This window comes from Vibrio sp. Vb339 (genome assembly GCF_902751245.1).
GTDB classification, from domain to species: Bacteria; Pseudomonadota; Gammaproteobacteria; order Enterobacterales; family Vibrionaceae; genus Vibrio; species Vibrio coralliirubri.
On record NZ_CADDIS010000003.1, the window covers coordinates 115,344 to 173,014 of the forward strand.

The window sequence follows — 57,671 nt, forward strand, 5'->3', positions numbered from 1 at the left end:
ATGGCTATCGTCTTATCGTGAACTGTAACTCTCATGGTGGCCAAGAGGTTTATCATATTCACATGCACTTGGTTGGTGGCCGTCCACTTGGTCCGCTATTAATGAGCTAATAAAAAGCTAACGAGTTAATGAAAGCTAATGCGCTAGTTTAAACGCGCTCATTAGTGGGTTAACACAAGTAGTTAGTTGGAAAATTTGTAGTTTGTATGCCAACTTTAAGTTCTATCTGTTGTCTGAATGTCGGCATCGCCTAGGCAGAGGCTAAATCAGTAGGGTTTCAACTGGCTTGAGATCCTTTTTACAACACGTTTCGTTTTGATAATGAGACCACGAAAGGTCAACAGACCCTAATAAAGTTGGCATTTTAAACATGCACGGAGACGATAAGTGAAGCAACAGTTTAGATTCGCTTCCATTGCCCTGTTATCGGCGTTGACCGTAGGTTGTGCGAGTATGTCTGCAGGAAGCCTGTTCAGTCATTACAGCGCACAAAACAAAGCGATCTACCAAGCCGTTAAATCTGGAGATTATTCAGAGGCTCAGCAAGAGCTACCAGATTACGCGGCAGGCGACATCCTTGATAACTTTGAAAGAGGCAGAATTAATCTGCTGGATCAAAAATACCCTGAGAGTAAGGCTTCGTTTGAAGTGGCTGATCAGGCGGTGACTGAGCAGCAACGAAAAGCCGTGATCTCAATCTCAGACAGTGCGACCAGTGTGGGTGCGTTGGCTGTGAATGACAATATTACCGAGTATGTTCCAGCCGATTATGAGTTGGGCTTTCTTCATCTGTACCTCGGTTTAAATTACCTCAAGAAAAACGATTTAGAAGGTGCGGTGATCGAAATGCGTCGCGCCAACCAAGTTCAAGAACAAGCGAAGAAACAACGCGAGGCTGAGTTAGAAAAAGCAGCCAGCGATGCGAAGAAGCAAGGCTTGTCTGCCAATGTAGGTAGCATCCTTGCCAATTACCCTGATGCGGGTAAAAAGCTGCAGTCAGTACAGAATGCGTATCTGATGTTCTTGTCTGGTCTGCTTTATGAAGCTTCAAATGATTTAAACAGCGCCTACGTTGACTATCGTCGTGCTTTGGCTGTGATGCCAGATAACCAAGAAATCATCGATAGAACCATGGCAACAGCCGCTCGTTTAGGTATGCGACAAGATTTAGCGACATTAGAAAAACGCTATAAGCAATCTTCTAAACTTAGTGCAGGTGAAGGGCGAGTGATTGTTCTTCAAGAGCAGAGCGCTGTACAAGCTATGGACAGTTGGCGACTGGATTTACCTGTTTATGACAGTCGCGATCAGGGGGCAATATACTCTCTTGCGCTGCCATATTACCCAAGCCAAAACGTAGAGCGTTTTTCTGCCTTGCGAATCAGCGGTCAACCGTTACAAGAACACTTGATCACTGACGTAAACGCGATGGCGCAGAACGATTTATCGGAACGTATGACGAGCATTGTTATTCGCCAAGCGCTACGTGTCGTCGCGAAAGATCGCATTCGTAAAGAAGCAACCAAAGGTGATGATGTCGGTAATATTCTGTTCAACGTGTGGAACACACTGACAGAGCAACCAGACACTCGTAGTTGGCAATCATTACCTGCAGAGATTAACAGCAGCACGTTTGTAGCAAACAGTGGTCAATATACGTTGGAAGCGGGCGCTAAAACGTACGACTTTGATATTCGAGAAGGGCAGACCACCTTGGTGTGGATTTCTCGACAAGGAAACAACGCAACAATGTGGCATAAACAGCTAGGGAGGCTGTAATGAAAAAGTGGTTAGTGAGCTTAGCAGCGGTTATGACTCTGGCTGGTTGTGCTGATAATACAGCTGGCGTAAGGGTCGATAGTCTGACTCAGAACGTTTTCTTTGGTGACAAGGTATTGGGCAGCCGTTTACAGGTTGAAGATATTCGCACCGATCTGGTCGACGGTCATACGCGAGGAATCGTTCGTTTAAACAGTAACTATAAAGGCGATCAACATATCCTTTATCGTTTTTACTGGTACGACGATGCCGGGCTTGAGGTCAACCTTAAACAAGGTCCTTGGAAGCAAGCGATTGTTCGTGGTTTTGAAAGTATTTCGTTGTCGGAAGTGTCGGTAAACCCGAAAGCGACTCAGTTCAGAGTCCAGTTCCGAGAGCAGTAAGTTAGATTAAACGGGTCTCATGATTCGTAAATACAAGAATTTAAGAGTGTGGGTAACCCCGCTCAGTGATAAGTTGAGGAAACAAAATGAAAAAGAGTGTCATTGCGCTACTAGGTTTAGCGGTTATTTTAGGCGGTTGTTCAAACAAGGTAAGCTACGGTGATGCACAAGCAGTAGAAACCACAACAATCGATTTCGGTTCAACTGACCTTCAAACGATTGCGGGTGAAATGGTCGATAGCATGATGGCGTCTGGTTCTGTGTCTTACATTACTCGTGAACAGCGTCCAATCGTGTTTGTAGAGCGAATCAAGAACAAAACAAGTGAGCACATCGATACTGAGTCAATCACTGACACTATCAGTACTAAGATGCTGAACTCTGGTAAGTTCCGTTTCGTTGATATGGACCGTGTAGAGTCTGTTCGTGACCAATTGAACTTCCAAAACAACGATGAGCTTGTAAACCAAAGTTCAGCGATTCAATTCGGTAAAATGGTTGGTGCTCAGTACATGCTGTACGGCAACCTATCAAGCATCGTTAAGAAAGCGGGTAGCGATGAAGACGTATACTACAAAATGACGATGCGTCTAATGGATCTTGAGTCTGGCTTGATTGAATGGGCTGACGAGACTGAAATCCGTAAGCAACAATCTAAGAGTCTACTAGGCCTTTAATTTCGCTTACTTGCCAACTATACGCGGCCAGTTTTGACAGCGTATAGCTTGGTCACACGCCAATGCAGTGCATGATGCGCTGTTTATGAAGAGACACTGGCTTTTGGTCAGTGTCTTTTTTGTAGGGAATGAAGACGTTTATAGGGCAGTTAAGACGTTTATAGGGAGTAAATATGGCAATTTTTTCTTGGTCTGAGGCTAAGCTTCTTGATACCAGTTTGAGTTCGCTTGACGGTTACTTTTCTGAGCCTCCAGTTAGAGCTCAGACATTAACAGGCGGTTTGACCAATCGATGTTGGAAGCTGGTTGATGCCGAGGGTACTGCGTATGTTTGGCGGCCAACCACACCTATCACCAAAGCGTTCTTCATCTCTCGTCATGAAGAGTACCAAGTGCTGTCTGCCATTGAGCGACTCGCTATCGGGCCAAGCCCAATGGTAGTGAATGAGCAAGGTTTGTTGGTTGAATGGATTGCGGGTGAGACACTTTACGAAGATCTAGAACTCGATGACCTGTTGAAAACGCTGATCTCTGTTCATCTGGTTAATACTGCGCGATTACCACTGCAACCATTCAGTTTCACGGCGCGAGTTGACCATTATTGGTTGCAGCTTGATGCGATTCATAAGGCCGAAGCCTGCACTAAGATTTATCAAGAGTGGCGCGTGGCTCCGAGTATTACCAATGTTGACCTGTCTTTGTGCCATTTTGACTTAGGTGGTTATAACCTAGTGAGAAACAGTGACGGCATTAAGATTATTGATTGGGAATACGCTGCGCTCGCAGACCCTAGGCTCGATTTAACATTAACCATTGCGGTTGCTGGCGTGCCAGTCACAAAAGCGGTTGAGAAGTATTGTCAGCTGCGAGGTATCCATGATGTTCAGCCTTGGCTTGACGGTGTAGAAGCATGGTTACCAAGAAGCCAGATGATGGCGATGCTATGGTATTTACTTGCTCATCAGCTTTGGGGTGATGAAAGTTATCTGCGTGAAGCAGAAGCTCTTAGTCACACTTTATGTAGCTAGGATCACGTTTAGGAAGTGAAAAATATAATTTCTCAGCTGTTACCTTTAAAACCTTGTTTTTCGTGTTAGATTGATCAAAACGTACCAATATTCAACGGGGGAGGTACAATGATTATCTATCTACATGGCTTCGACTCAACAAGCCCGGGCAATCACGAAAAAATACTGCAGTTGCAATTCATTGATGATGACGTTCGTTTCATCAACTACAGTACTTTGCATCCAAAACACGACATGCAGCATCTGTTAAAAGAAGTGCATAAAGTGATAGAGCAATCCGATGATCCGCATCCCATTATTTGTGGTGTAGGTTTAGGTGGTTTTTGGTCTGAGCGTATTGGTTTCTTATGTGGGATTAAGCAGGTGGTGTTCAACCCAAATCTGCACCCTGAGAACAACATGGTAGGTCGAATTGACCGCCCAGAAGAGTACGAAGACATCGCAACTAAATGTGTTGCTCAGTACCGTATGAAAAACAAAGGACGCTGTTTAGTGGTACTTTCTCGTGAAGATGAAATTCACGACAATACCAAAACCGCTGCTGCGCTAGAAGATTACTACGATGTAATCTGGGACGAGAAAGAGAGTCATAAATTCAAAAAGATCTCTCAACATCTTCAAGCAATGAAAGCGTTCAAAAACGCTTAATCAATCCAGAAGTTTATTAAAAGCAGTGCTCATTTGGGTGCTGCTTTTTCACATCTGAATCTTAGAGGTTGGTATTGATAAAGTAGTTGTATATGTTTTATCGGTCTGTTTGCGCATTTATAGATCAGTTTGCGCAAACGTTAGCTAATTAGTCGCGAATCCTCATTGAGGGTAAGGATTTTTTTGTTGCGGTCATCTTTTTGCTATATATAATGTTCCCAAGCAAAATATTTTGACAAATATCAAAAAAAATTGAGAGCGAGTGAAAAAACTTGCCCATAATTTGTGTTCTGCCTCTCAGGTAGTCACCTTTTTTATCCACGTGAGCAAAGCAACAACCATTATTTGTTGTTTGTAACCCCTCTAACTACTCGGTGAGCTGTCGTTATTCTTTTTCGCGGTAATCCAATTTGTAACAGCCTTCGCATTCAAGGCCGAGTAGATACATAGAATTTATCGGTTGGAGTAATCGAGCCGAACCCCATTTATTCATTTTGTAGAGGATTGTCATTGTGACAAAAATTATCGTAGTAGGCGGCGGTGCTGGTGGTTTAGAGCTAGCAACTAAGCTAGGCCGCACTTTAGGTCGTAAGAAACGTGCCCAGATTACTCTGGTAGACCGTAAAGCAAGCCACCTATGGAAACCATTACTTCATGAAGTAGCAACTGGTTCACTGGATGAAGGTGTTGATGCACTAAGCTACCGTGCACACGCAAAAAACCATTACTTCGATTTCCAAATGGGCAGCCTGAACGACATCGATCGTGAGCGTAAAGTGATTGCACTAAGCGAGCTGACTGATGAGCACGGTGAACTGCTGATGCCAAGCCGTGAACTTGAATACGATATTCTTGTGATGGCGCTAGGCTCAACGTCAAACGACTTCAACACTCCAGGCGTTCGTGACAACTGTATTTTTCTTGATAGTCCAGAGCAAGCACACCGTTTCCGTACAGAAATGAACAACCAGTTCTTAAAGCTTCACGCTAAGAACGGTCAAGGCACGGTAGACATCGCGATTGTTGGTGCGGGGGCAACAGGTGTAGAGCTTTCTGCAGAGCTACACAACGCAGTTAAAGAGCTTCGTACTTACGGCTTCGGCGACCTAGATTCAAGCAAGCTGAACGTAAACCTAGTTGAAGCGGGTGAGCGTATTCTTCCAGCTCTACCTCCTCGTATTTCAAGTGCAGCACACTCTGAGCTAACCAAGCTTGGTGTGAACGTTCGTACGAATACGATGGTGACTCAGGCGGATTCTGACGGCCTAACAACCAAAGATGGCGACAAGATCCCAGCTCAAATCATGGTATGGGCAGCAGGTATCAAAGCACCAGATTTCATGAAAGATATCGGTGGTCTTGAAACCAACCGTATCAACCAGTTGGTTGTGAAGAACACTCTGCAAACAACACTGGATGACAACATCTTTGCAATCGGTGACTTGGCGCAATGCACACAAGCAGACGGTTCATTCGTTCCGCCACGTGCACAAGCGGCTCACCAAATGGCAAGCTGTGCATTCAGCAATATCATTGCTAAGTTGAACGGTCGTGACCTGAAAGATTACATCTACAAAGATAAAGGCTCGCTAGTTTCACTAAGCCGTTTCTCTACGGTAGGTAGCTTGATGGGTAACCTGACGAAGGGTTCGATGATGGTTGAAGGTCGTATTGCTCGTGTGGTTTACATCTCTTTGTACCGCATGCACCAGATGGCGCTTCACGGCTTAATCAAAACATCACTGATGATGTTGGTTGGTCGTATTAACCGTGTACTTCGTCCAAACCTAAAGCTTCACTAATCAGGTAAGCCTTTAAGGTCATTACGCTGATAATAAAAAAGAGCTCTTCGGAGCTCTTTTTTGATCGTGTCGCTTACGTGCTATCGCAGGTGTTGAACTCATTTATGCTGTTAAGACGTTGGAGGTAGCACAGAATAAACCACGCCATCTTTGGGCTTGCCGTTAAACAGAAATCGATTCTTGGCAATGGTTTCTCGTTCAGCGCCACACTTCTCTATCAACTTTTGGCTGGGTAGGTTCTCGGTATCGCAGACAATCTCCAAACGCGTTAACTTGAGTTGCGCGAAACAAAATTCAAATAGGGCGAGCATCGCTTCTTTGGCGATCCCTCTCCTTTGAAAGTCATCACCCACCCAATAACCCAAACTCGCCATATTAAAGGTGTGGTAAAGCTCATTAATGGCAACCATACCGACTAACTTATCGCTTTTTCGTTCAAAGATACCAAAGCCAAACGCATCGGCTTTCACCCAGTTTAAGCGAGTCGCCAGAATAAACTTCTCGGCCTCGACGATAGAAAACTCGCAATGACACCAGTCGACCCATGGCAACAAGCTAGGGGAGGACTTAACCAGCTGAGAAAATTCTTGAGCATCTGAGGCCTCAATGATTTTAAGGCTAAGATTTTGTGTGTTGATCTGAAATTCAGGGCTCATAGAACGTACCAAGTAACGTGTAAGTACTGAGCAAAGAGAGTCAGTACAGAATAAAGATAGATAGCACTTAATAAAACGCCCTCTCTAGGAGGGCGGATTGAATTATTTATATAATTATAGCCGAATCGGCAAGTAACTTACTGCGCTACACGTCTAACTTGAATCACCATTCCAAGAAGTGGGTGGTCAAGGTAGTGAGTTTCTGTACTGCGCATACGACGTTTTTGGTCCATGCGGTAGCTCTTAAGGAACTCTTGGACTTCAACCGTCGGAGAAATCTCAGTTAGGTTGCCCACTTGAACGTTGCTTTCTGCGCCACTTACTGGCGAATCTAGCTCAATTTGTTGCTCTTGTAGAGTCACTTCACGAACGCTTGGCGCTTTTAAATCTAATGTCGTTTCAGCGTATAGGTAGTGCTGAACATAGATTTGCAGCTTACCGTCTAATTCGTAGAGTGGCTTATCAATGCTCTCTTCTTGGAACCCATCGCCACTGCCTGCAGTGATTGCGCCTTTTTCAGAGCCATCAGCATTAAATTGTTTAGAGAAATCTTTACCTGCTTGAATATGGAAAACAGGTGCAGAGCTCTTACCTTGGTCGCCTTGACGCCAAGCGGTATGCATCAGAACTTCAAAGCCAGCGTGTTTACGTAGCTTGTCTTTTTGAGGCGTTAACTGGTATTCCGAGTAAGGCAGCATCTGTACGCCTTTTTTTGCTCGGTATTGGGTATCTTGAAATGAACCAACACGCTCAAGTGAAATCTTAGGCTGTGTATTTGGCCAAGATTCGTTCACCTTCTCTGCATCAACAGCGCGCTTAAAAATGATCACTTCTATATCAAATTGCCTCTGTGCCAAACTTGGCAGTGAGACGAACAATAGTAGCAGTGGGATCAGTCTTTTCATTTTTACTCCGTCTTCCAGCCGAACTACCGGCTGGATAATTTATATGTGCAAGTGGATTGGGTCTTATGCTGAAGGCAGCAAGTTTTGTCTGAATTCGCCCAATAAATCACTAACAAATTGAATTCGTTTCCGTCTGTCGACCAATGGTATCGTAAACTTGAACTTTGTTGGTCCTTCCATTGAAAACTTTTGCGGTTGAGATTGCAACAGTTTAACAAGGTAGGCCGGGTTTATGTCAGCATCCGGGTAGAATTCTAAGAATCCACCCTTATCGTGAGCTTCAATTTTCTTCGCTTTGATAGACGCTGCGGCTAATTTTAGCTCTGAAACTGATAATAAGTTCTTGGTTGCATCAGGTAGAAGGCCGAAGCGATCAATCAGCTCGACTTTCAACTCTGCCAATTCATCGGTGTCACTCACACTCGCTATACGTTTGTACGTTGATAAGCGCGTGTTGATGTCTGGGATGTAGTCATCTGGCAATAGTGCTGGCAGACGCATCTCAATTTCCGTTTGTTCACGCAGTAGGTCATCAAGTGATGGCTCTCGACCTTCTTTCAATGCTTCAACCGCTTGTTCAAGCATCTCCATGTACAAGGTGAAACCAACCGACTGGATTTGACCACTCTGTTCATCACCCAACAACTCACCTGCACCACGAATCTCTAAATCGTGAGTTGCTAAGGTAAAGCCCGCGCCCAAGTCTTCGAGTGAAGCTATCGCATCCAATCGCTTGATCGCATCTTTGGTCATTGCTTTAGGGTGTGGAGTTAACAAGTAAGCATAAGCTTGGTGGTGCGAACGACCGACACGACCACGTAATTGGTGCAATTGTGCTAAACCAAGGTTATCGGCTCTGTCCATCAAGATGGTATTTGCCGTTGGTACGTCGATACCGGTTTCGATGATGGTTGTACACACCAACAAGTTAAAGCGTTGGTGGTAGAAGTCATTCATGATGCGTTCCAGTTCGCGTTCACGCATCTGGCCATGAGCCACAGTAACACGCGCTTCTGGAATCAACTTCTGTAGTGACTCAGCTGTTTTCTCAATCGTGTCGACTTGGTTGTGCAGGAAGTAAACCTGACCACCACGCATGATTTCACGCAGCACCGCTTCTCTGACGATGGCATCATCACTTTCGCGAACGAAGGTTTTAATTGCCAAGCGTCGTGCGGGTGGTGTAGCGATGATAGACAAATCACGCATACCGCTCATTGCCATGTTCAGCGTTCGCGGAATAGGCGTTGCAGTAAGTGTAAGGATGTCGACATCCGCACGCATCGCTTTCACTTTCTCTTTCTGACGCACACCAAATCTGTGTTCTTCATCGACAACCAGCAGGCCGAGATCTTTAAACTTAATATCACTCGAAAGTAGCTTGTGAGTACCTACCAATATGTCGACCTTACCGTCGGCGACATCTTGCATTATCAACTTCTGCTCTTTTGCTGATTTGAATCGAGATAGAACTTCGACACGAATCGGCAAGTTGGCAAAACGGTCGCGGAAGTTTTCGAAGTGTTGTTGAGCAAGTAGGGTGGTTGGAACTAATACCGCGACTTGTTTGCTGTTGTCGGTACAAACGAATGCTGCGCGCATCGCGACTTCGGTTTTACCAAAGCCAACATCACCACACACCAAACGATCCATGGCTTTTGCTTGGCACATATCAGACATAACAGCATTGATGGCCATCGCTTGGTCATCGGTCTCTTCAAACGGGAAGCCAGATTTGAAAGTCGCGTATTGGCCACGGTCGAGTACAAATTTGTAGCCAGGTTTTAGCTCTCGCTTGGCGTAAACATCAAGTAGCTCTGCTGCAACGTCACGGACTTTCTCTGCGGCGCGTTTACGAGCTTTTTGCCACGCTTCGCCACCGAGTTTATGTAGAGGTGCTGAATCTTCAGCGCCCCCAGAGTAACGTCCGATTAAGTTTAGAGAGGCAACTGGTACGTAGAGCTTGGCATCGTTTTGATATTCAAGTGTTACGTATTCGGTTTTCATGCCGCCGGCTTCGAGTGTTTGCAAGCCGATGTAGCGACCAATACCGTGGTCAATGTGCACGACAGGTTGACCCGGTTTAAGTTCGGCTAAGTGACGAATTACAGTATCGCTATTAACGCTTTTTTTGTCTTTCTTACGGCGCTGAACAACGCGATCACCCAACAGGTCGCTTTCACAGATAAGGGCGATGTTTTGCTCTTCGTGGATAAAGCCATGTTCCGCTGACCCTAGGATCAGGCTGAACTTATCTTTACCTTTAATCGCCGCATCGAGGTTTTCAGCTTCGCTTGGACGAACTTTAATGCCTCGAAGTAATTCACTCAGAGCTTCACGACGACCTTCAGATTCAACTGAAAAGACCACTTTTCCTTCGAAGGCTTCAGTGAACTTTCTTAGGTTTGCGAGTGGTTCTTTATTCTGATGTTGAACACTGAGATCAGGAAGAGACACAACCGGAAGGTTGGTACGTCCGGCTTTTTCTTCAATTGAATCTAAGCTCAGATTGACTTGTGGCTTCTGTTTGAAGTGTGCGAACAGCTCGTCTTTCTTCAGCCATAGTTGTTCAGGCGTAAGCAGTGGTCGTAATGGGTCAACACCGCGCTGTTCGTATCGATGAGCAACGTCCGTTAGGAATGAGTCTACTGCAGTCTCGACATCACCTAGAATCAGGAGTTGCGCTTCATCGGCAACGTAATCAAACAAGGTTTCAGTGTGTTCAAAGAACAGCGGTTGCCAGTATTCGATACCAGCAGGCCACGTACCCTTAGAAACCTGCATATAAACCGATTCTGGTTCGCGGCGCGCATCAAACTGTTGGCGCCAACGAATACGGAAATCTTCAATCGCTGTTTCCGAGGTCGGGAATTCGTGAGCAGGCAGCAGGCGGATCTCAGAGATGTCTTCGATAGAACGCTGGTTTTCAGGATCGAAAGTACGAATAGTGTCGATTTCGTCATCGAAAAAATCGATTCGATACGGGTCTTTACTGCCCATTGGGAACAGATCGAGAATAGAACCACGGCTTGCGTATTCACCTGGGCCAAACACTTGATCAACGTAACGGTAGCCTGACTTTTCAAGCTGTAGGCGCAGTTTCTCAAGCGAGTATAGATCGCCCGTTTTCACCATTAAGGTGTGTTGTAGTAAAAAGTCTCGCGGTGACTGACGTTGCAATAACGTGCTGATCGGAACGATCGTTATGCCATCTTTTAGTGTTGGCAGTGCGTAAAGGCGTGCGATACGATCTGAGATGATCTCTTGGTGCGGCGAGAAGCTATCGTATGGCAGCGTTTCCCAATCAGGGAATAATGCGACTTCATGTGCCGTAAACTGTTCAATTTCAGATTGAAGCTTAAGCGCCACTTGTGGGTCGGGTACAGCCAAGACGGTATGGCTGTTGTGTTGCTCTGCGAGTTTGGCAATGGCAAGAGCGAGAGACGAACCGACTAGGTTACCGATGTGCTTTTTGTCACCGGCACCTTTAAGTTTAGGTAGTGTAAATATGGATTTTTTGGTCATGTTAATTTACTTGTTATCTCGGTCTAGAGAGCGTTGACGCAAGAGTTTCTGTTGTTGATGAAGTGCCGCTTTAATGAGCAGGTCTTGGTCGGTATCGCGAAGATGAGCGTATTTAAATTTGATTTCGAAACCTGAGTCTTTCGCTTCGCTAGCAAATACTTCTGCGTAGCAATAAATGGCTGCAGCTGGGTGCTCTAGAAAAAGTTTGGCTTTTACTAAGCGACCCGGTTCGATGTCTGCTTTTGAAAAGCAGGAAAATTGACTCGCACCAAATGAATAGGTGTGAGTGCGAAACTTCTCATCATCTTGCTGCGATAACATAAAGCTCAACAAGAGGTTTAATTTTGAGTTTTGTGCATCCAATAAACTGGTGACATTCTTCAAGTCGCTGTTTTTCAGTTCAGCACGCGCACTGTCAGCTAACAGATCCAATTGGCTAAATTCACTTGCCACCACAAATGGTGCTGGGATCTCAGATTCGAATTGAATTTGAGAAGGTAAAGTGAAGCCGCTGTCCATTGGTTCAATATTAGCGGTAAGGCTATGGTGAACGGTGAAAAACTCTTGTTCTGTCATGCGTTAGTTCCTTGAAGTGATCTATTGATTATCGCTATGTGGCCGCAGTAATCAAGGTCAGTTAATTGAAAGTCTCAAATAGTTGTTTGAAATTTGGCAATTTGACAAGGTTCTGTTTTTCAAGCCTAACTAATTGAGTTAATTCACTCTATATTTTCAATTAACCCCTACACAGTAACAGCAATACCCGTTACATTAACCCGCATCCCCTTTAGATGGTTCAAAGTATGTTTCATCCTATTTCGTTGTTTGTTGGCCTACGCTATTTGAAAGGCCGTTCAGGTGATCGCTTTAGCCGTTTTGTTTCTTATATGTCGACGGCAGGTATCACCATTGGTGTGCTGTCTTTGGTTACTGTTTTATCGGTAATGAATGGATTCGAAGCGCAGTTAAAAGACCGAATTCTTGGTGTTCTTCCTCAAGCGGTGGTTTATGAGCAAGGTGGCACCACCTCTCTTTCTGCCCAAGCGCCTAATTTTGCAGAGCAAATCTCGCTTAATGGTCACGTTGAACCGATTGTCCGCAGTGAGGCGGTGATTCAGAGTCCGGCTCAGTTATCTGCAGGGTTGTTAATCGGCATTGAACCTAATTCAGACGACCCTCTTCAGAACCACTTAATTGCAGGTCGATTGTCTTCACTTAAAGCGGGTCAGTATCAGCTATTTCTTGGTCACACCTTAGCGAGAAATTTGAAGGTATCTATGGGTGACAAAGTTCGCCTGATGGTGACCAGCGCGAGTCAATACACCCCATTAGGTCGTATTCCAAGCCAACGAAATTTCACCGTTGCCGGTATTTTCAACACAGGTTCTGATATCGACGCTCAACTGATGGTGACAGATATTAAAGATGCTGGGCGTTTGATGCGCTATAAATCAGACACCATTTCAGGATGGAGACTGTTTTTTGAAGACCCGTTTGAAGTTGCAGAGTTATCGACTCAGCCATTACCGGAAGGTTGGTTGTGGAGCGACTGGCGAGACCAACGTGGTGAGCTATTCCAAGCCGTTCGTATGGAAAAAAACATGATGGGCTTGATGCTTGGGCTTATCATCGGTGTTGCTGCTTTCAATATTATCTCTGCACTTATCATGGTAGTGATGGAGAAGCAGTCTGAAGTCGCGATTCTTAAGACCCAAGGCATGACCGATGCTCAAGTCATGGGGATCTTCATGGTTCAAGGCGCAAGTAGTGGCGTGATTGGCGCACTCTCTGGTGGTGTGTTAGGCGTTGCCCTAGCGATGAACCTCAATACTATTTTAGAGGCGATGGGCGTTGCTCTATTCTCATTTGGTGGCCAGCTACCAATTCTGATTAACCCAATTCAAATCGCTGTTGTTGTGGTTTTGGCTATTGCACTTAGCCTGATTGCCACTGTATTCCCTTCTTATCGTGCATCGTCTGTGAAACCTGCTGAGGCCCTTCGTTATGAGTAATTTTCTTCAATGTAATGATATCCGTAAAACGTACCGTGAAGGCTCGTTAGATACAGAGGTGCTCAAGGGAGTCAGCTTTGAAATCGAAAAGGGTGAGCTAGTAGCAATCATCGGTACCTCAGGCTCGGGCAAAAGTACCTTACTGCATATCTTAGGCGCATTAGACGATGCTTCTGCGGGCAGTGTGAGTTTTCTTGGTCAGGACTTAGCATCTTTGAGTTCGAATAAGCAGGCGAAGCTTCGCAACCAGCATCTTGGCTTTGTGTATCAGTTCCATCATCTTTTATCTGACTTTTCAGCTTTAGAAAACGTGGCGATGCCGTTATTGATTGGCGGCGAAAAGCCCGCTAAAGCAAAGCAAGAAGCACAACGTTTGTTGGACAAAGTTGGATTGAGTCACCGCGTGGACCACCGACCTTCAGAGCTTTCTGGTGGCGAGAGGCAACGTGTGGCGATTGCTCGTGCATTGGTGAATAAGCCTGCGCTAGTGTTGGCGGATGAACCAACCGGTAACCTTGACCATAACACAGCTCTTTCTATTTATGACTTAATGCGTGAACTGAACCGTGAATACGATACTGCCTTTTTGGTCGTGACTCACGACGGTGAACTTGCCGGTAAGATGGATCGCCAACTTCACATGCAAGATGGCTTACTGGTTAACGTAGAAAAAGAGGAGAGCTAAGTGTTTTCTTCTTTATCTCTATTGATAGGCGGCCGATTTAGCCGTGCGAAACAACGAGACAAGATGGTGTCGTTTATCTCTTTGTCCTCGACGATTGGTATCGCTGTTGGTGTCGCGGTGATCATTATTGGCTTATCTGCGATGAATGGCTTTGAGCGAGAGCTTCAATCACGAGTGCTTTCAGTGATTCCTCACGGTGAGTTTGAAGGCGTGAATGAACCTGTGACTCGTTGGGAGCACGTGATTGAGGAGTCGGTTAAGCACGATAAAGTCGTTGCTGCAGCGCCTTACGTAAAAATTACTGCACTTGCTGAAAAGGGCAAAGAACTCAAAGCAATTGAAGTTCGCGGTGTTGATCCGCAGCTAGAACAACAGGTATCAAGCCTATCGAGTTTTATCGATAAGCAAGCTTGGAGCGAGTTTAAGGCTGGGCAACAACAGATCATTTTGGGTTCTGGTGTAGCGAATGTGCTGGGTGCGAAAGTCGGTGATTATCTGACTTTGATGATTCCGACGGTAAACGGTTCTGTGAAGGTTCAGGCACCAAAACGTGTTCGAGTGAAAGTGGTTGGCTTGCTGACGCTTAATGGTCAGATAGATCACAGTTTGGCGCTAATCCCGATTGGTGATGCTCAGGTCTACGCAAACTTAGGTGAGGCGGTAACTGGGGTTTCTTTGAAAGTGACCGATGTGCTGAACGCGAACTCTATTGTGCGTGAAGTGGGCAATCAGCTTGATGTGTATGTGTATCTACGAAGCTGGCAGCAGAAGTTTGGCTTCTTGTATCGAGATATTCAACTCGTTCGTACCATCATGTATCTGGTGATGGTACTGGTTATTGGTGTGGCTTGTTTCAATATTGTCTCGACGCTAATGATGGCAGTAAAAGACAGAGCATCAGAGATCGCGATTTTAAGAACCATGGGTGCATCAGACGGCCTTGTGAAGCGCATCTTTGTTTGGCAGGGCGTGTTCTCAGGCGTTTTAGGCAGTTTAGTAGGGAGTGCAATAGGTGTGCTAGTCGCTCTTAATCTCACGACACTAATCAAAGGACTTGAAAAGCTGGTCGATCACCAGTTCTTGTCCGGTGATATCTATTTTGTCGACTTCTTGCCATCACAACTTGATATGACGGATGTTGTTGTGGTTTCCGGCACTGCGATTGTGCTGAGTTTACTGGCGACATGGTACCCAGCATCACGAGCTGCGAAGTTGAATCCAGCTTCAGTGCTGAGTTCTAAATAGCATTAGCTTAAATAACAAAGCAGTTCCGCGTCGATAAATACAAAAAAGGATCCCAATGGGATCCTTTTTTATTGAATTCAATTCGTGTTCTTTACGACTTTCGTTACATGCCAATCTTGCAGAGGTTAGTGGCTCATCTGATTTTAACTTGTGTGCGTTTTAAGTGAAGCACATACAAGGTTAGATTGAATAACAAGTGATGGCGTTCAGTGCCTTGCTTGTCGCTTTTTCCAACTTCTTACTACTGAGTAACGCCATAAACCGCGAATACCAAAGTAGCCAATCATTGCTGAAACCACGCCACAAATCAGACAACCCAATAAGAACGGAGGCCCTATAGTGCTCATTTGCGCCAATATGAAGTCCCAAGACAATTCGAAATGGAAGGCTTGAGGTGGCACATGCATAACAAACGCCCCGACTTTATAAGCAAAGTAGAAGAGAACAGGCATGGTAACCGGGTTACTGATCCAAACAAGTGCGACAGCTAAAGGCAGGTTAACGCCACATGCGACAGCAAGGCCTGCAGACATAATCATTTGACTTGGTAGAGGGACAAACGCCATGAATAACCCAACAGCAAACGCGCCAGCCGCAGAGCGACGATTAAGGCACCATAAGTTGGGGTTGTACAAAACATTGCCAAAAACTTTCAATGCTTTCTGACGCTTGATTAGATCATGGTCAGGCATAAATCGTTTGATAAACTTTCTTGGCATAGGAGGAAGCTACTCTCTTGTTTAACACTTGGTTCTTGATTTCATTTGCTGCGACAGTTGTGTCTGCCAGCTTCTGGCCTGTGATGCCACATTGGGTTTGGGCACCATTGATGCTGTTGTTAGTGCTAGCATCAACAAAGTATAGCGTTTTCCGGAGTGCAAGAGATCCAGTAACAGCATTGATACTAGTTATCTGCCTAGGGAATGCGATTGAAATACAAACGAGTCGCTTATTCCAATCAGGGCAGAATACTACCATAAATGCGTCGGTTGTTAGCCTTTTTAGTGAAAATAGCCACGGTTTTGAAAGCGTAATAGTAGCCAGATCAATTGGCGGCGAAAAATTAATCTTTCCCCAATTGATAAAATTGCGTTTGTTTACTCCTTTTAAGTTAACGCTTGGAGATGATGTCTATTTATCGGCCTCAATAAAGCCGGTATGGGGCAAACTCAATGAAGCCGGCTTTGACCTCGAAAAGTACTTGTTTAGTGCTGGCGTGGTTGCCAATGCAACTTACAGAGCAGAAACCAAATACCGAATTCACTCTAGCACTAACTTACGCTCCCGGTGGTTTGAAACCAGCCTTGAAAGGTTAAGTCTGCTGGCAAATCAAGATCTCATTATCGCTTTGAGTTTTGGATATCGCGACCTTATTCCCCCTCAGCGGTGGGAATTGCTTAAAAGCAGTGGCTTGATTCACTTGATGGCTATCTCGGGGCTGCATATTGGGATTGCCTTTGGTATTGGTTATCAGATTGGCAAGATATTCAGGCTACTTTCCCCTTCATTTCTTTGGTTACCTACAATACTCGGGCTCGGCTTGGCGTATTTCTACAGTTGGCTTGCTGGATTCACGCTGCCAACCTTGAGAGCTTTAGTAATGTGCTCCATCGCCAGTTATTTCTTGTGGCGAGGGCAGAATATCAGTTTGCTTCGGTATGTTGCTTTAAGTCTTTGCGTGGTTCTGCTGATTTGGCCGTTTTCAGCATTGTCGAGCAGCTTTTGGCTGTCCTTTGGTGCATTGGGCGCTGTTCTCTATATCGCGTTAAATACACAGCGCTCAGCTTCAACCTTTACATTTATCAACCGCGCACTCCAACTGATTAAGATTCAACTGATGCTGACATTCCTTATCGCGCCTTTTTCGATGTTGTTTTTCAAAGGAGTTAGTATAGTCTCTGTTTTCTACAACTTGTTCCTTTTGCCTTGGGTATCGATGGTGACGATCCCGCTATTATTTCTGGCAATGTTTCTAAGCTTAATATCGGAGTCAGTGTCTGGCGTGGTTGGTATAACAGCGCTAGACAATGATTTGGTCAGTCAGCTGTGGAAGTTAGTCGACTTATCGCTCGAGCCTCTCGTATTTAGTATTCCTTTCTCTGAGCGATTTTGGATCCAAGTTGATAATCAGACGATTGTATTATCAGTATTCCTTATCTTGTTTTTGAGCTTTGTCAGTCGGTATTTCAAGCGAACATTATCGATATTAGTAACTGCAGTGTTTGTCCTGTGGTGGGAGTTCAGCAAACCCCAACAAGACAAACTAACTATTGATATCTTGGATGTTGGGCATGGGTTGTCTTTGGTCTTGGAGAAGAACAATCAGATTGTTGTTTATGATCTTGGCAATGCGTGGCCAGGAGGTTCGGTTGTTGAGTCCTTGTTGATTCCTACTTTAAACCAGAGGGGGATTTATGAATTAGAAGGTGTGATTGTGAGTCATTTCGATTCTGACCATGCCGGTGGTTATCCGGCGTTACTTGAGAACTATACGCCAAAGTGGATACGAACCAGTCAGAACCTTATTCAAGAACGCCAATCTGCCACTCAAGCCCCGTCTAATATTCAAACATGTACTATTGGAGAGGTTTGGAACTGGCAAGATGTTGTTTTTGAGGTGTTGTGGCCGCCTAAGCAAGTAAAGAGGGCGTATAACCCACATTCGTGTGTGGTCAAGATCTCAGATCATAGTGCTGATTTCTCAATGTTGCTCACTGGTGATATTGAACTGGTAAGTGAGTGGTTACTTGCTCGTGAAGGAGAACAGCTAAGGAGTGATGTTATGTTGGTTCCGCATCATGGCAGCGATTCGTCATCGATTAAGTCGTTTATTGAGGCGGTGTCTCCTCAGTTGGTGATAGCTTCTCTTGCCAAAGGCAACCAGTGGGGAATGCCGAGTGAGTCTGTTATTGAACGTTATCAGGAAGCGGGGAGTACTTGGCTAGATACTGGAGAAAGCGGACAAATAACCATCACTCTTAGCAAAGAAGGTTGGCAATATCATGCGATTAGAGAACAACAAGGCGGGCAGTGGTATAGGCAGATGCTCCGTAAGGGAGTAGAATAGATAGATTATTGTGAGAAAATTAAGCGATTCTATGTCAACACAAACAGATGAAACTACCTGGGTCACATTTAAAAGACTTTGGACTTATATTCGATTATATAAGGCCGGCCTAGGTGTTGCGGTAATTGCGCTTATTATAAATGCCGTTTCTGATACCTATATGATTTCCTTACTAAAGCCGTTACTTGATGAAGGCTTTGGTAATGCTGAATCTGACTTTTTACGTACACTTCCACTTATTATCTTTGCCATGATGTTCGTTCGTGGCGTCAGTGGCTTTGTTTCAACCTATTGCTTGAGTTGGGTCTCTGGCAATGTGGTGATGGAAATTCGTCGTAAGATTTTCAGCCATTTCATGCACATGCCTGTTTCTTTCTTCGATAAAGAACAGACAGGCGCATTGCTATCTCGAATTACTTACGATTCAGAGCAAGTGTCTGCAGCAACCAGTAAAGCGTTAGTCAGTATTGTCCGTGAAGGTGCAAGTATTATCGGCTTGTTGACGCTGATGTTCTGGAATAGCTGGCAGTTGTCTTTGGTGTTATTTGCTGTCGCGCCTGTTGTTGCTTGGGCGATCAGTATCGTATCGAAGCGATTCAGAAAGATCTCTAAGAACATGCAAACCAGCATGGGTCACGTTGCTTCTTCAGCTGAACAAATGCTGAAAGGGCATAAAGTGGTTCTAACTTACGGTGGTCAAGATCTAGAAAAACACCGCTTTGATAAAGTTAGTAACCAAATGCGCCAACAAAGCATGAAGCTAATCACTGCTCAAGCGGCTGCTAACCCAATTATTCAAATGATCGCATCAGTTGCGATTGTTGTTGTTCTATTCCTTGCTAGTGTCGATTCTATTAAAGCCGAGCTTACTCCTGGTACGTTTACCGTTGTCTTCTCTGCAATGTTTGGTCTATTACGTCCGCTAAAGGCGTTAACTAACGTAACGTCTGAATTCCAACGTGGTATGGCTGCGAGTACGACTCTATTTGGTTTGATGGATCTAGATACCGAGCAAAACAAAGGAACGTTGAAACCTGAAACTGTAACGGGTGAAGTTGCAGTAAAAGATGTCACGTTTACTTATGACGGTGCAGAGAAACCAGCACTTGATAAGGTCAGCTTTAATATACCGAAAGGTAAAACGGTTGCGCTTGTTGGGCGGTCGGGTTCGGGTAAGAGTACCATTGCCAACCTATTTACTCGTTTTTATGACGTAGACTCTGGTTCAATTGAGCTTGATGGCCACGACATTCGTGATTACGAATTGAGAAACCTGCGTGAGCACTTTGCTCTCGTTTCTCAAAATGTACATCTGTTTAACGATACGGTGGCTAACAACATCGCTTACGCAGCAGAAGAACAGTATTCACGTGAGCAGATCGAACACGCGGCTAAGCTTGCTCATGCAAGTGAGTTTATCGATGGCATGGAAAATGGCATTGATACTGTTGTGGGCGAGAATGGCGCGAGTCTTTCTGGTGGTCAAAGACAGCGTATCGCGATTGCTCGAGCGCTATTGAGAGATGCTCCGGTTTTGATTCTTGATGAGGCAACGTCTGCACTGGATACAGAGTCAGAGAGAGCTATTCAATCCGCACTAGAAGAGCTGCAGAAAGACAAAACAGTATTAGTTATCGCACACCGACTCTCTACCATCGAGCAAGCCGATGAGATTCTAGTGGTTGATGATGGTCATATTGTAGAAAGGGGCGCACATGCTGAGCTAATAGCACATGATGGTGCCTATGCACAATTACACCGAATTCAGTTCAGCGGATAAGATTAGGTCTTGTTGTGATCGAAAAGATTTGGTTTAACAGTCACCCGTTGAAATATCTTCTCTGGCCGCTATTGTGGCCACTAAGTCTGCTGTTTAAAATGATCAGTAGTCAGCGTCGTGACGCTTATCTATCGGGGAAGAAAGAGACCTACCGCCCGCCTTTACCTGTGATTGTTGTGGGCAATATTACTGCTGGTGGAAATGGTAAAACACCGGTTGTGATTTGGTTAGTTGAGATGCTTCAGGCTCACGGCTTTAAACCCGGAGTCGTATCTCGTGGCTACGGTGCAAAAGCACCAAGCTATCCGTTGGTGTTGGATGAAAATACCCCAGCTGAGCATTCGGGTGATGAACCTCGCTTGATTCGTAAGCGAACTGGTGCGCCAGTCGCAGTCGACCCTGTGCGAACTAACGCAGTGAAAGCATTGCTGAGCAAAGGCGTTGATGTGATCATCACTGACGATGGCCTTCAGCATTACGCGCTTGAACGCGATATTGAATTTGCAGTTATCGACGGCGCAAGACGCTTTGGTAGCGAGAGCTTGATTCCTTTAGGTCCATTACGAGAGCCGGTTTCACGTTTAGAAGAGGTCGACTTTTTGGTAAACAATGGCGGTAAAGCGCACGGTCGAGAGTTCTCGATGTCTTTGCTTCCAAGCCAAGCAGTTAACCTAAAGACTGGTCAGAAAAGGTCTGTGCCAGAATTACACAAGCTGGTGGCTTTTGCTGGTATTGGCCACCCACCGCGCTTTTTTAAAACATTGGAAGATCTTGATGGTGATGTGGTTTTCACACAGGGCTTCGCCGACCATCAAGATTTTGATAAAGATGAACTTCATGCCTTAGCTAATAAAGGTATGAATCTGATTATGACAGAAAAAGACGCTGTAAAATGCGAAGAATATGCGCAAGATAACTGGTGGTATCTTCCAGTTTCTGCGCAGTTTGATGAAGATTCGCAACAGCAAATTTTAAAAAGAATAAAAGAGGTTATGGAATACTATGGATCACCGTCTACTTGAGATCGTTGCTTGCCCTGTATGTAAAGGTAAACTAACTTTTGACAAGGATAAGCAAGAGCTTGTTTGTAAAATTGATCGCCTTGCTTACCCAATTAAAGAGGGTATTCCTGTTCTTTTAGAACCTGAAGCTCGCACCGTTTCTATGGATGAGGGTAAGTAATGTCTTATACGGTTGTTATACCTGCAAGATACCAATCGAGCCGTTTACCAGGGAAGCCACTTGCTGACATTGGTGGAAAGCCGATGATTCAATGGGTATACGAACAGTCAATGAAAGCGGGTGCCGATAACGTTATTATCGCTACCGACGACGCTCGAGTTGAAAAAGCGGCTAAAGCATTTGGCGCGACCGTTTGTATGACATCACCGAATCACGAATCGGGCACTGAACGCCTAGCTGAAGTGATTGAAGTTATGAAGATTCCTGATGATCATATTATCGTGAATGTTCAAGGTGATGAGCCACTTATCCCACCTTCGATCATTAATCAGGTTGCCAATAATCTTGCGAACAGTACAGCTCCGATGGCAACGTTAGGTGTGGAAATTACTCATGCTGATGAAGTGTTTAACCCTAATGCCGTTAAAGTTGTAACTGATAAAGACGGTTACGCCTTGTATTTTAGCCGAGCAACCATACCTTGGGATCGCGATGCTTACGCGAACAACGGTACTGCAGCGGAATCTCCTTTGCTTCGTCATATTGGTATCTATGCTTACCGAGCGGGTTTTATCAATACCTACATCAATTGGGAACCAAGCACTCTTGAGCGCATTGAGTGCCTAGAGCAATTACGCGTGCTTTGGTACGGTGAAAAAATCCACGTAGATGTTGCGGCGGAAGCGCCGGCTGCTGGTGTTGATACGCCTGAAGACCTAGAAGCGGTTCGAGCTATTATTGGCTAAGCTTCTTTGAGCGAGTTCTTCTTTGCTCTACAAAATGAAAAATGATGAGCCTTGCCTATTGCGAGGCTTTTTTCTATCTACCGAAAAGTGCGCTATCGAAAAGCGCGTGTGTGTCTTATTGACCTAAGCAAACGGATATTGAGATAGTTGCATTGGTTTATGCATCATCAACACGGAATTATCTGAGATTTACCTCGCTCGAGTTCCAATTTTTCTCTATAATATGCCGCCTATAAAGTAGTGGCGAATCGCTAGTACAGAATAAAACTTACGACAAAACGTGGAGTAAAAGATGCCTTCTCAAAGCCCAGTGATTACGGTTGATGGACCAAGTGGTGCAGGTAAAGGTACCCTGTGTATGTTGCTAGCAGATAAGCTAGGCTTTCATCTTCTAGACTCAGGCGCTATCTATCGCGTATTGGCTTTAGCGGCAATTCACCATGGTGTGGATACTGAATCAGAGGATGCTTTAGTACCGCTTGCTACACACTTAGACGTGCAGTTTATTGCTGAAGGCGACTTAGTTAAGGTTATCCTAGAAGGTGAAGATGTGTCTGGTGAACTTCGTAAAGAAGAGACTGGCATGGCGGCTTCAAAAGTTGCTGCTTTACCTCGCGTTCGCGAAGCACTGCTTCGTCGTCAACGTGCATTCAGCGCGGCACCTGGTTTGGTTGCAGATGGCCGTGATATGGGAACGGTTGTGTTTCCTGAAGCTGAAGCGAAAATATTTTTAGATGCAAGTGCTGAAGAGCGTGCGAGTCGCCGCCTTAAACAGTTGCAACAGAAGGGGTTAGATGTTAAATTTGACGACCTTTTGAGCGAGATCCAAGAGCGAGACGATCGAGATCGTAATCGCCCAGTGGCGCCACTTCGCCCTGCAGAGGATGCTCTAGTGCTTGACTCCACCTCAATGAATATTGAGCAGGTAGTAGAAAAAGCACTACACTATATTGAATCGAAACTGGCTGGGTAATTTCGCCGAGCTAGTACGAACGTTGGTCGCAAGGATGATGACCGGCGAATTTATCAACCCCATGCGGTAGGATACCCATGGACGTTTAATTATTGAAGATTAAATAATGACTGAATCTTTTGCTCAACTCTTTGAAGAGTTTCTATCTGAAACTGAATTCCAACAAGGCAGCATCGTTAAAGGTACTGTAGTAGCTATCGAGAACGGTTTCGTTCTTGTAGACGCTGGTCTTAAGTCTGAATCTGCTATCCCTGCTGAACAATTCAAGAACGCTGCTGGCGAACTTGAAGTTGAAGTTGGTGCTGAAGTAGACGTAGCTCTAGACGCTGTTGAAGATGGTTTCGGTGAAACTCAACTTTCTCGTGAGAAAGCTAAGCGTCACGAAGCTTGGATCGTACTTGAGAAAGCTTGTGAAGAAGCTGAAACTGTTGTTGGTATCATCAACGGTAAAGTTAAAGGCGGTTTCACTGTTGAACTTAACGGTATCCGTGCTTTCCTTCCAGGTTCTCTAGTAGACGTACGTCCTATCCGTGACACTGCTCACCTAGAAAACAAAGAGCTAGAGTTCAAAGTAATCAAGCTAGACCAGAAGCGTAACAACGTTGTTGTTTCTCGTCGTGCTGTTATCGAATCTGAAAACAGTGTTGAGCGTGACGAACTTCTTGAAACTCTACAAGAAGGTACTGAAGTTAAAGGTATCGTTAAGAACCTTACTGACTACGGTGCATTCGTTGACCTTGGCGGTGTTGACGGTCTTCTACATATCACAGATATGGCTTGGAAGCGCGTTAAGCACCCATCAGAGATCGTTAACGTTGGTGACGAAATCCTAGTTAAAGTTCTTAAGTTCGATCGTGAGCGCACTCGTGTTTCACTAGGTCTTAAGCAACTAGGCGAAGATCCATGGGTAGCAATCGCTAAGCGTTACCCAGAAGGTCACAAGCTTTCTGGTCGTGTTACAAACCTAACTGACTACGGCTGCTTCGTTGAAATCGAAGAAGGCGTTGAAGGTCTAGTACACGTTTCTGAAATGGATTGGACTAACAAGAACATCCACCCTTCTAAAGTTGTTAATGTTGGCGACGAAGTTGAGGTTATGGTTCTTGATATCGACGAAGAACGTCGTCGTATCTCTCTAGGTCTGAAACAGTGTAAAGCTAACCCATGGCAGTCATTTGCAGAAATGCAAGCTAAGGGCGACAAAGTTACTGGTAAGATCAAGTCTATCACTGACTTTGGTATCTTCATCGGTCTAGAAGGCGGTATCGACGGTCTTGTACACCTATCTGACATTTCTTGGAACGCTGCCGGCGAAGAAGCTGTACGTGAATACAAGAAAGGCGACGAAATCTCTGCTGTTGTTCTAGCAGTAGATGCAGAGCGTGAGCGTATTTCTCTTGGCGTTAAGCAAATGGAAAACGACCCGTTCAACGCATACGTTGCTGACAACAAGAAAGGTGTTCTTGTAAACGGTACTGTTACTGCAGTTGACGCGAAAGGCGCTACTATCGAGCTAATCGAAGGCGTTGAAGGTTACATCCGCGCTTCTGAAGTTTCTCGCGACCGTATCGAAGATGCATCTCTAATCCTAAGCGTTGGCGACAGCGTTGAAGCGAAGTTCACTGGTGTAGACCGTAAGAACCGCGTAATCAACCTATCTATCAAAGCTAAAGATGAAGCTGATGAGCAAGAAGCAATGGCTTCACTGAACAAGTCTGAAGAAGGCGCGTTCGGTAACGCAATGGCAGACGCATTCAAAGCTGCTAAAGGCGAATAATAGCTTCTCATTAAGAGAATTATAGCTATCTAGCCAAGAAAGGAGCCGTAAGGCTCCTTTTTTTTTGCTTATTTTTCCGATAGGTCTATAATTTCTAAAAAGAAAACCAACGAGGGTAACTATGACTAAGTCTGAATTGATTGAAAGACTGTGCGCTGAGCAAACGCATCTTTCTGCAAAAGAAATTGAAGACGCTGTAAAAGACATTTTAGAGCATATGGCTTCAACACTAGAAAGTGGTGATCGAATCGAAATTCGCGGTTTTGGCAGCTTTTCTCTGCATTATCGTGAGCCTCGTGTTGGACGTAACCCAAAGACTGGTGACAAGGTAGAGTTAGAAGGTAAATACGTTCCTCACTTCAAACCAGGTAAAGAGTTGCGTGAACGAGTAAACTCAGGAATGTAGCCTACTTATCGGAATTAAGAAAAGCGGCATACTATAATGTATGCCGCTTTTTTATGACCATAATATGGTGGTCTGATTAGTAATTTTCCTGCATAATCGTACAGCTAACCAACCAATGAGTGATGAACTATGAAAATTATAAAAATAGTCGCCGTTATCGCACTTTTCCTAATTGCACTGGCTTTAGGCTCTCAAAACCAAACAACTGTGAATTTCAACTATCTGCTAGCGCAAGGTGACTTCCACCTATCAAGTTTATTAGGTGTTGTATTCGTTTCAGGCTTCGCCCTTGCTTGGTTAGTCTTTGGTAACATGCACATGCGGTCTCAGCTAAAAATTCATCGGTTGAAGAAGCAACTCAATAAGCAATCAAAGCAGGTCGCTGCTGATACTAAAGCTTAAAGGCTATATTTGATGTTAGAGTTACTGTTCTTACTTTTGCCCATCGCAGCCGCATATGGCTGGTATATGGGTAATCGTAATGCTCAGCAAGAAAAACAAAAGCAATCACACCAGATCTCCCGTCAATACGTGACGGGTTTGAACCTATTACTGTCAGATCAATCTGACAAAGCGGTTGATCACTTCATTGAGCTGCTTCAAGTAGACAATGAAACCATCGATACTCACTTGGCTTTGGGCAACTTGTTCCGCTCAAGAGGCGAAGTCGACCGCGCTATTCGCATTCACCAAAATCTCATCTCTCGTTCGGGGCTTACCCTCGATCAGAAAAACCTCGCACTGCAACAATTAGCCAAAGACTATATGGTCTCTGGTTTCCTTGATCGCGCTGAAAAAATCTTTGAACAGCTTGTAGAAGAACCTGACCATAAAGAGGGCGCTTTACAGCAGTTGGTGGCTATTTACCAGCAGACCCGTGAGTGGAACAAGGCTATCCATTACGGAAATATCTTAGTTAAGCTCGGCAAGAAAAAAATGAAGATGCGTGCGACCGTTGCGCATTTCTGGTGTGAGCTTGCAATGCAAGAACAAGCCGATGGTAATCGTTCTAAAGCGCTTCAGCATTTTAAGAAGGCGCTTTCTGAAGACCCTAAATGTGTTCGCGCAAGTATCGCACTAGGGAAGTTCCACTTAGCGAACGAAGATTACCAAAAGACAATTGATTGTCTTGAATCGGTACTTGAACAAGATATCGATTTTATCAGTGAGGTGTTGCCAACCCTTGCTGAGTGTTACCACAAGCTTGGACAAGAAGCTCAATTGGTCGAGTTCCTCAAAGCGTGTATTCAGAAGAAAGCCGGTGTATCTGCTGAACTGATGCTGGCGCAATTGGTTGCTCACCATGAAGATGTAGGCTCTGCTCAAGAGTTACTGACAAAGCAGCTTGTTAAAAATCCAACCATGAAAGGTTTTTATCGATTAATCGATTACCACCTAGCGGAAGCAGAAGAAGGCCGAGCAAAAGACAGCTTAACCACACTTCAATCTATGGTTGGTGAACAGCTTAAGGTTAAGCCTCATTACCGTTGTCGTCAGTGTGGTTTCTCGACACACTCAATGTATTGGCACTGCCCTTCATGTAAAGGGTGGGGGACGATCAAGCCTATTCGTGGGCTTGATGGTGAATAGATTTGTGGTCATTTTAAGACCAAATTATTAATTGCAGCTTTCGGGCTGCATTTTTATGACTGTTATTTATCACCTGCTTAGGTGATTGAAAATTATTTAGAAAGTTAACTGCGTTAGGAGATGAAATGAACGACCAAAAAATCATTGTAGCCTTGGATTATGATAATCAAGCGGATGCGTTAGCCTTTGTCGATCGTATTGACCCAGCATCTTGCCGCCTAAAAGTGGGTAAAGAGATGTTTACCCTGTTTGGCCCTGAATTTGTTCGTGAATTACATAAGCGTGGTTTCTCAGTATTTTTAGACCTTAAATTCCACGACATCCCGAACACATGTTCAAAAGCAGTCCGTGCTGCCGCGGAACTGGGTGTTTGGATGGTGAACGTACACGCAAGTGGCGGTGAGCGCATGATGACAGCTTCTCGCGAAATCTTAGAGCCTTACGGCAAAGACCGTCCGCTGTTAATCGGTGTAACGGTACTCACCAGTATGGAGCAATCTGATTTAGCGGGTATCGGTCTGGATCTTGAACCACAACAACAAGTGATGCGCTTGGCTTCTCTGACGAAAAACTCAGGCTTAGACGGTGTTGTATGTTCTGCGCAAGAGGCATCTTTGCTTAAAGGTGCACTTGGTCAGGAGTTCAAGCTAGTTACTCCAGGTATTCGCCCTGTCGGCGCTGATGTTGGTGACCAGAAGCGTATCATGACGCCTTCTAAAGCGATTGAATCAGGCTCAGACTACCTTGTTATTGGCCGTCCGATTACGCAAGCGATAGACCCTGCTGCTGTGCTTGCGGAGATCAACGGTACGCTTGCTTAAATATACATTTAGATTGAGATACAAATAAAAAGAAGGCCAGCAAATTGCTGGCCTTCTTTTTTTAGTCTGGATGGATTAGTCTAAACTGGACTGAATGCTCAGTGTGTAGCTTAAACCGGAGCACCACTATGGAATTTGAAGTCGTTGTCATCTGAAATGATCAGGTCAGCTTCTACTTGGGCAAAATGCGCAATGCGCTCTGAAATATCTTTCCCTGCGATCTGTTCTGCTAGCTCAAGGTAGTCTTGGTAGTGGCGAGCTTCTGAACGAAGTAGAGACACGTAAAACTTCTCCATGTCTTCTTCTAAGAAAGGAGCCAATTTAGCGAAGCGTTCACATGAACGAGCCTCAATAAACGCACCGATGATCAGCTTATCAACCAGAGCATCTGGCTCGTAAGTTTTAACTTGCTTGATCAAACCTTTCGCGTAACGACCCGCTTCAATTGGCTGGTAAGTCACGCCTTTCTTCTCCATCAACTCCATGACTTGATAGAAGTGATGCAGCTCTTCTTTGATCAGTAATACCATCTTATCGATCAGGTCAGCACCGTAATTACAGCCTTCTTTCGCGGTGATTTGCTTGGATACGTTGCTTTTACCACGCAGAGACTCTAAGTCTCCGATACGACGGTAAGCAAATTGTTCGTATGGCAAAATCCATTCATTCAGTTGCTTTGCGCTTTCTTTATCGACAGCGTATTTGCGGATAAGGAACAAAGCACTCTGTGCCGCCTTAAGTTCACACAGCATGTGATCGCGTAGAATGATGTGAAGGTTTTCAGGCTTTTTGGCTTCATCTATCCATGAATCTGGCGTTTCGGCTTTAAGAAAAGAGTGGATTGGAGCGAGTAATTCTTGATACATGGTCAGGGAAAGTTTGTTGATAATGCGGGGATTTTATCACAGCTCAAGAGATCTCCCTATACGGAGAAAGGAAATTCAACAGCTACAAAAAAGGCCGCCTATTTTAATGTAAATAAGGCGGCCTTTAAGTGTTGAATTAGACTGTTACCACTTCTTCTTCTGACCGAAGAGGGCGTCCATATCGTCTTCTCGCTCTTTAGATTCCATCTGCTGTAAATCTTGAGCGTTTTTGTCTTGGCGTTTCTGGTCCAGCTCGTTGAGCATCTGTTGAAGCTTTTCTTTGGCTTGATTAGAGTACGAGTCGTTCTTAGTCGCTAAAGCATCAATACCTTTGCGTAATAGCTGAATCGCTGTTCCCGGTTGTCCGCGAGAAATCGAATCGTTTGCACGTTTGATAACATTCTCAATGTTAATACGGATTTGAATCGTTTCTAGGCGAGCATTTTCAACCACATAAGCTTGAGTCTCGAAACGGCCTTTATTGTGCTCGTTACGTACTGTATCACGCAGGCGCTTAACTAACTTAAGCATCATGATCGCTTGCTTGTCACTACTTGGTACGCGGAAAGCGGTACTCTCGCCACCTTTGTAGTTCTCTTTAAGCTGAGTGATTTGTTGTTTTACGCTTTCAATGCGTTGGGCAAGCTGCTTATTTTTTGGATCGAGTTGATACATGTTTTCTAATGCATCAAGAATCCGATTGTTTAAGCATACAAGAAGATCTTGGCTAAACGGCATGTGATGAGCGTTGCCAATCAGTTCTTCTGTACCGTCAATAATGGTTAGATAACGAGAAGCTTCCTGTTTCTTCGCTGTTTCTACCTTAACTTTATATTGAAGCATGATGTTGTAGCCTAAAACTAACACCAAAAGAACGGCTACTAAGGCGATTATTAAACCAATATTCATATATTTGAGTCTGCTTATTATTTTCCTGGAGAGGATACACGATTCCATTGTGTATCGGCACTCGTAAATTGCAATTTCTGATTATCTCTTGTTGAGCGAAATCGGCAATCAAAACTTACCAACTAATGTATGAGAATGAGGGTTGGGTTGCAAAGCGTTAGTGATGTTTTTGTTTGTTAAGCTAGAAAAACTCAATTTTCCTGTCATTTTTGTGTTCGAAGCGTTATAACTATTAATTATATTACACGCGACTATAACGCTCTCTTTGCAAATAAGTTAGCACAGAAATGAGTAAAGGATTACGAGGTTAGATATGAAGTTACAGCAACTGAAGTACATTGTTGAGGTTGTAAACCATAACCTAAATGTTTCAGCTACAGCAGAGAGTTTGTACACATCTCAGCCTGGCATTAGTAAGCAAGTTAGATTACTTGAAGACGAACTAGGCATTCAGATTTTTGAGCGTAGCGGCAAGCATTTAACGCAGGTTACCCAAGCGGGTGAGGATATCATTCGCATCTCTCAAGAGATTTTGGCGCGCGTTGAAAGCATTAAAGCGGTAGCGGGTGAGCACACTCATCCAGAGATGGGTACATTGAATATTTCAACGACTCATACCCAAGCTCGTTATGCATTGCCTGATGTGATTAAAGGTTTCACGGCGCGCTATCCAAAAGTATCGCTTCACATGCACCAAGGCACACCAAGCCAAATGTCAGAAGCCGTCGCTAAAGGTACTGCGAATTTTGCGATTGCAACGGAAGCGCTGCACCTTTATCAAGATGCAATCATGCTGCCTTGTTATCACTGGAACCGTTCGATCGTCGTGACCAAAGATCACCCTCTGGCACAGAAGCGAAATATCACGATTGAAGATCTTGCGGCTTATTCTCTCGTGACTTATGTATTTGGCTTCACTGGTCGTTCTGAGCTTGATACGGCGTTCAATAAAGTTGGCCTAACACCGCGTGTTGTGTTTACCGCGACCGATGCGGACGTCATCAAAACCTATGTTCGCATGGGCATTGGTGTGGGTGTCATCGCAAGTATGGCGATTGACCACGAGCAAGATACCGATTTGGTTGCGATTGATGCGAGTCACCTATTTGGTGCTAGCACCACAAGCATTGGCTTTAGAAAAGGCACATTCCTGCGTTCTTACATGTTTGATTTTATGGAGCGTTTTGCGCCGCACCTAACTCGCCCAGTAGTTGAGCAAGCCATTTCTTTGAAGTCTAATGAAGAGATCGAAGAGATGTTTAAAGATATCGAACTACCTGTTCGTTAATCTCTTCATTTAAAGCTAGACTCTTATTCGGCCTGTATTTACAGGCCGTTTTGTTTTCGGCTTTATTGGGCGTGCGTTTTTTAGTTCTCTTTGTCTCGAACCTTTCCATTTGAAGCTCTTACCCCTACAATCCACGCACCATAGGGGGAAGCATGCATTCACGATTTACAATTCTCGACTCATTTTTGTTAGAGCACCAAGTTTATTGGCGTTCAGAGCCTTTTCACCTATGCCAAACTCAACAGCAACCATGGCAAGAGGCCAATCGTCCACTTGTTGACTGGTTAGAAGACTTAAGCATTGAAAGCATTCAAACTTTAAAAGAAAACCCTGAGCTGTTGGCCGAGGAACTGATTCGTTTCCTTCCTGATTTAGAGCTCGCGAATCAAAATATTCAGTTTGATAATACAGCTTTGGTAGGGCTCCACCTCCCTCGTGGTACTGCCGATGGTATTCCCGGTAGAAAGTTGCAACAAATCGTGTCGATGGGAGAGGCGGTACTTGATCACCACCATGGTAAAGAGTGGCTGGAGTGGTGTTCTGGCAAAGGCTTCCTTGGTCGAATCTTATCTCAACAATCGAAGCAAAAAGTGACCAGCTTCGAGTGGCAACAATCGCTGTGCGAAAGCGGACAAAAGATTGCGGATGACCAGAAGTTAGAGATGCACTTTGTTCAAGGTGATGCTTTTTCTGAAAGCGCTGATGAAGTGTTTAACTCAAGCCAACATGCCGTAGCCCTTCATGCTTGTGGCGATCTTCATGTTGAGCTAGTTAAAAAGTCAGTGTCACATGGGCTACCTGCGGTCACTATTTCCCCTTGTTGTTATCATCTTATTCGAGATGAAGCGTATCAACCGATGTCTTCTGTTGCGAAAAGATCAGCATTAACGTTAAGTAAGAGCGACTTAAGAATCCCGCTTCAAGAAACCGTGACTGGTGGTGAAAGAGTAAAGAGACATCGCCAACTAGAGATGAGTTATCGCCTAGGCTTCAGCCAATTACTTAAGGCTGAACTTCATATTGAAGAATACATTCCTGTACCGAGCATCAAAAAATCAGAGTTAGCTGAGGGTTTTGAATCCTTCTGCCGCTGGGCATCTGAAGTGAAAGAGCTATCGCTGGGCTCAGATATTGATTTTGACTCTTATTTTGTTCAAGGCGAAGCGCTTTTCTGGGAAATGGAGAAGCTGAGTTTGGTTCAACAAGTCTTTAGACGACCATTAGAGATATGGCTAGCCTTAGATCGCGCTATCTATCTGCAAGAACAAGGTTATGAAGCTTCGATTGAAGAGTTCTGTGAACGCAGTATTACGCCAAGAAATCTATTGATTCATGGGGTTAAAATCGAGCGCTAGTGGTAAACCGTACTGTTACGTGTTTTTACGACCTAAATCCATTAATGGAAAAGAAAGTTATAAATACAAATAAAGTCAGAAATGCAAAAAAGCCAGTGCGACATAATGTAGTACTGGCTTTTTGTTTGATGTGTATGAGTTAACAGAACGCTTCAACGAGAAGATTATTGCGTTCAGTTAGTCATTACATCATTAGTTAAACATTGCGATTGCTTCTGCTGGGTCTACGTATTCAAGGTCAAAGCTCTCTGCAACTTCTTTACAAGTTACTTTACCGTGAATAACGTTTAGACCTTCTAGGAAGCCTTCATCAGATAGAAGTGCTTCGCGGTAGCCCTTGTTCGCTAGCTTAACAATGTAAGGAAGTGTTGCATTGTTTAGTGCGTAAGTTGAAGTGCGAGCAACAGCGCCAGGCATGTTTGCAACACAGTAGTGAACTACGTCATCAACAATGTAAGTTGGGTCTGCGTGAGTGGTTGCGTGAGAAGTCTCGAAACAACCGCCTTGGTCGATTGCAACATCAACAACTGCTGAACCTGGTTTCATCTTAGCGATGTGCTCTTTTGTAACCAGTTTTGGCGCTGCTGCACCAGGGATTAGTACAGCACCAATCACTAGGTCTGCTTCTAGAACATGCTTCTCAATAGCGTCTTCAGTAGAATAAACCACTTTTGCGCGACCTTGGAACTCTTCATCAAGACGACGCAGTGTATCTACGTTACGGTCAAGAATTGTAACATCAGCGCGAAGGCCTACAGCCATACGTGCTGCGTTAGCACCTACAACACCGCCACCAACAACAACAACTTTTGCTGGTTCAACACCTGGAACGCCACCAAGAAGAAGACCACAACCACCGTTAGATTTCTCTAATGTTTGTGCACCTGCTTGAATAGACATGCGACCAGCTACTTCAGACATTGGTGCTAATAGTGGCAAGCGACCCATATTATCTGTTACAGTCTCATAGGCTACGCAGACAGCTTTGCTCTTGATAAGCTCTTCAGTTTGTGGAAAATCTGGTGCAAGGTGTAAATAGGTAAATAATATTTGCCCTTCGCGAAGCATAGCTCGCTCGACAGCTTGAGGTTCTTTAACCTTTACAATCATCTCTGCTTTCGCGAAAACGTCAGCAGCAGTAGGAAGAATGGATGCGCCTACAGCGATGTAATCATCGTCTGAAAAACCGATACCAGTACCGGCATTGGTTTCTACAAAAACTTGGTGGCCGTGTGAGATTAGTTCTCTCACGCTAGCTGGGGTCATACCAACGCGGTATTCGTGGTTCTTGATTTCCTTAGGTACGCCAATGATCATCCTGACTCCTCATTTTATTTTGGTTGTTTTATCTATGTGTAGGGTAATTCTGTCGAATTAATATCTAGTATAGATAGGTTCAGATAAAATTTGATACTGAATATTAAAAAGTTGTAGTATATTTTTTTGCAAGGAAGTAATAAGGTGGAATAAAAAATGGCAGACAATTATAAGAAGCCGTCCAAGGAACTAGATCGTATTGACCGCAACATTCTTAATGAGTTGCAAAAAGACGGTCGTATCTCAAACGTTGAACTCTCAAAACGAGTAGGACTTTCTCCAACTCCATGTCTTGAACGTGTTCGTCGTTTAGAACGTCAAGGTTACATTACTGGGTACACAGCGTTGCTGAACCCACAGTACCTTGATGCTTCACTTTTAGTGTTTGTTGAAATTACGTTGAACCGTGGTGCGCCAGATGTGTTCGAACAATTCAACACCGCTGTGCAGAAACTGGATGACATCCAAGAGTGTCATTTAGTGTCGGGTGATTTTGACTATCTTCTAAAAACACGTGTATCTGATATGGGTGCTTACCGTAAGCTACTGGGTGATACGTTACTTCGTCTACCGGGCGTAAACGACACTCGAACTTACGTAGTAATGGAAGAAGTGAAACAAACCAATCAACTTGTGATTAAAACTCGTTAGTCACAATTGGTGAAATGAAAGAAAGCGGACATTTGTTCCGCTTTCTTGCTTTCTGGAATTGGGTTTTTCTGTTTGATATGGTTAAATCAACAGTAGTTTCATTGAAACGAGCGGCTTTGGCCGCTCGAGATGTTTTTATCCCGTTTAATTATTAAGTTGGTTTATGTTCAAGCAGAGCAGTAATAAAGTAGAAACAATCATTAAAACGAGTGAAGAGCCTCAGTCTCCTCGTTTGAGTGGTTCTCAACGTCTCAAAGAGTGCAGTCTGATTCTCGGTGTTCTCTTCTCTATTCTACTTGCCGTTGCGTTATTAACTTTTAGTCCTGCAGACCCATCATGGTCGCAAACGGCGTGGGGTGGTGACATTCAAAATGCAGGTGGCTACCTAGGTGCTTGGTTGGCGGATACGCTTTTCTTCGTATTTGGTTCTTTGGCTTACCCTTTGCCTATCTTAGTGACGGTTGCAGCGTGGGTATTATTCCGCAAACGTAATGAAGACGAGCAGATCGACTTCATGCTGTGGGGCACTCGCTTACTTGGTCTGACTATCCTAATTTTGACTAGTTGTGGTCTAGCGGATATCAACTTTGACGATATCTGGTACTTCTCATCCGGTGGTGTGGTAGGTGACGTTTTAACAAGCCTTGCTCTTCCAACGTTGAATGTTCTTGGTAGTACGCTGGTTCTTCTTTTCTTATGGGGTGCTGGCTTTACTCTATTGACCGGTATTTCTTGGTTAAGCATTGTGGAATGGTTGGGTGAATGTGCCATCAAATTCTTCACGTCTGCTGTTAACAAGGCTCGAGGCCAAGACCAAGAGCTGCTTGAGCCTCAATTAAGAGAATCAGCAGACCGCGATTTAATCGAAGAACGTCATCAGCAGCATCAAGAGCCAACTTACCGCGATGTTCCTGCTATAGAAGACAACAAGGAATCAACAGAGCATGATCCACTAGATCCTGCAATGAGCTTTTCTGCGACCAATGATTCGTCAGACGTAGCGATAAATGCGCGAGATAATGCTGCATCGCCGAAGCGTCATTACAATATTCACATGCCTGTTGAGGCGCCAGCGAAGCAAGAAGCTTCAGAACAAGAAGAACCTCAGGTTCAGCGCCAACCTCAAGTTGCACCTGAGTCGATCCCTGTAGCACCTGTTTACCAAGCGCCAGAAGAACCGTTAGAAGAAGGTATTGAGCGCTCGAAGCAGCTTAATGCCACTATCGAGCAGCTAGAAAACGCCGCTATGTATGAAGATGACCTTGCGGAGCAAGAACAGGTTGATGCGCATGAATCTCAAATCGCGTATCAGCAATACATGCAGAATGAGCAACAAGACGTTACCTCTACTGATACGGCTCTTGAAAGTGCAGAACCAGAGGTCAATAGCTCGCCAGAAGTAACGAATGAATTCGATGTTGAAGATGTTCAGCCAGAATCTCTATACACTTCACCAATGGGTGAGCCAGAAGCAACTGTGGAAGACGATTTCTCTGCACAAGCTTCACCATTTGATGTAACGGAAGAGCGTGCTGACGAACAGACTTTCGCTCCTGAAGCTCAGCAGGCTGAAACCGAGCAGGCTGAAGCTGAGTTAGCTGGCGCAGCATTAACCGAAGAACAGTTTGAACCTTTCTCTTATCAAGAAGAACATTCAGAGCCTGAACAGCCAACAGCACAAAGCCTAGAGCCAGCTGTTGATCTTCCATGGGAAGAAGTAACGGAAGAAGAATCTGCGCATCAAGATCAAGATGTCGCCGCATTCCAAAGCATTGTCTCTGAAGCACAAGCGAATATGGCAGCGGCGCAGAACCCGTTCTTGGTTCAACAAGATGTTAATTTACCGAAGCCTGCTGAGCCATTACCCACGCTTGAATTGTTATTCCACCCTGAAAAGCGTGAAACATTTATTGACCGTGATGCACTAGAGGCAATTGCTCGTCTTGTTGAATCTAAGCTAGCGGACTACAAGATCAAAGCAGACGTTGTCGACATTTTCCCTGGCCCAGTAATCACTCGATTCGAACTTGATCTGGCTCCGGGCGTGAAAGTAAGCCGTATCTCTGGCCTTTCTATGGACTTAGCGCGTTCACTATCTGCCTTGGCAGTACGTGTCGTAGAAGTGATTCCGGGTAAACCTTATGTTGGCTTAGAACTGCCGAACATGAGTCGCCAAACGGTATTCTTCTCAGATGTGGTTGCTAGCCCTCAGTTCCAAGAAGCGAAATCGCCAACGACAGTGGTTCTAGGACAAGACATCGCTGGTGAAGCGGTCATTGCTGATCTATCGAAAATGCCTCACGTTCTGGTTGCGGGTACAACCGGTTCTGGTAAGTCGGTAGGTGTGAACGTAATGATTCTGAGTATGCTTTACAAAGCATCACCGGAAGATGTTCGCTTCATCATGATTGACCCGAAAATGCTTGAGCTATCGGTTTATGAGGGTATTCCTCATCTATTGTCTGAAGTGGTAACCGACATGAAAGATGCGTCGAACGCCCTTCGTTGGTGTGTTGGCGAGATGGAACGACGTTATAAGCTGATGTCAGCATTAGGCGTTCGTAACATTAAAGGTTACAACGATAAGCTTAAGATGGCAGCGGAAGCGGGTCACCCAATTCACGATCCACTGTGGAAGCCGGGCGACAGCATGGAGCCAGAAGCGCCATTGCTTGAGAAGCTGCCTTACATTGTGGTTATCGTTGATGAATTTGCCGACTTAATCATGGTGGTTGGTAAGAAGGTTGAAGAACTGATTGCACGTTTGGCACAAAAAGCACGTGCGGCGGGTGTTCACTTGATTCTAGCGACGCAGCGTCCATCTGTGGATGTTATTACCGGCCTTATCAAAGCGAACATTCCAACCCGTGTGGCCTTTACCGTATCAACCAAAACGGATTCACGAACTATCCTTGATCAAGGTGGTGCGGAATCACTATTGGGGATGGGTGATATGCTTTACTTGCCACCGGGTTCTAGCCATACAACTCGTGTTCACGGTGCCTTTGCATCTGATGATGATGTACACGCAGTCGTGAATAACTGGAAAGCGCGTGGTAAGCCAAACTATATTGATGAGATCACCAACGGCGAACAAACCCCAGAAACCTTGCTTCCGGGTGAGAAGATGGAAGGTGATGAAGAGGTCGATCCTCTGTTTGATCAAGTGGTAGAACACGTTGTTCATTCGCGTCGTGGCTCAGTCTCAGGCGTACAACGTCGATTCAAGATTGGCTACAACCGTGCTGCACGTATTGTCGAGCAACTTGAAGCTCAAGGTATCGTAAGTGCTCCAGGCCATAACGGTAACCGAGAAGTCTTAGCACCAGCGCCACCAAAAGATTAGTTCCACTAGGAACTCATACCCATTAAGTCGGTCAAATCGAAAATATGACCGACTTATGTTCTAACAGGATTATTGATGAAAAAAGTATTCGCACTTTTATTTATGAGCTTCTCAGTGTTTGCTTCTCCGAAAGAAGAGTTGAGTAGCCGTTTAGCATTAAATGCAGGCTTTAGCGCTGACTTTAAACAAGTCGTGACCAGCCCTGATGGTGATGTTGTTATGGAAGGTGAGGGCACGGTAGAGATTGCACGCCCAAGCTTGTTCCGCTGGGAGACCACGTTTCCTGATGAAAACTTGTTGGTATCTGACGGCCAAAGCTTGTGGTACTACAGCCCGTTCATTGAGCAAGTGAGCATTTACTGGCAAGAGCAAGCGACATCACAAACACCTTTTGTCCTGCTTACACGTAACCAAGAAAGTGATTGGGATAACTATAATGTGGCGCAAACGGGTAACCAATTCACGCTAACGCCAACTGCTGTCGATTCTAATCAGGGCGACTTCCAGATTAATATCACCGAAAAGGGCATTGTTCAGGGCTTTAATGTGATTGAACAAGACGGTCAAAAAGGTGAGTTTACCTTTAGCAATGTTGACTTGGGTAAACCTGCAGCAGACCGCTTTACTTTTGTGGCACCGGAAGGTGTCGAGGTCGACGACCAAAGAAACTGATCTAAACAAGCAGATCGTTTGGTAGTACGTCGATAGGCATTAATGCCATCAACGAATCAAGAGATTGCAATTGAGTAATTACAGCTTAGATTTTGCGGGGGACGAAGATTTTCGTCCCCTTGCTGCTCGTATGAGACCGGAAACTGTCGAACAGTACATCGGTCAGCAGCATATATTAGGCCCAGGTAAACCACTTCGAAGAGCGTTGGAAGCGGGCCATATCCACTCGATGATTTTGTGGGGGCCTCCGGGCACCGGTAAAACGACGTTAGCCGAAGTAGCAGCAAACTATGCGAATGCTGAAGTGGAACGCGTATCGGCGGTAACCTCGGGCGTAAAAGACATTCGTATTGCAATTGAAAAAGCGCGCGAGAACAAGCAAGCAGGGCGCAGAACCATTCTGTTTGTGGACGAAGTCCATCGCTTTAACAAAAGTCAGCAAGATGCTTTTCTGCCTCATATCGAAGATGGCACCGTGACCTTTATTGGTGCGACGACAGAAAACCCATCTTTTGAACTGAACAACGCTTTGTTGTCACGTGCGCGTGTCTACAAACTGATGTCCCTGAACACAGATGATATTTCTCTCGTCATTCGCCAAGCGATTGAAGATAAGCAACGTGGGTTAGGTGATGTGCCTGCTGATTTTGCTGATAATGTTTTAGATCGCCTTGCAGAACTGGTTAACGGCGACGCGCGTATGTCGCTTAACTACCTTGAACTGCTGTATGACATGGCAGAAGACAACGATAAAGGCGAGAAAGCGATAACCTTGCAGTTGTTGGCTGAAGTGGCTGGTGAGAAAGTCGCTCGTTTCGATAACAAGGGTGATATTTGGTACGACCTAATATCGGCGGTTCATAAGTCAATTCGTGGCTCAAACCCTGATGCGGCCTTGTACTGGTCAGCACGAATGATTGCTGCGGGTTGTGATCCTTTGTATATCGTAAGACGTTTGCTGGCGATTGCTTCTGAAGATATTGGCAACGCTGACCCAAGAGCAATGCAGGTTGCAATGTCCGCTTGGGACTGCTTCACTCGCATTGGCCCAGCCGAAGGCGAGCGCGCTATTGCACAGGCGGTTGTTTATCTTGCGTGTGCACCAAAGAGTAACGCCGTTTACACCGCGTGGAAGCAAGCGTTAACGGATGCACACAACCTTCCTGAATATGAAGTCCCGCATCATTTGCGAAATGCACCGACAACTTTGATGAAGGACATGGGCTATGGGCAAGAATACCGTTATGCTCATGACGAACCAGGAGCCTACGCGGCGGGTGAAAAGTATCTGCCTCCTGAAATGGGAGAGAAGCAATACTATTTCCCAACAAAACGAGGCTTAGAGACCAAAATTGGCGAGAAGCTAGATTATCTGGCGGATTTGGACGCAAAAAGCCCACAAAAACGCTATGAAAAGTAGTCTTTTTTGGATATCGTTACCTAGTCATAAAATTTCAATTAAATCGTTATAAATTGGTCGAAATAGCACCAGTTTTAGGGGTTTAGCAGTGATTCAGTAGCAAACTACTGAATATTCAAATAACTAAAGCATAGGATTAGCAATGCTGGATTCTAAATTACTTCGAGCTGAGCTGGATGAAACAGCGGCAAAATTAGCACGTCGAGGCTTCACCCTTGATGTAGAGACAATTCGTGAACTTGAAGAAAAACGTAAGTCCCTTCAGATGAAAACTGAAGAGCTACAAGCGTTACGTAACTCTCGATCGAAGTCCATTGGTCAAGCGAAAGCAAAAGGCGACCATGAAGAAGCTGAGCGTATCCTTGCAGAAGTAGGCAACTTAGGCGCAGAACTAGACCAAGCTAAAGTAGCATTGGCTGATCTTCAATCTGAGCTAGAAACGATCACAATGTCTATTCCTAACCTACCTGATGCAGAAGTGCCAGATGGTAAAGATGAAGACGATAACGTAGAAGTTTCTCGTTGGGGTCAACCTAAGACTTACGACTTTGAAGTGAAAGATCACGTAGATCTTGGCGAAATGTCTGGCGGTCTTGATTTTGCTAGCGCAGTTAAAATCTCTGGTTCTCGTTTCATCGTGATGAAAGGCAAATTTGCACGTTTACACCGTGCTATTGCTCAGTTCATGCTGGACCTTCATACTGATGAGCACGGCTACACAGAAATGTACGTACCGTACCTAGTGAACCACGATAGCCTTTACGGTACTGGTCAACTTCCTAAGTTCGGCGAAGACTTGTTCCACACAAGCCCACTGACTGAGCAAGTAAGTGACGTACCTCTTAAGACTCTATCGCTTATCCCTACTGCGGAAGTACCGGTAACGAACATGGTTCGTGACACGATAACTGATGAAGCTGAACTGCCACTTAAGATGACAGCTCACACGCCATGTTTCCGTTCTGAAGCAGGTTCTTACGGTCGTGACACTCGTGGCCTTATCCGTATGCACCAATTCGACAAAGTTGAATTAGTACAAATCACTAAGCCAGAAGACTCAATGGCAGCGCTTGAAGAGCTAACTGGCCACGCTGAGAAAGTACTTCAACTTCTAGAGCTTCCTTACCGTAAAGTGATTCTATGTACAGGTGACATGGGCTTCGGTTCTGCGAAAACTTACGACTTAGAAGTATGGGTTCCAGCACAAGAGACTTACCGTGAGATTTCTTCTTGTTCAAACATGTGGGATTTCCAAGCGCGTCGTATGCAAGCTCGTTTCCGTCGTAAAGGCGAGAAGAAACCTGAACTTGTACACACACTAAACGGTTCTGGTCTTGCTGTTGGTCGTACTATGGTTGCTATCCTTGAGAACAACCAAGAAGCTGACGGCCGTATTGCTATCCCAGCAGTACTTCAGCCATACATGGGCGGCGTAACGCACATCGGTTAATGCCAATTTAGGTTAACCAAATTTAGATTAACCTGACTTGCCAAAATATTTAAAAGGCTTTGCTTTAATGGCAAAGCCTTTTTTGTATCTGGAACTACCCAAGTAGAAGCTGTATAAAGAGAAGCTACATAAAAGAGAAACTCGCTTTGGTTGCTTCGTCTGCTTGCTTACAAGCTAGCAACGCCTTTCGATAGTAATTTTGATAATTGTTTTGGGTCAGTTCATCAAGCGTATAAAGTTGAGTGACCACGCCATCACACTTCTGAATAATCGTTAAAACCTGTTTCGCGCCCATTGCGTCAGGCCAAATAACAGAGAGCAGTTTGACGATGTTCATGCATACGTTTTTGATCATCGGGCATCGCTTGTGAATCTCTAAATAAGCGAGCAATACCTGCTTATAATCCGACGAAGCCTTCTTAATACTGATGTTGCTCTGTTTGAGCCATTCCATCTTTTCTGCGTTACGGCGTTTCATCTCACTACACATGGTCATTTGGCTAGAAACAACGGTTTCGTTCGCCGTTTTGATGATCAACATGCCACAGCGGCTCTCTGCGACTTTAAACTCATTCTCACAACTCATTCTGTCTAACAACCAGGTGTGGTGATAGATAACCGGGAATGCATTAAAGTTATTTCTGTCATGTAGCGCAGTCAAAATAGTGACCGCTTTTTGGTACTGTTTTGATTCCATTGCAATGTGTGCTGCGATAAGCGCTAAATCCGTTTGAAGACCTGCTCTTGCCTCTGTAGGGATTTTCGAAATCAGATAGTTTACTTGATCGAGTGTCGCTTTATTGTTGCTCTCACCAGATGCGCAATAGAGCAAAAATCGAATATGATTGAGCTTCATATAGAGGTTATCTCGAAAGGTATCTCTATTGATCTGCACATAGTTCTGATAGTGAGCCAACGCCGCCTTGGTATCATTCACGGAGAGACACAGGTTTGCGATTGCCAGTTCCCTTTCTGAGTTACCCGGTGTGAGTTCACTTGCCAATTTAAAATGGGCAATCGCAGCAGGAACTTTATTACTGATAAGGTTCACTTGAGCTGCTTGATCTCGATACAAGGTGCTGGTGGGTGCTGAATCAATCAAGCTTTCGATCATCCGTTGTGCTTCATTGATCTGACCTAAATTCGCAAGGCTATTTGCTAGACCCGCTTGAGCCCAATCAAAACTGCCTTCATAAAGCGCCTTCTCATATACGTTCTTTGCTTCTTCGTAAAGCTTAAGCTTTGACAAAAAGCTTCCGCGAAATTGCTGGATGGTCGTAAAATATTCAGAATGAAAGGCGATCAGCTCTTCGCAGAACTCAAGTCCGGCTTCATAGTCATTTTCTCGTTCGGCCTTGTAGATTTTTTGTAGCACCAGCTTCTTTTTTAGAGAGCTTGTAATACGTTGTTTTAAGGTTTCACGATTGAATGGTTTTAATAAATAGTTATCTGGTCGAAGCTCTAAAATAGGGCGGATCGATAAAGCGGAATTCTCACCTGTAACTAGAATAAATATTCCATCGTCTTTCAACCTATTCGATTGTTTAAGCTCTTCAAACAGCTGCTTGCCATTGATGGTGTTACCAAAGTTGTAGTCACAGATAATCACATCAAACGTCGTCTCGCTTGTTATCGTCATAGCGATGCGAGGGGATTTAGCAATTGAAATCATTCGCTCTGAAAAGCCGATATGAATCAACATATTGCGGATGGTTGATAGCACGATCGATGAGTCATCAACGATAAGTGCATTGAGTTGGTTTAATTTCATGTTTACTTTAAATTATTTACTGACGTGAATTCCGCAGCGATTACGGGTTGCTTTGCTGCCTTGCTCGATCGACAAAACAGAAAAGCTCTGTTTCTACCAAGTTGATACAAGCTTTCGTTAATATTTATTATCTAAGTACAGTCGAATTGAATTAGCTGATTGGATTCTAGAATGAAATCGAATGAGGAAGCTCATCATAATATCCGACAAAAAATGGCTTGTATTTTAAGCGGCTATTGACCCGATAGGTAACACTCTTTTGCTAATTGTTTTTATGGAGAGGATTAAATTTATTTGTGAGATTCTTCAGGGTGGAATCATAGATAAAATATCAGATTGAGATGTTTTTATTGGCTGTCTGATTATTTGCCTTGTGAGTAGCCACCTTTAGCACTCTAAAGGCGGCGTTTCGGCTTATATGCTTATAAATTTTCAGAATTTCTATTTGGCTTTATTTATATCAATTTGACTTGAAGCAAGCTGATTGTTGTAGAGCTTTATCAATGGCTGAAACAAGTTTCTCGATATGCGCAGGTTCGCTGATAAATGGAGGCATCATATAAATTAGCTTACCAAATGGACGGATCCAAACGCCTTGCTCTACAAAGTGCGCTTGGATGGTTTCCATATCGACAGGTGTGTGGGTTTCAACGACGCCAATAGCGCCCAACCAACGCACGTCTTTAACAAGTTCATGTTCTCGCAGCGGTGGCAGTAACTCAGAAAAGAGCTGTTCAATCTGCTGAGTCTGGTTTTTCCAATGGCCTTGCTCGATGATGGATAAACTTGCCGCACCGACTGCGCAAGCTAATGGGTTACCCATAAAGGTTGGACCGTGCATAAAACAACCCGCTTCACCGCCACATACTGTGTCAGCAACTTCTTTGCTCGCCAGCGTCGCTGACAATGTCATGTAGCCACCAGTTAAAGCCTTGCCTACGCATAAGATGTCCGGTTGAACATCGGCATGCTCACAAGCGAACAGTTTCCCTGTGCGGCCAAATCCGGTCGCAATCTCATCCAAGATCAGCAATACATTGAATTCATCACACAGTAAGCGAAGCTGTTTTAGGAACTCAGGGTGGTAGATGCGCATGCCGCCAGCGCCTTGAACTATTGGCTCTAAGATCACCGCTGCGACTTCTTGATGGTGTGCTGCCAGCTTTTCTCGAAAGCTGTTGATGTCGTTCGCGTCCCATTGTTCCCAAAAGCCTGTTTTAGGTGAATCTGCAAAAATGTGTTCAGGCAAAAAGCCTTTGTAGAGGCTGTGCATTGAGTTGTCAGGGTCGGTCACTGACATCGCCGCAAAGGTATCACCGTGGTAGCCATCTCTTAGTGTGAGGAACTTTGAACGAGGTTGTCCTTTAGCGTGCCAATATTGCAGTGCCATTTTGAGGCTCACTTCTACGGCTACTGAACCTGAATCGGCCAAAAATACATGCTCAAGATTACTTGGTGCGAGATTCAAAAGCTTCTTACATAAATCGATAGCGGGTTGGTGGGTGATGCCACCAAACATAACGTGTGAAACCTTATCAATTTGACTGTGAGCGGCGGCATTTAGCTCTGGATGATTGTAGCCGTGGATGGTTGACCACCAAGATGACATACCATCAATAATTCGTTTTCCGCCTTCTAATTCTAGGTAAACACCGTCTGCGTTGGTGACTGGATAGCAGGTCAGAGGTGTTAACGTTGATGTGTAGGGATGCCAGATATGCTGGCGATCAAAGGCGAGATCCATAGTAACTTCCATTCTTGGTGTGATTAAAAAATAACCAGATGTAAACTTTTGATATTATCAATGTGTTGACAGTCTAAAGCTTGTCGGTAGACTAGCCAAGCATAAATGCAATCTCTATTGATAGAGATGAAACATCAAATAATAAAAAAGGATCGACACGTGGAAGTTCGTCATGACTGGACAGTTGCTGAAGTAACAGCGCTGCTTGAAAAACCGTTTATGGATTTAATGTTTGAAGCTCAAGTGGTTCATAGACAGTACCAAGAGCACAACCACGTGCAGGTGAGTACGCTTCTATCGATTAAGACCGGTGCTTGTCCTGAAGACTGTAAGTACTGCCCTCAAAGCGCTCACTACCGAACGGATGTCGACAAAGAACGCCTAATGGAAGTAGAGCGTGTTTTGGATGCGGCGCAAAAAGCCAAGAACGCGGGCTCGACTCGTTTCTGTATGGGCGCGGCGTGGAAGAACCCGAAAGAACGCGATATGCCTCACCTGACTGATATGATCAAAGGTGTGAAAGGCATGGGCCTAGAAACTTGTATGACACTGGGCATGTTAACCCCAGATCAAGCCGGCGAGCTAGCGGATGCAGGTTTGGATTACTACAACCATAACCTTGATACATCTCCTGAGTTCTACGGTAGCATCATCACCACTCGTACTTACCAAGACCGTTTAGATACGCTATCTCACGTGCGTGATGCCGGTATGAAGATCTGCTCTGGTGGCATTATTGGTATGGGCGAAAGTACCAATGACCGTGCAGGCCTGCTGGTAGAGTTAGCGAACCTTCCGGTACACCCTGAGAGTGTGCCAATCAACATGCTCGTAAAAGTGAAAGGCACACCGATGGAAAACGTCGATGATGTTGAATCTTTTGACTTCATTAAGTTGATTGCGATTGCTCGTATCATGATGCCAATGTCTGCGGTTCGTCTATCTGCAGGCCGCGAGAATATGAATGAACAGATGCAGGCGATGTGTTTCATGGCTGGCGCAAACTCTATCTTCTACGGTTGTAAGCTACTGACTACGCCAAACCCAGATGAAGACATGGACATGCAGCTGTTTAAGAAGTTAGGTATCAACAGCCAACAAGTGGCTCAGAAGCCTGATGAAATTCAAGAAAACGAACTGTTAGATCAAGTGGTGGAGCGCGTTGCTGCTCGCCCAACGAAAGACGACATGTTCTACGATGCCACTGTTTAAATCCCGTATTAAAGATGCCCTTGTTCAACGCCGTGAACAGGGGCTAACTCGTCAACTTAAAGTGCTCGAAAACAGTAATGGCCCTTTGCTTAATTGTGAAGGTTCTCGCTTTATTAATTTTTCGAGTAATGATTACCTAGGCTTGGCGAACGACCCTGAATTGGTGGAGGCGTGGCAAGCTGGGCTTTCCCTTTATGGTGCTGGCAGTGCTGCATCGCCATTGGTCACGGGTTTTAGTTCTTCTCATCGAAATTTAGAAGCTCAGCTGTGTGAATGGTTGGGCTTTGAACGTGCGATTCTCTTTAGTTCTGGTTTCAGTGCGAACCAAGCCTTGTTGTTTTCTCTGCTCGAAAAAGACGACTCTCTGCTGCAAGACAAGCTTAATCACGCCTCTTTAATTGAAGCGGGGATGCTTTCTCCTGCAACCATGAAACGCTTTAAGCATAACGACACGCAGCATCTAGAGTCGCTATTAAGCCGATCTCCACAATCCTTGGTCGTGACTGAAGGTGTGTTCAGCATGGACGGCGACCAAGCGCCTCTCAGTCAGATATCTAACCTGACTCATCAATTCGACAGTTGGTTGGCGGTTGATGATGCTCATGGTATCGGAGTGCTAGGTGAGCAAGGGGCAGGGAGCTGCAACGCGGCGCAAATAACGCCCGATATTCTAGTCGTCACTTTTGGTAAAGCATTTGGCCTGTCTGGCGCTGCTGTTTTATGTTCGTCAGAAGTCGGTGACTATTTAACTCAGTTTGCTCGTCATCATGTGTACTCGACGGCAATGCCACCTTCACAAGCGGTGGCTTTGTCTCATGCCTGTCAGATGATTCAAACTCAAGAGTGGCGCCGAGAAAAGCTGGCGGAGTTAGGGGCTCTTTATACAGAGCAGGTGAGCGGCTTGAAAGGCTTTGTGGATACTCAGACTCCGATTAAGCCATTTGTGATAGGTGAAGCTCAGGCGGCATTATCTATAGCTGGAGAGTTAAAGCAAAACCAAGTTTGGGTGACCGCAATAAGGCCGCCAACCATACCTGCTGGAACTGCTCGATTACGAATCACGTTAACAGCTAACCATAGCCAAAAACAGGTTTTCCAATTAACCAGGTCGTTGCATCAAGCCATTGAACGAAACATCGACTCAGGCATTAAATCTGGTATCCATCCAAGCTTTGAATCAAATAAAGAGGCTCAGTAAATGTCACAAGAAGCAGTAGTGCATAATTACGTTGGCCAAGATAAGAGTGCGATTGCCGAAGCCTTTGGTAAAGCAGCAACAACCTATGACAAACACGCTGAATTTCAGCGCGATGTTGGCCACCGCTTACTGGATAAACTACCCAGAGATCTGTCAGGCTTTAAGGTGCTGGATCTAGGTTGTGGTACTGGCTATTTCTCAGAGCAACTTGTAAAACGAGGCGCCGAAGTGGTTTGCGCTGATCTTTCTGTTGGAATGCTAGCAACAGCAGAGAAGCGGTGTGGTGCATCTGTCTCTTTATATCAACAAGCCGATGCCGAACAATTGCCGTTTGAAGACGGTTGTTTTGACATCGTTTTCTCTAGCCTTGCGTTGCAATGGTGTGACGATTTGTCGTCGCCTTTGAGAGAGATGAAGCGTGTTACAGCGGTTGGTGGGCGTGTTATTTTCTCAACTTTGCTTGATGGGTCACTGTTTGAGTTGAAAAAGTCATGGTCCAAAATTGACGCACATCAACACGTTAACCATTTTATTACAATCAATCAGGTAAAAATTGCGTTAGCGCAATCTAGCTGTACGGTTCATCAACTAGACTTGCCCACCATCACCGTTTGGTACGACACTGCGTTTGAACTGATGCGCGACCTTAAAGGCATCGGCGCTAATCACGTAAGTGGTCGCTCACAGGGTTTAACAAGTCGCAGCATGTTGCAGCTTGTTGAACGGGAATATCGAGAGTTTAAAAACCATCAAGGTTTCTTGCCAGCAACATATCAAGTTTGTTTAGGGGTTATTCAATTATGATTGATGCATTATTTATTGCAGGTACGGATACCGAAGTGGGAAAAACTGTGGTTTCAAAAGCGATTCTTCAAGCTTTGGCCGCACAAGATTTATCGACAATTGGTTATAAGCCAGTTGCTGCAGGGTGTGAGAAATACCCTGAAGGTTTACGTAATAGTGATGCTCTGCATCTTCAAGAAGCGGCGACGCAAGATATTGCTTACGAAGACGTAAACCCGTATGCACTATTGTTACCGTCATCGCCTCACATCGCTGCGAAGCATGACGGTGTGGTGATTGATGAAGCCGTATTATCTGCAAAGCTGGAAGAGCATAAGCAAAACTCTGACATCGTGTTAGTTGAAGGTGCTGGTGGTTGGCGTGTACCGGTTTCAGATGATGAATATCTGTCTAGCTGGGTTAAAAAAGAGCAGCTTCCAGTGGTACTGACTGTGGGTATTAAGCTTGGTTGTTTGAGCCACGCTCTATTAACGGCAGAAGCGATTCGTGCTGATGGCCTAAACCTAATAGGTTGGGTCGCAAACCGTATCAATCCAGGTACTGAGCACTACGCAGATATTATTGCGATGCTTGAAGATAAGCTAGGTGCGCCAAAGTTAGGTGAAATTCCTTACGTACCAAAAGCGAAGTCTAAGAACATTGGTAAGTACATTGATGTGCAGCCTTTGCTTGCGCTTTAATTATCACGCTATGTACTAAATAAGAAAAGGGCTGCGATTGCAGCCCTTTTGCTATTTAAGCCTTTAGACCTTGAGTTGATAAACAACCGGTCTTTTAATAAACAAGCTTAGAATTAATGTTCTTTCGTCAGTCCCATTAAAGCTTGCTGAGTTTCTGTGATTTTTGTCTGTGCCGTTTGCGGTGTTAGGATTCCAATCTGCTTTTTTGCTTCTTCTTCAGTAATCCCTAGGTGACAGCACAGTAAATCGATAGCCATTTGAGTGTTAGTACCTTCAACCATGATCCTTCCCTTTTTGTACATGGACTAGCCAATAAATCATCTGAAGTCACTGTAAACGGATTGTTATATCGACACCATACGACTTAGGTCTAATAGAGTGGATTTAATTCGGATATGGTCTCGTAATCAAATGTTGCAATTTAATGCTTAACCTTGTTTTCTTAATCTAAGACTATATGTATAAGTAAGTATAAGTCTCAAGGTTGGAATCTATTGCTGTCTGCCTTGTCTATAACAATAAGTTTTATAAAAACAGCTTTCATGCGGAGATAAGTAATGAAGCGAGTAATGTTGTTCCTTGCAACCAACCTAGCGGTTGTATTGGTACTAAGTGTTGTTCTTAATATTGTATACGCAGTTACAGGTATGCAACCCGGTAGCCTCTCAGGCTTATTGGTGATGGCTGCGGTATTTGGTTTTGGCGGCTCATTCATTTCATTAATGATGTCGAAGAAAATGGCGCTACGCTCTGTAGGCGGCATGGTCATTGAAAGCCCACGTAACGAAACAGAACATTGGTTGATGGAGACGGTAAGCCGTCAATCTCAACAAGTTGGTATTGGTATGCCAACAGTGGCGATCTACGATTCGCCAGACATCAATGCATTTGCAACGGGCGCTAAGCGTGATGATTCATTGGTCGCAGTATCAACGGGTCTTCTGCACAGTATGACGCGTGACGAAGCTGAAGCGGTATTAGCTCACGAAGTTAGCCACATCGCGAATGGTGACATGGTGACTATGACCCTAATGCAAGGTGTTGTGAACACGTTCGTTATCTTCCTATCTCGTTTCATCGCCAACATTGTTGCGTCGAATGACAACGAAGAAGAGGGTGGCAGCAACATGATGGTGTACTTCGGTGTGTCTATGGTGCTGGAACTGGTATTTGGTTTCCTAGCGAGCTTCATTACGATGTGGTACAGCCGCCATCGTGAGTTCCATGCTGATGCAGGTGCAGCGCACTTGGTAGGTAAAGAGAAGATGATTGCAGCGCTAGAGCGTCTAAAGGTGAGCCACGAGCCACAACTAGAAGGTTCTATGATGGCGTTTGGTATCAACGGTAAGAAGTCTCTAACTGAGCTTCTAATGAGCCACCCGCCGCTAGATAAGCGTATTGCTTCTCTACGTAACATGTAATCTCTAATACAAGCTGCTGTCGTTAAGCGGCAATATGTATTCTATAGGCTTCCTTCGGGGAGCCTTTTTTGTACTTGCTGCTTAAGAAAAGGAACGGGTGTCTGTCTAATGCGGTTTGCAGTATTTGAATGCGGTAGGCTAGTTGGAGAAGTCAGGTTTGATTGACGGCTGTTGTTTTATTTAGGGACTACTGTTCGAAACATTTGTTCTACACAACAAAAAGGCTTCCACGTGGGAAGCCTTTGTTTATTCGTTTGTTCGAATCTTACAGCTTGTCAGTCAGCTCGATTGCTTGACCGATGTAGTTCGCTGGTGTCATCTCTTTCAGGCGAACTTTCTCGTCTGCAGGGATTTCAAGACCGTCGATGAATGCACGCATGCCTTCGCCATCTACACGCTTACCACGAGTTAGCTCTTTAAGCTTCTCGTATGGCTTCTCGATACCGTAACGACGCATTACTGTTTGTACTGGTTCAGCCAGTACTTCCCAGTTTTTGTCCAGTTCAGCAAGTAGCGCTTCACGGTTAACTTCTAGCTTGCTAATACCTTTCAGAGTTGAAGTGTATGCAATGATTGCGTAGCCAACACCAACACCTAGGTTACGAAGAACCGTAGAGTCAGTTAGGTCACGTTGCCAGCGAGAAACTGGAAGTTTTTGTGCAAGGTGGCTAAATACTGCGTTAGCTAGACCAAGGTTGCCTTCAGAGTTTTCGAAGTCAATTGGGTTAACTTTATGCGGCATTGTAGAAGAACCGATTTCGCCAGCAATAGTCTTCTGCTTGAAGTGACCAAGAGCGATATAGCCCCAAACGTCACGGTCGAAGTCTAGAAGAATCGTGTTGAAACGAGCAACTGCGTCGAATAGCTCTGCGATGTAATCGTGAGGTTCGATTTGAGTTGTGTAAGGGTTCCAAGTTACGCCAAGAGATTCAGTGATGAACTCTTCAGAGAACTGGTGCCATTCAACTTCAGGGTATGCAGAAAGGTGAGCGTTGTAGTTACCTACAGCACCGTTGATTTTCGCTAGGATCTCAACGCTTTCGATTTGCTTGAATTGACGTTCCATACGGTACGCAACGTTAGCCATCTCTTTACCCATAGTAGAAGGAGAAGCTGGCTGACCGTGTGTACGAGAAAGAAGAGGAATATCACGGTACTCGTTCGCAAGAGCTTTGATAGCATCGATTACGTTACGAATTTCTGGAAGAATCACTGTGTCACGAGCTTCTTTAAGCATCAGCGCGTGAGATGTGTTGTTGATGTCTTCAGAAGTACATGCAAAGTGAATGAATTCGTTAACTGCGTGAAGCTCAGGAACGCCAGCAACTTTCTCTTTCAAGAAGTATTCAACCGCTTTAACGTCGTGGTTTGTCGTGCGCTCAATCTCTTTGATACGCAGAGCGTCTTCTTCGCTGAAGTTAGCGGCTAGTTCATCAAGAAACTGGTTAGCTTCTGCACTGAACGCTGGTACTTCTTTGATTGCATCAGTTGCTGCAAGCTTTTGTAACCAACGAATTTCAACGATAGAGCGGTACTTTAGTAGTCCAAACTCACTAAAGATGCTGCGTAATGCAATAGTCTTACTTCCGTAACGGCCGTCTACTGGTGAAACAGCAGTCAATGCTGACAGTTCCATGGTGTTCTCCTGAATTGAGTTTTCTAAATTTTGAGAGGTTTATACCAGTAACAATCTCAATTGTCACGCACATTGCGCAATCGTTTGCGTGAGAGTTGTGTTGATACAAAAAACAAGCTCGCGACGAGGCGCGAGCTAATAAATTACATTCGAGCTAGTAGGATTTGAGCCTGCTCGATCATCTTCTTGCGACCGAAGATAAGATGGCGGCGTTTACCACCAACCTGGCGCCAAAGAACAGCGCTTCGAATTCCTGACAGAAGGAGTGCACGAACCTTGTGCTGGCTCGATGTCTGTTGAAGTACCGCTGGCGTACCAGAAACCTGAATACGTGGGCCAATAGGGCTCACAACATCAAGGTAGATGCTCGCTAGGTTGCTGATCATTTGCTCGTCAAACAGATCAAAATGTTCAGTTTGGCGCTCTGCAGTTTGAATGCGATCGCCAAGCTGAGACATAGAGTCGTTACGAGAAGATAGCTTACGCTCAAGAGCCATCAAGCTGATGATGTAGCGCGTAATATCGCTACCAGCTGGAGTACTATCGATACCTTTTACTAAGCACTCAAGGCCAAGCTTTAGGTTCGCTTCACGTCCAAATACGCCCACGGTGTTCGCCGGGTTGGTATTCAAAATAGCATTGAGTGAAGCTTCGAAGGCATCTTTATCACAATGGCCGTCTTTCGCTACTTGTTGAACCAAAGCCACAGCTTGGCAAATTCCGGCGAAAGCAATAGTACGGTCATAAAGTGTATTAGCCACGTAGTAACTCCTAGTTGTCTTCTATCGTTTGTTGTTCGTCGATTTAATTAGATGCGCTTTTCGATGATACCGCCACCAAGACAAACGTCGTCTAGGTAGAACACTGCCGATTGACCAGGGGTCACAGCAATCTGTGGCTCATCAAAAATAACCTTAATGTTCTCATCATCAATTGGGATGATTGTACAAGGAATATCGGTTTGACGGTAACGTGTTTTTACCGTGCATGTCATAACTTCAGTAATTGGTGTGCGATTTACCCAGTGAAGCTGAGAAGCGATCAAACCTCCTGATTTTAGAAGAGGGTGATCTTTACCTTGTACTGCGATCAGAACATTACGCTTCAGATCTTTTTCACCAACAAACCATGGCTCTTCGTTACCGCCGCCACCTTTAGTGCCGCCAATATGAAGGCCTTTACGCTGACCTAGCGTGTGGTACATCAAACCTTGGTGTTGACCAATCACTTGGCCTTCAGGTGTTTCGATGTTACCCGGTTGTGCTGGTAGGTATTTGCCTAGGAACTCAGTGAACTTGCGCTCACCGATAAAGCAGATGCCTGTTGAATCTTTCTTCTTAGCTGTGATCAAGTCTTGCTCTTCAGCAATACGTCGCACTTCTGGCTTCTCTAATTCACCGACAGGGAATAGGCTGCGTGCCACTTGATCTGAGCTTAGCGTGTATAGGAAATAGCTTTGGTCTTTGTTGCTGTCTAGACCGCGTAGCATTTCTGGTTTTACGCCAGCATCAAGCTCTTCTTGAGTTGGGAAAGTACGACGAACGTAGTGACCCATCGCAATGTAGTCTGCGTCTAGCACTTCATCCGCAAACTCTAAGAATGCTTTGAATTTGATTTCTTTGTTACAAAGAATATCTGGGTTCGGTGTACGACCTGCTTTGTACTCTTCAAGGAAGTATTCGAATACGTTGTCCCAGTATTCTGCAGCAAAGTTGATAGTGTGAAGGTGGATACCTAGTTTGTCACATACCGCTTGAGCATCAGCAAGATCTTCAGCTGCCGTGCAGTATTCTTCGTTATCGTCTTCTTCCCAGTTTTTCATGAAAAGGCCTTCTACCTGATAGCCTTGTTGCTGAAGAAGATACGCCGATACTGACGAATCTACACCGCCGGACATACCGACAATTACTTTCTTTTCGCTGTTTCCAGAGCTGATATCTGACATGTCTAAACACCGTTACTATTACTTGGTCGCAGATTCTAACAGAAAGAGAAACGCCGTGACAGATCCGAGACCGGAATCACAGTTTCATTTGCACAAATAGTGTGCTGACTTTGTTAGAGAATCGCATGAGAGCGAGGTGAGTCGCTAGGATGTCAGAAGTATATGTGGCATAGTCGCTCGAAATCCAAGACCTGAGATAAAAAAATGTCTGAACAAAACGAATTTATGCAAGAAGAAGAGCTGATTGAGATTATCGAGAACCAGCTTGAAGATGGCGAACCAGTGAAAGTGAAAGAGACGTTGATGCGTTTAATGATGACTGGCACTCCACGTGAAGAAGCAATTGCGGCTATGGCATGTGCACTGGCAATTGAAGTGTTTGACGTTATGAAAAACGGCGCGGAGTTTAATCAAAAACGTTACGCAGAGCATTTGGGCATGCTGCCTGATTTAAGCTTTATGGAAGGCGAATAAAAAAAACCTTCAGCAAACGTTTGCTATAGTTTGAAAGATTGCCGCGTTAAATATAGCGCGGTAGAATCCGCCACCTATTTCCCCTTGACTTAGACTAGCCCTATGAAATTCCCTGGACAACGTAAATCAAAGCACTACTTTCCGGTTCACGCTCGTGATCCTCTAGTGAGCCAAGCTCAAAGCAGTAAAAGAATGTCACGTACTCATATTATCGGTATTGACCAAACATTGGTGGATATTGAAGCAAAGGTGAGTTCTGAACTTATTGAGAAGTATGGTTTGAGCAAGGGACATTCACTGGTTATTGGCGACGCAGCCGCTGAATCTTTATATCAAGAATTAAAAGAGCAGTGCCTGATTACCAATGAATACGCTGGTGGCACAATTGGTAACACATTACACAACTATTCAGTGCTAGCGGATGACCGTTCAACTCTGCTTGGTGTAATGAGCCAAGATATTAAGATTGGTAGTTACGGTTACCGCTATTTATGTAATACATCAAGCAGAATGGATCTGAACCATTTACAAGGGGTAGATGGCGCAATTGGTCGCTGCTTTGCATTAATTACAGAAGACGGTGAACGTACTTTCGCAATTAGCGAAGGACAAATGAACCAATTAAAACCAGAAAGCATTCCTGAAAAAATCTTCAAAAGTGCTTCTGCTTTAGTATTAACGGCTTATTTAGTTCGTTGTAAGCCAGGCGACCCTATGCCTGAAGCAACAATGAAAGCGATCGAATACGCGAAGAAATACGATGTGCCAGTCGTTCTTACACTAGGTACTAAGTTCGTTATTCAAGATGATCCAGAATTCTGGAAAGATTTCCTTGAGCAACACGTAACGGTTGTTGCAATGAATGAAGACGAAGCTGAAGCATTAACGGGTGAAAGCGATCCGCTTGCAGCATCAGATAAAGCGTTAGAGTGGGTAGACCTTGTTCTATGTACTGCGGGACCTGTTGGCCTATTTATGGCTGGTTATACAGAAGATGCAGCTAAGCGTGAAACGTCACTGCCTTTACTTCCAGGTTCAATTGCTGAATTCAACCGTTTTGAATTTAGCCGTCCTGCGCATAAAGATTTATGTGAAAACCCAACTAAAGTGTATTCGCACATTGCGCCATACATGGGTGGTCCAGAAAAGATCAAAAATACTAACGGTGCAGGTGATGCTGCGTTATCAGCTTTATTACATGATATGGCTGCTAATAAGTACCACAAAGAAAACGTGCCAAACTCAAGTAAGCACCAACATTCATTCTTGACGTACTCTTCGTTTTCACAAGTTTGTAAATATTCTAACCGCGCTAGCTATGAAGTGTTGGTTCAACACTCTCCACGTTTATCTCGTGGCCTTCCTGAAAGAGAAGATAGCCTAGAAGAAGCGTACTGGGAAAGATAAGTTACTTTCTTTAATCAGTAGTACTATCAGTATCAGTTGATTTCTAATACTGATAGTACAAATATAAAAAAGGCTCCGAAAGGAGCCTTTTTTGTTTCTGAATATATTGAAGTCGTAAATAATACTTTGGTCGACTTAAATATTAATTCTATTGCTTAGCGTGTAATTGATTACTCACTAAGTAAACTAAATGTTTAGATAGCAAACTCTTCTAGAGATTTACCAGCATCTAGCTGTTCTTGGATAGCTGAAGGCGTACGGCCTTGACCTGTCCAAGTCTTCTCGTCGCCGTTTGCGTCTACGTATTTGTATTTCGCTGGGCGAGGAGCGCGTTTAGCTTTTGTTGTTTTAGATTTTGCTTCACCAGAAAGTGCAGCAATAAGATCGGCAACATCAATTCCGTCTTTTGCAATTTGTTCAGCAATAGCAGAAAGCTTAGCTTCTTGCTCTGCTTTAGCAGCACGTTCTTCAGCTTCAGACTCTTGACGCTCTTGTACAACAATAGTCAGCTTGTCTAGCGCTTCTTCAAGTTGCTCAAGAGTTAATTCACGTGAGAACGCACGAAGGCTGCGGATATTTAATAGAGTTTTTGTTAATTCAGACATGATATTTCCCATCAAGGTAAACTAAAGAATCTTCCTAATAATAAACAGAGCCTAGGAATAAAACAAATAGTATTTCTTCTATTACATATTTAAATATAAAAGTGAGATGAATAGTTGAAAATTCAGAGCTGTATTTTTATTGAATTTATAATAATTATTAAGATTATCTTAAAAACCGATATGTGACAGGTGGAGTAGTCAACTTATGTAGACTATTCTTCTATTGATTAGTTCATTAACAAAAAGCTATTTTTCTCGGAATGATATGTTGCATTGTTGCTCTTGATGAGTACAATTGCGGCTACCTGATGCGAGGTATTGGTTAATTTGTTGTTAAACTCTGGTTTACACGGTTAATAATGTTATCGCACGTAGAGGTGCAATTATAAAAAGTAACTTCCGTTGGGGTGATGCCAATGAACGGGAATGAAAGGTGTAATTGCCGAAGTAAATTGTATATCTAAGCAATTTGCTGGGGTTGTGCTCAATAGGTACAACACTGCCATAGTCTTAATTTTAAACTATGGAGCGCTACTGTAGGGTTGGGTGAAGTGTTCACTTCCCTTTCGCTTAGTTCAACATGAGCTTGGTCAGCCGTATCAAGTTTGTCTGCAGTAGATCTCTAGCCAAATAAAAAACTGGTTTTTGAAGATCATGAATTTAATAGATTTTGCAACATCACCTTTATCTTTGCTTCCGCCCCTTGTGGCTTTGAGCCTTGCTATTGTTACCCGCCGTGTATTGGTTTCTTTGGGTGTCGGTATCATCATGGGTGCGATTCTACTTGCTGACTACTCAGTAGGTAACGCAGCTAGTTACGTGTTTACTAAAGCATCTGGTGTTTTCATCGAAGATGGTGGTATCAACACTTGGAACATGAGCATCATTGCATTCCTAATTATTCTTGGAATGACAACGGCATTATTAACACTGTCTGGCGGTACTCGCGCATTCGCGGAGTGGGCGCAGTCTCGCGTTAAGAGCAAACGTGGTTCAAAACTACTTGCTGCTTTCTTAGGTGTATTCATCTTTGTTGATGACTACTTTAACAGCCTAGCGGTTGGTGCTATCTCTCGTCCTGTAACAGACCGTTTCTACGTATCTCGCGCTAAGCTTGCTTATATCCTAGATTCAACGGCTGCTCCTATGTGTGTGATCATGCCTGCTTCTAGCTGGGGTGCTTACATCATCACTATCATTGGTGGCATCTTAGTGACACACGGTGTGACAGAGTATTCTGCACTGGGTGCTTACGTTCGTCTTATCCCAATGAACTTCTACGCTGTATTCGCACTACTAATGGTGTTTGCAGTGGCATGGTTCGGTCTAGACGTTGGTAAGATGCGTGAGCATGAAATCGAAGCATCTCAAGGTCGTGGCTTTGAAGGCGACAACGATCAAAAGCAAGCTCACGATCTAAACGAAGAGCTAGATATCGAAGAGAGCGAAAACGGTTCTGTTTCTGATCTGGTTATGCCAATCGTATCGTTAATCGTAGCGACGGTTGCTGCGATGCTTTACACCGGTGGCCAAGCGCTGACTGCTGATGGTCAAGCATTTAACCTTCTCGGTGCGTTTGAAAACACGGATGTAGGTAAGTCACTTGTTTATGGTGGCGTTATCGGCTTAATCGTTGCTCTAGCAACTGTATTCAAACAGAAGCTATCTATGGCAGATATCGCAAGAACGATGTGGATTGGTGCAAGCTCTATGTTTGGCGCTATCCTAATTCTTGTGTTCGCTTGGACTATCGGTTCTGTAATCGGCGACATGAAAACAGGTTCTTACCTATCCTCTCTAGTAACCGGCAGCA

General features: G+C 44.5%; 51 protein-coding genes and 1 riboswitch (2 of these 52 cut by a window edge). Of the genes, 36 read left to right on the forward strand and 15 right to left on the reverse strand.

The features are described 5' to 3' along the window. The 7 genes from hinT to HRQ85_RS16515 all read left to right on the forward strand — a co-directional run. Nucleotides 1-110, forward strand: the 3' portion of a protein-coding gene (hinT, locus tag HRQ85_RS16485; protein WP_017065295.1) for a purine nucleoside phosphoramidase. It extends 241 nt beyond the left edge of the window; only the last 110 of its 351 coding nucleotides appear in the window; its start codon lies beyond the left edge, outside the window; its stop codon occupies nucleotides 108-110. A 277-nt stretch (nucleotides 111-387) separates the two neighbouring features. Beyond that, nucleotides 388-1,779, forward strand: a complete 1,392-nt coding sequence (locus HRQ85_RS16490) for a COG3014 family protein (protein WP_172380151.1) — start codon at nucleotides 388-390, stop codon at nucleotides 1,777-1,779. After that, nucleotides 1,779-2,162, forward strand: coding sequence for a YcfL family protein (locus HRQ85_RS16495; protein WP_086970397.1), 384 nt, complete (start codon nucleotides 1,779-1,781; stop codon nucleotides 2,160-2,162). Before HRQ85_RS16490 ends, HRQ85_RS16495 begins: the two co-directional genes overlap by 1 nt. A gap of 86 nt (nucleotides 2,163-2,248) precedes the next feature. After that, nucleotides 2,249-2,839: a penicillin-binding protein activator LpoB gene (lpoB, locus tag HRQ85_RS16500; protein WP_017060223.1), complete on the forward strand. Its 591-nt coding sequence runs from the start codon at nucleotides 2,249-2,251 to the stop codon at nucleotides 2,837-2,839. 173 nt (nucleotides 2,840-3,012) lie between these two features. Beyond that, a complete protein-coding gene (locus HRQ85_RS16505) occupies nucleotides 3,013-3,867 on the forward strand; it encodes a phosphotransferase (RefSeq protein ID WP_172380152.1) in 855 nt (284 codons plus the stop codon). A 108-nt stretch (nucleotides 3,868-3,975) separates the two neighbouring features. Next, nucleotides 3,976-4,515 carry an alpha/beta hydrolase YcfP gene (ycfP, locus tag HRQ85_RS16510; RefSeq protein WP_009847155.1) on the forward strand — a complete coding sequence of 180 codons (540 nt, stop codon included), beginning with the start codon at nucleotides 3,976-3,978 and terminating at the stop codon, nucleotides 4,513-4,515. A 512-nt stretch (nucleotides 4,516-5,027) separates the two neighbouring features. Further along, nucleotides 5,028-6,317, forward strand: a complete 1,290-nt coding sequence (locus HRQ85_RS16515) for an NAD(P)/FAD-dependent oxidoreductase (protein WP_009847154.1) — start codon at nucleotides 5,028-5,030, stop codon at nucleotides 6,315-6,317. Nucleotides 6,318-6,427: 110 nt separating this feature from the next. Here the strand turns inward: HRQ85_RS16515 and HRQ85_RS16520 are convergent, their stop codons facing one another. From HRQ85_RS16520 to HRQ85_RS16535, 4 genes are all read right to left on the reverse strand, one after another. Continuing rightward, nucleotides 6,428-6,973, reverse strand: coding sequence for a GNAT family N-acetyltransferase (locus HRQ85_RS16520; protein ID WP_086970393.1), 546 nt, complete (start codon nucleotides 6,971-6,973; stop codon nucleotides 6,428-6,430). A gap of 137 nt (nucleotides 6,974-7,110) precedes the next feature. Further along, on the reverse strand, nucleotides 7,111-7,878 hold the full coding sequence (locus tag HRQ85_RS16525; RefSeq protein ID WP_086970391.1) for a peptidoglycan binding protein CsiV: 768 nt from the start codon (nucleotides 7,876-7,878) through the stop codon (nucleotides 7,111-7,113). Between the two features lie 63 nt (nucleotides 7,879-7,941). Beyond that, nucleotides 7,942-11,403: a transcription-repair coupling factor gene (mfd, locus tag HRQ85_RS16530; protein ID WP_172380153.1), complete on the reverse strand. Its 3,462-nt coding sequence runs from the start codon at nucleotides 11,401-11,403 to the stop codon at nucleotides 7,942-7,944. A 6-nt stretch (nucleotides 11,404-11,409) separates the two neighbouring features. After that, nucleotides 11,410-11,979: a hypothetical protein gene (locus tag HRQ85_RS16535; protein ID WP_048614554.1), complete on the reverse strand. Its 570-nt coding sequence runs from the start codon at nucleotides 11,977-11,979 to the stop codon at nucleotides 11,410-11,412. Nucleotides 11,980-12,206: 227 nt separating this feature from the next. Here HRQ85_RS16535 and lolC point away from each other — a divergent pair, with 227 nt between their 5' ends. From lolC to lolE, 3 genes are read left to right on the forward strand one after another with little or no spacing between them, the layout of a single operon-like run. Continuing rightward, entirely contained in the window at nucleotides 12,207-13,415 is a 1,209-nt protein-coding gene (gene lolC, locus HRQ85_RS16540; protein WP_172380154.1) for a lipoprotein-releasing ABC transporter permease subunit LolC, read from the forward strand. After that, nucleotides 13,408-14,100: a lipoprotein-releasing ABC transporter ATP-binding protein LolD gene (lolD, locus tag HRQ85_RS16545; protein WP_048614550.1), complete on the forward strand. Its 693-nt coding sequence runs from the start codon at nucleotides 13,408-13,410 to the stop codon at nucleotides 14,098-14,100. The genes lolC and lolD overlap by 8 nt, the downstream gene beginning before the upstream one ends. Beyond that, on the forward strand, nucleotides 14,101-15,345 hold the full coding sequence (lolE, locus tag HRQ85_RS16550; RefSeq protein ID WP_017072111.1) for a lipoprotein-releasing ABC transporter permease subunit LolE: 1,245 nt from the start codon (nucleotides 14,101-14,103) through the stop codon (nucleotides 15,343-15,345). A 206-nt stretch (nucleotides 15,346-15,551) separates the two neighbouring features. On the opposite strand, the gene HRQ85_RS16555 is transcribed toward lolE, so the two are convergent. Then, nucleotides 15,552-16,064, reverse strand: coding sequence for a DUF2062 domain-containing protein (locus HRQ85_RS16555; RefSeq protein ID WP_017060232.1), 513 nt, complete (start codon nucleotides 16,062-16,064; stop codon nucleotides 15,552-15,554). A 17-nt stretch (nucleotides 16,065-16,081) separates the two neighbouring features. Between HRQ85_RS16555 and HRQ85_RS16560 the strand changes: the two genes are divergently transcribed. The 11 genes from HRQ85_RS16560 to pyrF all read left to right on the forward strand — a co-directional run bounded on the left by HRQ85_RS16560 (nucleotide 16,082) and on the right by pyrF (nucleotide 27,687). Beyond that, a complete protein-coding gene (locus tag HRQ85_RS16560) occupies nucleotides 16,082-18,412 on the forward strand; it encodes a DNA internalization-related competence protein ComEC/Rec2 (RefSeq protein ID WP_172380155.1) in 2,331 nt (776 codons plus the stop codon). Nucleotides 18,413-18,443: 31 nt separating this feature from the next. Beyond that, nucleotides 18,444-20,192: a lipid A ABC transporter ATP-binding protein/permease MsbA gene (msbA, locus tag HRQ85_RS16565; protein WP_081228813.1), complete on the forward strand. Its 1,749-nt coding sequence runs from the start codon at nucleotides 18,444-18,446 to the stop codon at nucleotides 20,190-20,192. A gap of 14 nt (nucleotides 20,193-20,206) precedes the next feature. Continuing rightward, complete coding sequence (gene lpxK / locus HRQ85_RS16570) at nucleotides 20,207-21,214, forward strand: tetraacyldisaccharide 4'-kinase (RefSeq protein ID WP_172380156.1); 1,008 nt, start codon at nucleotides 20,207-20,209, stop codon at nucleotides 21,212-21,214. Then, nucleotides 21,195-21,374 (forward strand): Trm112 family protein, encoded by a 180-nt coding sequence (locus tag HRQ85_RS16575; protein ID WP_004736429.1) that lies wholly within the window; start codon nucleotides 21,195-21,197, stop codon nucleotides 21,372-21,374. The genes lpxK and HRQ85_RS16575 overlap by 20 nt, the downstream gene beginning before the upstream one ends. After that, on the forward strand, nucleotides 21,374-22,120 hold the full coding sequence (kdsB, locus tag HRQ85_RS16580; protein WP_048609374.1) for a 3-deoxy-manno-octulosonate cytidylyltransferase: 747 nt from the start codon (nucleotides 21,374-21,376) through the stop codon (nucleotides 22,118-22,120). The genes HRQ85_RS16575 and kdsB overlap by 1 nt, the downstream gene beginning before the upstream one ends. 292 nt (nucleotides 22,121-22,412) lie before the next feature. Further along, complete coding sequence (cmk, locus tag HRQ85_RS16585; RefSeq protein ID WP_017060237.1) at nucleotides 22,413-23,093, forward strand: (d)CMP kinase; 681 nt, start codon at nucleotides 22,413-22,415, stop codon at nucleotides 23,091-23,093. Between the two features lie 106 nt (nucleotides 23,094-23,199). After that, a complete protein-coding gene (gene rpsA, locus HRQ85_RS16590; RefSeq protein ID WP_010439921.1) occupies nucleotides 23,200-24,870 on the forward strand; it encodes a 30S ribosomal protein S1 in 1,671 nt (556 codons plus the stop codon). A 121-nt stretch (nucleotides 24,871-24,991) separates the two neighbouring features. Beyond that, a complete protein-coding gene (ihfB, locus tag HRQ85_RS16595) occupies nucleotides 24,992-25,276 on the forward strand; it encodes an integration host factor subunit beta (protein WP_017060238.1) in 285 nt (94 codons plus the stop codon). 129 nt (nucleotides 25,277-25,405) lie between these two features. Continuing rightward, nucleotides 25,406-25,678, forward strand: coding sequence for a LapA family protein (locus HRQ85_RS16600; RefSeq protein ID WP_017066774.1), 273 nt, complete (start codon nucleotides 25,406-25,408; stop codon nucleotides 25,676-25,678). A gap of 12 nt (nucleotides 25,679-25,690) precedes the next feature. Then, nucleotides 25,691-26,866, forward strand: a complete 1,176-nt coding sequence (gene lapB / locus HRQ85_RS16605; RefSeq protein WP_016769333.1) for a lipopolysaccharide assembly protein LapB — start codon at nucleotides 25,691-25,693, stop codon at nucleotides 26,864-26,866. A 125-nt stretch (nucleotides 26,867-26,991) separates the two neighbouring features. Beyond that, nucleotides 26,992-27,687, forward strand: a complete 696-nt coding sequence (pyrF, locus tag HRQ85_RS16610; RefSeq protein ID WP_017078954.1) for an orotidine-5'-phosphate decarboxylase — start codon at nucleotides 26,992-26,994, stop codon at nucleotides 27,685-27,687. Nucleotides 27,688-27,797: 110 nt separating this feature from the next. Here the strand turns inward: pyrF and miaE are convergent, their stop codons facing one another. Together miaE and HRQ85_RS16620 are read right to left on the reverse strand one after the other, a co-directional pair. After that, nucleotides 27,798-28,553: a tRNA isopentenyl-2-thiomethyl-A-37 hydroxylase MiaE gene (gene miaE, locus HRQ85_RS16615; protein WP_172380157.1), complete on the reverse strand. Its 756-nt coding sequence runs from the start codon at nucleotides 28,551-28,553 to the stop codon at nucleotides 27,798-27,800. A 144-nt stretch (nucleotides 28,554-28,697) separates the two neighbouring features. Next, nucleotides 28,698-29,462 (reverse strand): hypothetical protein, encoded by a 765-nt coding sequence (locus tag HRQ85_RS16620; protein WP_048614538.1) that lies wholly within the window; start codon nucleotides 29,460-29,462, stop codon nucleotides 28,698-28,700. Between the two features lie 313 nt (nucleotides 29,463-29,775). On the opposite strand from HRQ85_RS16620, the gene cysB reads away from it, so the two are divergent. Further along, the gene (gene cysB / locus HRQ85_RS16625; RefSeq protein WP_017060244.1) at nucleotides 29,776-30,750 is read left to right on the forward strand and encodes an HTH-type transcriptional regulator CysB; all 975 of its coding nucleotides are present in this window, start codon (nucleotides 29,776-29,778) and stop codon (nucleotides 30,748-30,750) included. A 152-nt stretch (nucleotides 30,751-30,902) separates the two neighbouring features. Then, a complete protein-coding gene (locus HRQ85_RS16630) occupies nucleotides 30,903-32,105 on the forward strand; it encodes a methyltransferase (RefSeq protein WP_172380158.1) in 1,203 nt (400 codons plus the stop codon). Between the two features lie 192 nt (nucleotides 32,106-32,297). Here the strand turns inward: HRQ85_RS16630 and ald are convergent, their stop codons facing one another. After that, entirely contained in the window at nucleotides 32,298-33,422 is a 1,125-nt protein-coding gene (gene ald, locus HRQ85_RS16635; protein WP_017060246.1) for an alanine dehydrogenase, read from the reverse strand. Nucleotides 33,423-33,578: 156 nt separating this feature from the next. On the opposite strand from ald, the gene lrp reads away from it, so the two are divergent. From lrp to serS, 5 genes are all read left to right on the forward strand, one after another. Next, nucleotides 33,579-34,073: a leucine-responsive transcriptional regulator Lrp gene (gene lrp / locus HRQ85_RS16640; RefSeq protein WP_004734558.1), complete on the forward strand. Its 495-nt coding sequence runs from the start codon at nucleotides 33,579-33,581 to the stop codon at nucleotides 34,071-34,073. A 163-nt stretch (nucleotides 34,074-34,236) separates the two neighbouring features. Beyond that, nucleotides 34,237-37,419, forward strand: coding sequence for a DNA translocase FtsK 4TM domain-containing protein (locus HRQ85_RS16645; protein ID WP_172380159.1), 3,183 nt, complete (start codon nucleotides 34,237-34,239; stop codon nucleotides 37,417-37,419). A gap of 75 nt (nucleotides 37,420-37,494) precedes the next feature. Next, on the forward strand, nucleotides 37,495-38,091 hold the full coding sequence (gene lolA / locus HRQ85_RS16650; protein ID WP_017060248.1) for an outer membrane lipoprotein chaperone LolA: 597 nt from the start codon (nucleotides 37,495-37,497) through the stop codon (nucleotides 38,089-38,091). Between the two features lie 64 nt (nucleotides 38,092-38,155). Beyond that, a complete protein-coding gene (locus tag HRQ85_RS16655; protein WP_253918870.1) occupies nucleotides 38,156-39,511 on the forward strand; it encodes a replication-associated recombination protein A in 1,356 nt (451 codons plus the stop codon). A gap of 142 nt (nucleotides 39,512-39,653) precedes the next feature. Beyond that, entirely contained in the window at nucleotides 39,654-40,961 is a 1,308-nt protein-coding gene (gene serS, locus HRQ85_RS16660) for a serine--tRNA ligase (RefSeq protein WP_010439959.1), read from the forward strand. Nucleotides 40,962-41,085: 124 nt separating this feature from the next. Here the strand turns inward: serS and HRQ85_RS16665 are convergent, their stop codons facing one another. Together HRQ85_RS16665 and bioA are read right to left on the reverse strand one after the other, a co-directional pair. Beyond that, complete coding sequence (locus HRQ85_RS16665) at nucleotides 41,086-42,732, reverse strand: response regulator (RefSeq protein ID WP_172380161.1); 1,647 nt, start codon at nucleotides 42,730-42,732, stop codon at nucleotides 41,086-41,088. A 460-nt stretch (nucleotides 42,733-43,192) separates the two neighbouring features. Continuing rightward, a complete protein-coding gene (bioA, locus tag HRQ85_RS16670) occupies nucleotides 43,193-44,476 on the reverse strand; it encodes an adenosylmethionine--8-amino-7-oxononanoate transaminase (RefSeq protein ID WP_172380162.1) in 1,284 nt (427 codons plus the stop codon). Between the two features lie 159 nt (nucleotides 44,477-44,635). Here bioA and bioB point away from each other — a divergent pair, with 159 nt between their 5' ends. The 4 genes from bioB to bioD are packed head-to-tail and all read left to right on the forward strand — an operon-like array spanning nucleotide 44,636 to nucleotide 48,370. Next, the gene (gene bioB, locus HRQ85_RS16675) at nucleotides 44,636-45,688 is read left to right on the forward strand and encodes a biotin synthase BioB (protein ID WP_172380163.1); all 1,053 of its coding nucleotides are present in this window, start codon (nucleotides 44,636-44,638) and stop codon (nucleotides 45,686-45,688) included. Next, on the forward strand, nucleotides 45,675-46,886 hold the full coding sequence (gene bioF, locus HRQ85_RS16680) for an 8-amino-7-oxononanoate synthase (protein WP_172380164.1): 1,212 nt from the start codon (nucleotides 45,675-45,677) through the stop codon (nucleotides 46,884-46,886). The genes bioB and bioF overlap by 14 nt, the downstream gene beginning before the upstream one ends. Beyond that, the gene (gene bioC, locus HRQ85_RS16685; protein ID WP_172380165.1) at nucleotides 46,887-47,690 is read left to right on the forward strand and encodes a malonyl-ACP O-methyltransferase BioC; all 804 of its coding nucleotides are present in this window, start codon (nucleotides 46,887-46,889) and stop codon (nucleotides 47,688-47,690) included. After that, on the forward strand, nucleotides 47,687-48,370 hold the full coding sequence (gene bioD / locus HRQ85_RS16690; protein WP_172380166.1) for a dethiobiotin synthase: 684 nt from the start codon (nucleotides 47,687-47,689) through the stop codon (nucleotides 48,368-48,370). Before bioC ends, bioD begins: the two co-directional genes overlap by 4 nt. A 113-nt stretch (nucleotides 48,371-48,483) precedes the next feature. On the opposite strand, the gene HRQ85_RS16695 is transcribed toward bioD, so the two are convergent. Then, the gene (locus HRQ85_RS16695; RefSeq protein WP_017078977.1) at nucleotides 48,484-48,651 is read right to left on the reverse strand and encodes a hypothetical protein; all 168 of its coding nucleotides are present in this window, start codon (nucleotides 48,649-48,651) and stop codon (nucleotides 48,484-48,486) included. A 276-nt stretch (nucleotides 48,652-48,927) separates the two neighbouring features. Between HRQ85_RS16695 and htpX the strand changes: the two genes are divergently transcribed. Further along, the gene (htpX, locus tag HRQ85_RS16700) at nucleotides 48,928-49,791 is read left to right on the forward strand and encodes a protease HtpX (RefSeq protein WP_048617716.1); all 864 of its coding nucleotides are present in this window, start codon (nucleotides 48,928-48,930) and stop codon (nucleotides 49,789-49,791) included. Between the two features lie 265 nt (nucleotides 49,792-50,056). Here the strand turns inward: htpX and purB are convergent, their stop codons facing one another. The 3 genes from purB to mnmA form a co-directional block, all read right to left on the reverse strand. Next, the gene (gene purB / locus HRQ85_RS16705; RefSeq protein ID WP_019822492.1) at nucleotides 50,057-51,427 is read right to left on the reverse strand and encodes an adenylosuccinate lyase; all 1,371 of its coding nucleotides are present in this window, start codon (nucleotides 51,425-51,427) and stop codon (nucleotides 50,057-50,059) included. Nucleotides 51,428-51,570: 143 nt separating this feature from the next. After that, nucleotides 51,571-52,188, reverse strand: coding sequence for a high frequency lysogenization protein HflD (gene hflD / locus HRQ85_RS16710; protein WP_019822494.1), 618 nt, complete (start codon nucleotides 52,186-52,188; stop codon nucleotides 51,571-51,573). 47 nt (nucleotides 52,189-52,235) lie between these two features. Next, nucleotides 52,236-53,372 (reverse strand): tRNA 2-thiouridine(34) synthase MnmA, encoded by a 1,137-nt coding sequence (gene mnmA, locus HRQ85_RS16715; protein ID WP_172380167.1) that lies wholly within the window; start codon nucleotides 53,370-53,372, stop codon nucleotides 52,236-52,238. Nucleotides 53,373-53,576: 204 nt separating this feature from the next. Between mnmA and HRQ85_RS16720 the strand changes: the two genes are divergently transcribed. Further along, complete coding sequence (locus HRQ85_RS16720; RefSeq protein ID WP_010439986.1) at nucleotides 53,577-53,846, forward strand: hypothetical protein; 270 nt, start codon at nucleotides 53,577-53,579, stop codon at nucleotides 53,844-53,846. Nucleotides 53,847-53,948: 102 nt separating this feature from the next. Further along, complete coding sequence (locus HRQ85_RS16725) at nucleotides 53,949-55,253, forward strand: inosine/guanosine kinase (RefSeq protein WP_017065317.1); 1,305 nt, start codon at nucleotides 53,949-53,951, stop codon at nucleotides 55,251-55,253. A gap of 194 nt (nucleotides 55,254-55,447) precedes the next feature. Here HRQ85_RS16725 and HRQ85_RS16730 read toward each other — a convergent pair whose 3' ends face one another. After that, on the reverse strand, nucleotides 55,448-55,858 hold the full coding sequence (locus HRQ85_RS16730) for an H-NS family histone-like protein (RefSeq protein WP_017060262.1): 411 nt from the start codon (nucleotides 55,856-55,858) through the stop codon (nucleotides 55,448-55,450). 364 nt (nucleotides 55,859-56,222) lie between these two features. Next, nucleotides 56,223-56,400: riboswitch (Lysine riboswitch) on the forward strand. A gap of 112 nt (nucleotides 56,401-56,512) precedes the next feature. On the opposite strand from HRQ85_RS16730, the gene HRQ85_RS16735 reads away from it, so the two are divergent. Beyond that, on the forward strand, nucleotides 56,513-57,671 hold the 5' portion of the coding sequence (locus HRQ85_RS16735; RefSeq protein ID WP_048609390.1) for a Na+/H+ antiporter NhaC family protein. It continues 434 nt past the right edge of the window; 1,159 of the gene's 1,593 nt are visible here — the first part of the coding sequence; the start codon lies at nucleotides 56,513-56,515; the stop codon falls past the right edge of the window.

What these genes read in the sequence shown, in the direction of transcription:
- HRQ85_RS16495 (WP_086970397.1), top strand. Translation starts at nt 1,779, where the DNA reads ATGAAAAAGTGGTTAGTGAGCTTAGCAGCGGTTATGACTCTGGCTGGT.
- lpoB (WP_017060223.1), top strand. Translation starts at nt 2,249, where the DNA reads ATGAAAAAGAGTGTCATTGCGCTACTAGGTTTAGCGGTTATTTTAGGC.
- HRQ85_RS16505 (WP_172380152.1), top strand. Translation starts at nt 3,013, where the DNA reads ATGGCAATTTTTTCTTGGTCTGAGGCTAAGCTTCTTGATACCAGTTTG.
- ycfP (WP_009847155.1), top strand. Translation starts at nt 3,976, where the DNA reads ATGATTATCTATCTACATGGCTTCGACTCAACAAGCCCGGGCAATCAC.
- HRQ85_RS16520 (WP_086970393.1), bottom strand. Translation starts at nt 6,973, where the DNA reads ATGAGCCCTGAATTTCAGATCAACACACAAAATCTTAGCCTTAAAATC.
- HRQ85_RS16525 (WP_086970391.1), bottom strand. Translation starts at nt 7,878, where the DNA reads ATGAAAAGACTGATCCCACTGCTACTATTGTTCGTCTCACTGCCAAGT.
- mfd (WP_172380153.1), bottom strand. Translation starts at nt 11,403, where the DNA reads ATGACCAAAAAATCCATATTTACACTACCTAAACTTAAAGGTGCCGGT.
- HRQ85_RS16535 (WP_048614554.1), bottom strand. Translation starts at nt 11,979, where the DNA reads ATGACAGAACAAGAGTTTTTCACCGTTCACCATAGCCTTACCGCTAAT.
- lolC (WP_172380154.1), top strand. Translation starts at nt 12,207, where the DNA reads ATGTTTCATCCTATTTCGTTGTTTGTTGGCCTACGCTATTTGAAAGGC.
- lolD (WP_048614550.1), top strand. Translation starts at nt 13,408, where the DNA reads ATGAGTAATTTTCTTCAATGTAATGATATCCGTAAAACGTACCGTGAA.
- HRQ85_RS16555 (WP_017060232.1), bottom strand. Translation starts at nt 16,064, where the DNA reads ATGCCAAGAAAGTTTATCAAACGATTTATGCCTGACCATGATCTAATC.
- msbA (WP_081228813.1), top strand. Translation starts at nt 18,444, where the DNA reads ATGTCAACACAAACAGATGAAACTACCTGGGTCACATTTAAAAGACTT.
- HRQ85_RS16575 (WP_004736429.1), top strand. Translation starts at nt 21,195, where the DNA reads ATGGATCACCGTCTACTTGAGATCGTTGCTTGCCCTGTATGTAAAGGT.
- kdsB (WP_048609374.1), top strand. Translation starts at nt 21,374, where the DNA reads ATGTCTTATACGGTTGTTATACCTGCAAGATACCAATCGAGCCGTTTA.
- cmk (WP_017060237.1), top strand. Translation starts at nt 22,413, where the DNA reads ATGCCTTCTCAAAGCCCAGTGATTACGGTTGATGGACCAAGTGGTGCA.
- rpsA (WP_010439921.1), top strand. Translation starts at nt 23,200, where the DNA reads ATGACTGAATCTTTTGCTCAACTCTTTGAAGAGTTTCTATCTGAAACT.
- ihfB (WP_017060238.1), top strand. Translation starts at nt 24,992, where the DNA reads ATGACTAAGTCTGAATTGATTGAAAGACTGTGCGCTGAGCAAACGCAT.
- HRQ85_RS16600 (WP_017066774.1), top strand. Translation starts at nt 25,406, where the DNA reads ATGAAAATTATAAAAATAGTCGCCGTTATCGCACTTTTCCTAATTGCA.
- lapB (WP_016769333.1), top strand. Translation starts at nt 25,691, where the DNA reads ATGTTAGAGTTACTGTTCTTACTTTTGCCCATCGCAGCCGCATATGGC.
- pyrF (WP_017078954.1), top strand. Translation starts at nt 26,992, where the DNA reads ATGAACGACCAAAAAATCATTGTAGCCTTGGATTATGATAATCAAGCG.
- miaE (WP_172380157.1), bottom strand. Translation starts at nt 28,553, where the DNA reads ATGTATCAAGAATTACTCGCTCCAATCCACTCTTTTCTTAAAGCCGAA.
- HRQ85_RS16620 (WP_048614538.1), bottom strand. Translation starts at nt 29,462, where the DNA reads ATGAATATTGGTTTAATAATCGCCTTAGTAGCCGTTCTTTTGGTGTTA.
- cysB (WP_017060244.1), top strand. Translation starts at nt 29,776, where the DNA reads ATGAAGTTACAGCAACTGAAGTACATTGTTGAGGTTGTAAACCATAAC.
- HRQ85_RS16630 (WP_172380158.1), top strand. Translation starts at nt 30,903, where the DNA reads ATGCATTCACGATTTACAATTCTCGACTCATTTTTGTTAGAGCACCAA.
- ald (WP_017060246.1), bottom strand. Translation starts at nt 33,422, where the DNA reads ATGATCATTGGCGTACCTAAGGAAATCAAGAACCACGAATACCGCGTT.
- lrp (WP_004734558.1), top strand. Translation starts at nt 33,579, where the DNA reads ATGGCAGACAATTATAAGAAGCCGTCCAAGGAACTAGATCGTATTGAC.
- HRQ85_RS16645 (WP_172380159.1), top strand. Translation starts at nt 34,237, where the DNA reads ATGTTCAAGCAGAGCAGTAATAAAGTAGAAACAATCATTAAAACGAGT.
- lolA (WP_017060248.1), top strand. Translation starts at nt 37,495, where the DNA reads ATGAAAAAAGTATTCGCACTTTTATTTATGAGCTTCTCAGTGTTTGCT.
- serS (WP_010439959.1), top strand. Translation starts at nt 39,654, where the DNA reads ATGCTGGATTCTAAATTACTTCGAGCTGAGCTGGATGAAACAGCGGCA.
- HRQ85_RS16665 (WP_172380161.1), bottom strand. Translation starts at nt 42,732, where the DNA reads ATGAAATTAAACCAACTCAATGCACTTATCGTTGATGACTCATCGATC.
- bioA (WP_172380162.1), bottom strand. Translation starts at nt 44,476, where the DNA reads ATGGATCTCGCCTTTGATCGCCAGCATATCTGGCATCCCTACACATCA.
- bioF (WP_172380164.1), top strand. Translation starts at nt 45,675, where the DNA reads ATGCCACTGTTTAAATCCCGTATTAAAGATGCCCTTGTTCAACGCCGT.
- bioC (WP_172380165.1), top strand. Translation starts at nt 46,887, where the DNA reads ATGTCACAAGAAGCAGTAGTGCATAATTACGTTGGCCAAGATAAGAGT.
- bioD (WP_172380166.1), top strand. Translation starts at nt 47,687, where the DNA reads ATGATTGATGCATTATTTATTGCAGGTACGGATACCGAAGTGGGAAAA.
- HRQ85_RS16695 (WP_017078977.1), bottom strand. Translation starts at nt 48,651, where the DNA reads ATGGTTGAAGGTACTAACACTCAAATGGCTATCGATTTACTGTGCTGT.
- htpX (WP_048617716.1), top strand. Translation starts at nt 48,928, where the DNA reads ATGAAGCGAGTAATGTTGTTCCTTGCAACCAACCTAGCGGTTGTATTG.
- purB (WP_019822492.1), bottom strand. Translation starts at nt 51,427, where the DNA reads ATGGAACTGTCAGCATTGACTGCTGTTTCACCAGTAGACGGCCGTTAC.
- mnmA (WP_172380167.1), bottom strand. Translation starts at nt 53,372, where the DNA reads ATGTCAGATATCAGCTCTGGAAACAGCGAAAAGAAAGTAATTGTCGGT.
- HRQ85_RS16720 (WP_010439986.1), top strand. Translation starts at nt 53,577, where the DNA reads ATGTCTGAACAAAACGAATTTATGCAAGAAGAAGAGCTGATTGAGATT.
- HRQ85_RS16725 (WP_017065317.1), top strand. Translation starts at nt 53,949, where the DNA reads ATGAAATTCCCTGGACAACGTAAATCAAAGCACTACTTTCCGGTTCAC.
- HRQ85_RS16730 (WP_017060262.1), bottom strand. Translation starts at nt 55,858, where the DNA reads ATGTCTGAATTAACAAAAACTCTATTAAATATCCGCAGCCTTCGTGCG.